Below are 57,671 nucleotides of genomic sequence, written 5' to 3' on the forward strand. Positions count from 1 at the left end.
CAACACCGGCGGCCGCCGCGGCCGTGACCGCGAGCGTGCTCGTCAGGAGGCAGGGCCAGCGCAGGCTGGAGCCGCCGGCGTCGAGGCTGCTGGCGTCGCGGCTCCCGGAGCCGAGGGTGTCGACGGGGCGGCTGGCGGCGGGGCGTCTGCCGAGCCGACCCAGCCGAGTTTCGAACGCGAAGAACGTCCCGACCCGGAGGATCTCGACGACGACGAGGTCGTCGACGACCTGTACTACCGTATCGAGTCGCTCGAGGACGAACTCGAGAACAACGGTGCACAGCTCGGTTCGATCCAGGACTCCCAGCAGCACGTCTCCGAGAAGATCGAAGACGTCGACGACACGATCCGACAGCTGCTCGGCGTCTACGACCGGCTGACCGACGACGTCAACCCGTTCACCGGCGACGGCGAGACCGAGAACGGCTTCGGCATCTTCGGGGAGAACGACGAGGGCGAGGGCTTCGGTCTCGAGACCGACGACGCGGCTGAGACGGTGTCGTTCGCCGATCTGAAGGGTGCGATCGAGGACGCGGCCGAGGACGCCGATGCGGCCGACGGCGACACCGTCGAGTTCGACGAGGATGACACGCACGTGGAGGTACAGGCGACCGAGCGTATCGAGACCGAAGACGACGCAGACGAAGACGACGGCGACGTCACCTTACACCGTCTCTCGGGTACGTACGCGAGTGACGTGATCGTCTTCGAGTGGCTCACGGAACTCGTCGCGACGGCCGGGCCGGCGGCGACGTTGCGGGCGATCTCCTACTACGACGAGATCGGCTGGATCGACCCCGAGGTGCGCACGCACTTAGAGTCCGTCCTGAGCGGTCCGGACCTCGACATTCACGTCGATCCGACGACGACGCCCGAGGAGCTGACCGCCGAAGATCACGCCGAGAGTTACACGTACATCATGAAGTTGAACGAGATTCACGCGACCAGACAGGAAGTCGAGTCGTGAGCCAGTGTGTGAGGGTGACCGTGAGAGAGAGACCGAGGTGATCAGGGATGGGATTCAGTACGAGTGGTGCAGCGGCGATCCTCTTCATCGGCTTGCTGCTAGCCGTCGGTATCGCCTACCCGACGCTCGAGGCGGCCCACGACCGGCGTGCGACGGCGATCGACGACCGCGACCAGCGTGCGCTCGACGTCAGGAACACGGCGATAGCGGTCGACGCGGCCGTCTACGATGCGGACGCCGAGACGCTCACGCTCGACGTCACGAATACGGGGTCGACGACGCTCTCGGTACCCGAGACCGACCTGCTGATCGACGGCGTCTACCGGACGGGCTACGAGACCGCCGTGAGTGGCGACGCGACGCGGACGCTGTGGCAGTCCGGCGAGACGCTCTCGATGACGGTCCAGCTCGAGCCGAACGCCGACCCCGAGCGGGCGAAAGTCGTCACGCAACACGGCGTCGCCGCGACGATAACCGACGTGGAGGTGAGCTAGGATGGCCGCCGATTCCATCTCGAGTCTGATCCTGTTCATCGCGGCGATGCTGATCGCCGCGGGTGTCGCGGGGACGCTGGTCACCAACGTCAACCAGATCAGTAACTCGGTCGACACCTACAGCACCGACGTCAGAGATCAGATCGACACGGATATCGAGATCATCAGCGACGCCGGGAGCGGGACCGTCTACGACGGCAACGGGACCGTCACGCTCTACGTGAAAAACACGGGCGACCGGACGCTCGAGAACGACACGGCCCGCCTCGACGTCCTGGTCGACGGCCAGTACATTCCGCGTAGCGACCTCGACCTCTCGGTGCTCGAGGGCGGTTCCTGGCGCTCGGGGACGGTCGCCCAGCTCGAGATCGCGACGGAACTCGAGGCGGGTGAACACCGGATCGTCGTCGGCGTCGACGGCGACAGCGAGGCGTTCGAATTCTACACACCATGACGGACCACTACTCAATCGGGCTGACCGACAGTGATCGCGTGGACAACGCCATCGGGGGCGGGCTTCCCGAGGGAAGCCTCGTCCTCGTCGAGGGCGAAGACGGCGCGGGAAAGAGCGTCATCTGTCAGCGCTTCTCCTACGGCATGGCCGCCGAGGGGACCTACGTCACCTACATCTCGACGGAGCTCGAGTCCTGGGAGTTCGTCCAGCAGATGCACTCGCTCTCCTACGACGTCGTCGACCACCTGCTGGGTGAGCAGATGCTGTTTCTGTACGCGAACATCGACACCCACGACGAGGGGCGAAAACGCGAGCTGCTCTCGCGGTTCGTCGGGGCGCAGACGCTCTGGCGGGCGGACGTGATCTACGTCGATAGCCTGAGCGGCTTGCTCAGGAACGATCCGCGCTTCGAGGCGGTGAGCGATTCGGGCGAGGAAGACCACGTCATCCAGCGCCTCGTCTCGTTCCTGCGCCGGGTGACCGCCCAGAACAAGACGGTCGTGATGACGGTCGACCCGACGAGCGTCGACGAGGACGCCCTGCGCCCGCTGCGTAACGTCGCCGACGTCTACTTCCAGATCGACACGAACACGGTCGGCCAGGAGATCAGACGGACGATCCGCGTCCGGCGGTTCCAGAACATGAAAGAGCCGGTCGACGACTCGATCAGCTTCAACGTCCAGCAGGGGCGTGGCCTCTCGATCGTGAGCAGAACGGTGGCCTGAGATGGCGGACTTTGGCACCTCCCGACTCTCGAACGAACTCGACGGTCTCGCCCGCGAGTATCCACACCTCCGCGAGCACTTGACGGAGTTCTACGCCGAGTACTCGGAGTATCCGACGCTGATCGACGAACCCTCCGGCGAGTGGGAGTCCCACCGCCCGAACGTCATCTACGAGGCGGAGGAACCGATCTTCTGTCACGTCTACGGTGACGTCGGTATCGACACCACCTACTACTGCGTCGAACCGGTGCTCGAGGACGAGGACAAATCGCTCTACAACCAGATCCGCCAGCGCATCCTCGACCTGAGCGTCACCCGTCCGGCACCCAGCGACGAGGGCGAGTTCGAAGCGCACCTGGACGCGCTGCTCGAGGAGGTCGTCGAGGTCACCGGCGGCATCGCGGGCCAGTCGATCGGCCGGGTACGCTCACTCGGCGGCGGGAAGATCTCGGTGACGCCGGACCGGTTCAACCGGCTGCGCTACCAGCTACAGCGCGACATCGTCGGTCTCGGACCGCTCGAGCCGGTGATGACCGACACGGCGAACGAGGACATTCACGTGATCGGGCCCCACCAGTGTTACATCGACCACGGCACCTACGGGATGGTCGAGGCGACGGTCGACTTCGGCTCGCCCGAGGAGTTCGAACAGTGGCTGCGAAACATGGGTGAGCGGATGAACCACCCGATCAGCGACTCCGATCCGATCATCGACGCGACGCTGCCGGATGGCTCGCGTATCAACATCATCTACTCCGACGACGTCTCGATTCAGGGACCCTCGCTGACGATCCGTCAGGGCGAGGAGATTCCGCTCTCGATCTTCCAGATCACCAACTGGGGGACGCTCTCCCCGGAACTCGCGGCCTATCTCTGGCTCTGTCTCGAGAACGAGCAGACGGTGTTCGTCGTCGGGGAGACGGCGTCCGGGAAGACGACGACGCTGAACGCGATGCTCTCGTTTATCCCGCAGGATTCGAAGATCTACACCGCAGAGGACACCGCCGAGGTGTTGCCCCCGCACAACACCTGGCAGCAGCTGTTGACGCGTGAGGGCTCGGCCGACGGCGACGCCGACGTGGACATGTTCGACCTGGTCGCGGCCGCGTTGCGTTCGCGTCCCGACTACATCATCGTCGGTGAGGTTCGTGGGGCGGAGGGGCAGATGGCGTTCCAGGCCGCCCAGACGGGTCACCCGGTGATCCTCACCTTCCACGCGAGCAACATCGTCAGTATGATCCAGCGATTCACGGGGAACCCGATCAACGTCCCCGAGACGTTCATGGACAACTGTGACGTGGCGCTCTTCCAGAACCGTGTCAAACAGGGTGATAAGATCCTCCGACGCGTGACGAGTGTCCAGGAGATCGAAGGCTACTCCGACTACGAGGGCGGGGTCGTCACTCGCGAGGCGTTCCGCTGGGATCCGCGTGACGACGAGACGGTCTTCACCGGCCGGAACAACTCCTACGTGCTCGAAGAACAGATCGCGACCTTACTCGGCTACCAGGACACCCGCGGAATCTACGACGAACTCGACAAGCGCGCCGAGATTATCCGACAGCTGATCGACGCCGACATCCTGGGCTACCACGAGGTGAACAAGGCGATCGCCGACTTCCAGCGTGACGGTCTCCAGGGGCTGCCGATCCAGGTCCGGGGTCTCAACCAGTTCGCCTAACGATGTCGACAGAAACCCAACCCGACGTGAGCCCCCGGTCGGCGCTCGCCTCGCTCAACGCCGCCTACGAGACGATGGAGATGCCGATCTCGCAGTATCTCCTGATCGCCGTCATCCCCTCGTTCGTCTTCTTCGTCCTCTCCGTCGCGGCGACCGTCTACTTCGGGTTGGCGCTGTCGATCGCTGCGCCGCTCGTCTTACTCGGCCTGTTCGCCGTCTTCGTCGCCGTCATCTACCCGAAGTCCGCACAGGACAGAAAGCGCAAGCAGATCCGCCAGCGCTTTCACCTCTTTCTGACCCACATCACCGTCCTCTCGATGACGAACATCAACCGCGTCGAGATCTTTCGGACGCTCGCCGAGGAAGACGAGTACGAGGCGCTCGCCGAGGAGATGGGCCACCTCGTCGGTCTCGTCGACACCTGGAACGTGAGCTTAGACGACGCCTGCCGGATGCGAGCCAAACAGTCGACCAGTCCACTCCTGACCGACTTCCTCGAACGGCTGGCGTACACCGTCGGCGGCGGCCAGCAGATCAGCGAGTTCCTGATGGACGAACAGGACAGCATCATCCAGCAGTTCACCACGCGCTACGAGGCCGACCTCGCGAAACTCGACGTGATGAAAGAACTCTACATGTCGATGATGCTCTCGACGGCGTTCATCCTCGTCTTCGCCATCGTCATCCCCATCATCATCGGCATCAACCCGACGCTGCTCATCGGCGGCACCATCGTCATGTTCGCGTTCGTCCAGGTCATCTTCATCTACGCCGTCCACGTCGTCGCCCCGTACGACCCCATCTGGTACATCCAGGAGACCGCCGGTGAGGGCCCGCTCACGCGCATCCCGCGCGCACTCGCTCTCGGCTTCGGCTCGAGCGTCCTCCTCGGTGTCGCCGTCCTCGTCGTCCTCCTCGGCTTCACGCCGCTCGCCCCGGATCGGATTCCGCTGGCGGTGCTGGCGGCGATTCCGGTCACACCGCTTCTGTATCCGGGCTGGAAGATGCGGACCGAGGAGAACAAGGTCAGAGACCGCGACAGCGAGTTCCCGAGCTTTATTCGCGCCCTCGGTGCGGTCGAGAGCGTCAAGCAGGTGTCGACCGGGACCGTCCTCTCGAGTCTGCGAAAGAAGGACTTCGGGTCGCTGACGGAGAACGTCGACGCGCTGTACAAACGGCTGAACATGCGGATCGACGACGTTCGCTCCTGGCGCCTGTTCGCCGCCGAGACCGGCTCCTACCTCATCCAGAAGTTCGGCGATATGTACGTCATCGGCCGCCAGATGGGTGGCGACCCGCGCCTGCTCGGGCAGGTCATCAGTAAGAACCAGAACGAGGTGCTGAAAGTACGCGAGAAGCGGGTGCAGGCGACGACGACGCTCACCGGCGTCCTCTACGGCATCACCGCCGCGAGCGTCTTCTCCTTTTTCGTCGGTCTCGAGATCGTCGAGGTCATGATGGACGTCACAGACGAGATGGACCTAGACCAGCAGGTCGTCGGCGATCTATTGAGCACCGCAGGCTACAACATCGTCGCGATCGAGTACCTGCTGATCATCACCATCCTGCTCAACGCGATGTTCTCGGCGCTCATCATCAAGATTTCAGACCGTGGCCACCTCGTCGCCGCGCTCGTCCACTTCGTCCTGATGGTGTGGATGGGCGCGTTGATCGCCGTCTCCACCCAGTACGTCGTCTCCTCGCTGGTCAGCGTCTGAGACGACTCGCCGCCCGACTCACGACTCGAAATGACACGAGTATTAAAGCACTCTGGCACGCTTCTCATCCCTAGACCGCGTGTTCTACTATGCCAATGGAGAAACCCTACCTCGACTCACTCGAGCAATCGGCCGGACGAACCGACGCGACGATCCAGTGGGCGCGTTTTCTCGGCGAGACCTTCGGGACGACTGGCGCGCTCAACTGCCTGCGCTACTACGAGGATCTGAACTGGATCAGCCCGCTCGTACGGAAACAGATGGTCTCGTACCTCCGTGGACTCTCCCTGCGTGAGGTCCACAACAAACGCTACGACGAACCGACCACCCTCGAGTACCCGCTCGAGTCGCTCAGCGGCACGCTGTTCGGTGCCCACGCCCAGAGCCTCCAGTACATCGCCAAGATCAGAGACGACGACCTCGAAGAGCACGTGATGATCGCTCGGATGGCAGAGCGCCGTGTCGAACGCCAACTCGACGATGACGACGAAGACGACCGGCCCAGCGAGATGGTGAGTATTATTCGTGACAGTGCGTCTCAGACTCACTGACCGTTCATCCGGAACGTGGCCAAAACGTTTATCACTCTTATCTCTGCCTGCCTTATTTTAACCTGAACGTTGCAAAATACAGGCATGAGGTGCAATCTCTGGCCTTTTCTCACCTGTTCGACCCGTAGACGAACACTAATGTCTGCTTCTCGTGTTATTCTGTCTGGCACGAGTGTTTTATTTACCGTCATTCGGGTTGGTCAGTTCCCTGTTACTTATTAGGTGCGGGTTCATTAACCCTGTTAATTCGTGATTGAGTGATCGTTCCGTGATGGCTGGGCGACATGTGCGTGTCGCCGGGCTCGAGGACACGTTCTCGACCACGAGTGCCCCATGGTGATCGGATAATGCGTGAGGAAAAACAACACACAGAATCGGTTTTCGACGAGTTGTCGAAAGCGTCGACCGCATCCACACGGTCGGAATCGTACGACCTCTTGACCGCGACGTTCGAGGACGAGGGTCGCCCCATCGAACACGAACTCGACGAACTGATGGCCCAGGTCAACGACTCGCTGCCAGTCGACGACATCCAGTTCGACGAGGCAATCATCAAAGAGAACTTAGAGGAAATCCTGCTGATGTTAATCGCCCTCCACGGCGAGACCCACGGCAAGGAAATACTCTCTGATCTGACACACCTCTTCGACGCCCAGCTCAGCCCCGGTACGGTCTACCCGGGCCTGCACAAACTCGAGGAGGAAGACGTCCTCTCGATGCACGCGAAGGTCAGAACCAAAGAGTACTCCATCGCCGACACGGCGTTCGTCAGAGCGACCATCGAACAGACGATGCTCCAGCACCTCGCGTTCGGTCTCCTCCTATACGCGTTCCTCCCCAGGCTCGAGCCTGCGCCCTGATCACGGCTGTCCCCGCTCACTCGTCACTCGTCTCCGCTCCCGAGCGGCCGCTACTCGTCGCTCTCTTCGAGTCCCTTCGCGATGTCGGCGAGCGACTGCTTCGGTGGTTCGCGGGCGTCGTAGTAGGCCGTCTCGCCCGGCGCGCGGAGTCCGTAGAGAAACCCTGGCTCGACGACGTCGACGAGGACCGACGAACCGTCACCGACGCCGTGGTCGCTCGCCCAAGAGGCGAGGCGGTCGACACCCTCACGCGGGTCGCGAGCCATCCGTGGCGCGTCGTAGACGCCGTCGATCACCCGTTCGTCTTCACCACCGGCGAGTGGACGTGCCACCAGCGCGAAGCGCTCCTCGCCGTCGAGGACGGTTCTGACGACCTCCTCGAGCGGGAACGACTCACACTCGTCTTCGGGCACGTCGAGGCGAACTCCCGTCGCTGTCCCCGCGAGCGTCGCCCGCACGGTGTGTACCGACGGGTGGTCACTCGAGATACGATCAGCCATGAAGGGGGGTTACTCGTCGTCCTCCTCGGACTCGAGCCCGAGGAGCTCCTCGACGGAGGTGTCACCGCGCCCGACGATGGCGGTGTTGACCTGTGCAACGGCGTCGCTGACCTCTCGGCCACGGACGGTGATCCGTCGTCGCTCGCCGTCTCGCTCGGGCTTGTAGCCGGTCTGGCGCTCGTCCATCAGCACTTCCGTGATGTTCGGTCCGGCGACCGTCTCGTTCAGCGGCCGGCCCGCCTCGTCGGAGCCACCGGTGATCTCGAGCGTGTAGCCGTCGAGTCCGACGGCACTCCCATCGACTTCGTCGCCGATCGATTTCCCGAGGAACCGGTTCGCGTCCTGCGCTTCCGCCTCGAGCTGGTACGACGCACCCGACTCGGGTTCGCCGACGACGACAGTGAAACTTGCCATGTCGGACGCAAAACGGCCAGCGCTCAAAAGAACATCGAATCCGAACGCTCGCGGCCGTTGCCGGCGGAGGCTCGAACACTGAAGTGTACTCGGCGCCCACGTCTTCGCGTGTCACTCGAACCCGGCCCGCTCGAACTCGCCTTGCGCCGCGAGTTCGCTGCCACCGTCGGCGAGTCCCGCGTCGTCGTCCGGCAGGCGGTCGACCTCGCCGATTCGGGGCTGTACGAGGCGGACGTCGGCGTCCCGCTGACCAACGAGGTCGTCCTCGAGGAACTCACCGACGCGCCCCACGGGACGCTCGCCGACCGGTGGAACTGGTGGATGGGCGCGCTCGAGGTCGCCTACACCGGCTACGCCCAGTTTGGCATCCAGCGCTACCGCCGGTGACGAGGCGGCCGGGTTCGACCATCCGTGCCGACGGATCCGAAATGAATAAACCGTTTCTGACTACAGAGTCAGGTAGTGACCGAACCGACCGTTCGCGAGTCGATGATGACCGCCACCTACGAAGCGCTGTGTGCCTGTGGCTACACCGACCTCACCGCCCAGGCCATCGCAGACCGGACGGACAAGAGCAAGTCCCGGCTGTTCTACCACTACGACTCGCTCGAGGACCTCATCGTCGACTTCATCGACTACCTGATCGAACGGTTCGACGAACGGACCGAGGAGACCGCCGATCTCCCGCCACTCGAGCGCCTCGAGCGCTTCGTCGACTGGTTCCTCTACGGTCCCGACGACACCGAACGGGTCTCCTTTCACACGGCGTTGCTCGAACTCCGCGCGCAGGCACCGTACAACGAGCGCTACCGCGAGCAGCTTCGACGGACCGACGCGCGCCTGCGTGAGACGCTCGAGTCGATCCTCGAAGACGGCCAGGCCAGCGGCGACTTTCGCGACCACGACGCCTCACGGACCGCCTCGCTGCTGATCGCCGCCTTCGACGGCGCGCGGGTGCGCCAGCTCACCCTCGAACGCGACGCGTACCTCGAGGACGTCCGAGACGGCGTCACGACGATGATCATCGCGGGGATTCTCGCCGACGGCGTCGAGTTCCCCACCGGGGGCGAACCGACGGACGAAGACGACGGTGAGTGCGATGGCTGAGGAGCGCTTCGACGACGCGCTCCGCTCGCACGTCGACGCCTGGCTCCGGGAACGAACCCTCTCGCCGGCGGTCGAACGGTGCGTCGCCGACGCCGTCGACCCCGACACGCCGACGCTCTCGCTCTCGCTCGCACTCACCCGTCTGAGTGCCGACGTCGCCCCCGGACGCGCTCTCTCCCTCGAGACGCTACTCGAGGTGAGCGTCTCGGTCGCGACCCTCGGCGGCTACCTCCGCCTGCGCCGCGACATCCTCGAGTCGGGCGCGCGGACGAGCGCTCGCGAACGCGACCTCGCCCTCCTCGCGAGCGACCACCTCCACGCCTCCGCACACTCCCACCTGGCGACGCTCGACCTCCCGCCGGAGCGCCACACCGACGCCTACCGCGAACTCACCGCCGGGTCGGCGGCGCTCTCTCGGTCGTTCTTCGAGACCGGCGACGCCGGAGACGGTCCCGAGACGGCCCGACACCCAACCGCCATCCTCGCGGGTACCGGCTGTGCGCTCGGCTGTCTCGTCGCCGGCGCGCCCCGGGACGCCGTCGACGCGATGCGCACCTACGGCGAGTCCCTGCTCGCCGCCCTCGAGCGCCTCGAGTGGGACGAACCCGAACCGGCCCGCGCCCTCGAGCGCGCACTCACCGACGGCGACGCCTCGCTCGAGGGACCGACCCCCGGCGGGTACAGCACCACAACCCACCTCGAGCGGGCACGCCACGCCCTCGGCGTTCTGCCCGACACCGACGCCGCGCTGGCGCTCGAGCGGGCGACGGATGCACTCTCGAGCGCCTCGGAGCCTCACCACTGACCCATGTCCAGGAACCGCCCGGTCTGGCCCGCCTACCTGCTCACCTTACTCGCCGCCGGTCTCGGCCACTGGTACCTCGGTGCGTTCCGGCGCGGGACCCTCTGGTTTCTCACCTACCTCCTCGCACTCGTCTTCCTCAGCGCGCGCTCGCTCTCGGGGGCGTTCGACCCCGGAAACCCGTTCGTCGTCAGCGCCCTCCAGTTCGACTCGGTCGCCTACGTCGACGTCGCCGTCCCCCTCGCGATCGTCCTCGTCTGTCTCACAGACGTCTACGCACGGACACTCACGGTGGCCGACGATGGCGCGTGAGCGCCGTCTCTGCACCCGTTTCCGCCCCCGCTCGAGTGCGCCGACGGTCTCCAGTCGGGGGATCACACGGTGAACCTCGAGTTCCTCGGCGGCGCGCGCGAAATCGGCCGCAGCGCGCTCCTGGTCGACGACTCGCTCTTACTCGACTTCGGGATGGACTCGGGTAACCCGCCCCAGTTTCCGGTCGGCTCGGCCGACCCCGACGCCGTCGTCGTCTCCCACGGCCACCTCGACCACGTCGGCTCGCTCCCGTCGCTGCTCTCGGGCGACGCCCGCCCGCCCATCCACTGGACCCAGCCGACCGCCGACCTCGCGATGACGCTCGCTCGAGACACCCTCTCGCTCCACGGCGGCAGCTACAACTGCCCGTTCACGGAGGCCGAACTCGCCCGCATGACGCAGGTCTCGCGCACCCACGGCTACGGCCAGCCGTTCGAGGCGGCGGGCTACGAGGTCACGTTCTTCGACGCCGGCCACGTCCCCGGGAGCGCCCACGTCCTCGTCAGCGACGGCGAGACGCGCCTGCTCTACACCGGCGACTTCCACACCGAAGACCAGCAGCTACTCGCGGGGACGAGCGCGCGCCCGGACGCCGACGTCGTGGTCTGTGAGAGCACCTACGCCGACACCACCCGGCCGCCGCGCGCGGAACTCGAGCGGGCGTTCGCCGAGAGCCTGCGCCAGACGATCTGGGAGGGTGGAACCGTCGTCGTCCCCGCCTTCGCCATCGGCCGGACCCAGGAGGCGATGTGTCTCTGCGCCGAGTACGACCTCGAGTGTTACGTCGACGGGATGGGGGCGCGGGTCACCGACCTGTTCCTCCGGCCGCGAAACCGCGCGTTCTTGCGCGATCCGGCGCTGGTGCGGCGGGCGGCGGGTCACGCCCGCTTCGTCGACGGCCGCGACGGCCAGCGCGAGCGCATCGCCGCCGGGAACACGGTGATCGTGACGACCAGCGGGATGCTCCACGGCGGTCCCGCGATGACCTACGTGCCCGCGGTCCGGGACCACCCGACGAACAAGATCGCGATGGTCGGCTTCCAGGCTCCCGGCACGCCCGGCCGGGAACTGCTCGACACCGGCCGCGTTCCGATCGACGGCCGCGTCCTCCCGGTGAGTGCGACCGTCGAGAGCTACGACTTCTCCGCCCACGCCGACCGCGAGGGCCTGCTCGCTTTCCTCGAGCCCTACCGCGACTCCCGGCTGCTCTGCGTCCACGGCGACGACTGCCCTGGCTTCGCTGCCGACCTCAGAACGCGCGGCTTCGACGCGAGCGCGCCCGCCCTCGGCGAGACCGTCACCGTCGGCGAGTGAGACCGTCGGTACCGGCACCCGCACACCGTCGGTGGGTCTCGCCGGAACACAGCGCGACCGAGGGGACGAGTCGACGCCCGCGTTTGATGGGGACTGGCGACGAACGTCGACCATGGCTCCACTGGTATCCCGTGCCCGCTCGAGGCGACCGCCCCTCTTCGCCGGAGGTGGCCGCCGATGAGCCGCGTCCTCGTCGCCTACGGCTCGAGCGAGGGCCAGACCGCCGCCATCGCCGAACGGATCGGTGACACGCTCGCCGGTCTCGGCCACGAGGTGGCGCTCGTCCACGTCGACCACGCCCCGGACTCGGTGTCGCTGTCGGCCTACGACGGCGTCGTCGTCGCCGCCTCGGTCCACCGGGAGGCCCACCAGCGGGGTGTTCTCGAGTTCGCGCGCACCCACCGCCGGGCGTTGTCCGACCGGCCGTCGGCGTTCGTCTCCGTCAGCCTCACGGCGGCGGGCGCGGCCGAGACCGACGAGCGCGAAACCCGCCGCTACATCGACGAGTTCTGTGCCGACACCGGCTGGACGCCCGACCTGACCGAACCGGTCGCCGGAGCGCTCGCGTACCGCCGTTACGGCCTGCTGACGCGCTTCGTCATGCGCTACATCGCCGGCCGGAAGGGACTCGAGACCGATACCTCGCGCGACCACGAGTACACCGACTGGGACGCCGTCGACGCCTTCGCCCGCCGGTTCTCGGCGACGCTCGCCGGTGACGGCTCCGACCGTGGCGGCTCGCCCACCGAGGACGAGCCGTGACCCGACGCCAGCCAACGCTCAAGTGACTCGTCGGTGTACGGGTCCGGATGGCCGAACCAGCCGACGACCTCGAGTTGAGCGACGAGGAGCGCGCAGCACTCCACGAGTGCCAGCTCGCCATCGAGTACGTCCACCGCGCCTACGGCGACTTCCTCCGGTTTCACCACCAGGTCGGGCACGCCATGGACCGCTTCGCCACCGCCGAGGGGTACTTGCGCGAGGCGGGCCGTGGGGCGTACGCCGACGCGTTGCGAGACGACCTGCTCCCGGCGGGTGCGGTCGACGACCGCTGGACCTACGAACTCGTCGAGGCGTTCGCTGACGGCTTCTACACCGACGCCACCGGGTTCGAGGCAGCTCTCCGTGCGGAGCTCGCCGACGGGGTCGAACACGTCACCGAGCGCGCCCACCAGCGCCGCCTCCGCGAGCGGGCGTCGGGGTGGGGACCGTAACCACCGTCGCCGTTTCCGTCCCTGCCTGCACCGACGCCGGGTGACCGAGCGTTCGTTCGGTCAGCGATCGTTCAATTTCTGAATCACGTCTCTAATTACTATCGGTATTCGATACATAATAATGACCAATGAGCGGGGTCGTTACCCACCGTACGACGGGTCGCCCGGGAAACTGATCGATCAATAAGTATTCTTATGACCTTGCCGTACAGCGTGGTAATGAATTCGAGACGATACGACGTGATCGTCGTCGGCGTCGGTGGGGTGGGGAGTGCGACGGTCGCGTCGCTCGCAACGCGCGGCGCGGACGTCCTCGGCCTCGAGCGCTTCGACGTTCCGAACGACTACGGTGAATCACACGGCTACGCGCGAGCGATCCGCCCGGCGACCGACGAGGTCGACGCCGCGGTCGACCTGCTGGGCGACGCCCACGACCACTGGCAGGCGCTCGAGACCGACCACGGCCGCCCACTCCTCCTCGAGACCGGCGCGCTCGACGTCGCACCCGAGGGAAGCCGGGTGCTCGAGCGCACCCGACGGGCGTGTGAGCGCCTCGAGGTCGAGTACGAGGACCTCTCTCACGCGGACCTCGCGGAGCGCTACCCGGTCTTCGACCTGCCCGGCGACGAGTACGCGGCGCTCTCCCAGCCAGCGGGCGGTCTCGTCGCCCCCCAGCAGTGTACGATCGCCCACGTCGAGCGCGCCCACGAGGCGGGTGCGACGATCCACGCCAGAGAGCGCGCCACCGGCTGGCGCTCGAGCGACGACGGCGTCCGCGTCGACACCAACCACGACACGTACCGTGCGGACCGACTGGTGCTCACCGCCGGGACCTGGACGCCGGACTTCGTCGACGACCTCGCCGACCACCTCGTCTGTGAACGCCGCCTCGACGCCTGGTTTCACCCGCACACTCCCGAGGCGTTCACACCCGAGCAGTTGCCCGTCTTCTCGCTCACCGTCGGCGCCGAGCGCTACGACGGCGCGCCCACGTTCGCCGTCCCCGGCTTCAAAGTCGGCCGCCACCGCCACCGCCGCGAGCGCGTCGACCCCGACGAGATCGACCGCGAACCGATGCCCGAAGACGAGCGCATCCTCCGCTCGTTCACCGAGCACCACCTCCCCGAGGGCGCCGGTGAGACCATGCGACTCGAGCCCTCCGTCGCCGCGACGACGCCCGACGGGACGCCGGTCGTCGACACGCTCGCGGCGGGGCGCGTCGCCGTCGCCGTCGGCTTCTCCGGCCGGCGCTTCGCCTACGCGCCCGTCGCCGCCGAGATCCTCACAGACCTCGTACTCGAGGGTGAGACCGACTACGAGATCGACGCGTTCTCGCTCGAGCGCTTCGACGAGTGAGCACGGGATTCGCTCGCGCGTGTCTGTGTAGCGGGAGCTGAAGCCAGTGGATCAGTCGTTGTAGTGGGATCCGAACCAGTGGACCTGGTATTCGGAGAAGAGTTTCCTGAGCAGGCTCCCACTCCCGGGAGGGCCCAAGAACGCCCACTGCCACGCCGATTATTGCTCGTCGATCGTCCACTCACCCTCGAATTCGCCGCCGAGGTGGTCGCGTTCGGTCACCGTCACGTGCTTCGGAGGCGCGTCGTCGAACTCGACGGTCAACCGGTAGCCGTCTTCACCCTCCGCGTCGGTACACCCGGGCGTAATCCGTCCGAGCATTGTGCGCCCCTCCGAAATCGTCGCGGTAAACGTTGCGGTCTCTGCTTCGTATGCCGTGGATGCGAGTCGCACCTGGGTACAGTCCTTCGAGCCGTGGACGAGTCGGCCGGTGACGCGAAGTGACCGGGTGGCTCGGTCGACAGTCAGTGACGGCTCGTAGCCGCGCGTTCTCTCGTTAGTGACCGCTGGGCCGGTCTCGACCGTCGTCGGCTCCGTTCGCTCGAAGGAGAGACTGGCGATGTGCTGGTCAGGGTTCGACTGCGTCGTTGGACTGCCAAACACGATGCTCCCACCAGCACCCACTCCGACTAACCCGAGAGAGATGACACCAAGATATGCTCTCCGATTCATGCTCACACTTATCGTGTCACCTGGAAAACTGTTCCGGAGGTACTATCTGGCTGTGACTGGTCAAGCTGGCGGTGCGTTCAAAACGGACGTACGAGGAAACTGGCCGACGAATTCGACCACACGTACCCGTCAGCACAGGGGCTATCGTCCGAACAGTCTGCAGAGAGGGCGGAGGCGAGCGGGCGATATCGGCCGGTCAGTCGTCGGCGGCGGCCGCGCCACTCCCTTCCGCCTGCGCTCTCGTCCAGGAGAGTTTGCCACCCGCCGCCAGAATGTCGCGCTCGCGCTGGGAGGCCCGGAGCGTCGCACTGAACTCCTCGTCACCGACGCGGACGGTGAACTCTTCTGCGCCACTCGAGACGGCCTCTGCGACGTCGTCGACGATCTCGAGGTCGTCACCCTGCTCGATCGCCTCGTAGGTCTCGGCGTCGATCTCGAGGGGCAGCAGGCCGAAGTTGAAGAGGTTCGCCCGGTGGATGCGCGCGAAGCTCTGAGCGAGGACGCCCTCGACGCCGAGGTACATCGGACAGAGCGCGGCGTGTTCGCGTGAGGACCCTTGCCCGTAGTTCTCGCCGGCCAGCAGGAAGCCGCCGTCGGACTCGAGTGCGCGCTCGGCGAAGGTGTCGTCGACGCGAGAGAGGGTGAACTCCGAGAGTTTGGGGACGTTCGAGCGGTACATCAGGATGTCCTGGGTCGCCGGGATGATGTGGTCGGTGGTGATGTTGTCGCCCATCTTCAGGAGGACCGGTCCCGAGAGGTCGCTCTCGAGTGGCTCTTTCAGCGGCACGTCACCGATGTTCGGTCCCTTGACGAGGTCGTCGTCGACGGCTTCCTCGGGGGTGATGAGGTCGGCTTTCGAGGCGTCGTAGACCGCCGGGAGTTCGACGCCGGGATCCTCGAGATCGCCGAGTTCCTCGGCCAGGTCACGCGGGTCGACGATCTCGCCGGCGAGCGCGGCGGCGGCGGCGACCTCGGGTGAGCAGAGGTAGACGTTGTCGTCTTCGATGCCCGAGCGCCCCTCGAAGTTGCGGTTGAAGGTGCGAAGCGAGACCGAGTCGCTGGCGGGAACGTGGCCGATCCCGATACAGGCCCCGCAGGTCGCCTCCGAGAAGTTGACGCCCGCGGCCATCATCTCGGCGACCCAGCCCTCGCGCGCGAGGAGTTCACTCGCCTGTTTCGACCCCGGCGCGACGATCATCTCGGTCGTCTTCGCGATCTCGCGTCCCTCGAGCATCTTCGCCGCCGGGAGGATGTCCTCGTAGGCACCGTTGGTACAGGAGCCGACGATGACCTGATCGACCGACTCGCCGGCGACCTCCCGGACGGGGACGACGTTGTCCGGCATCGACGGCGTCGCGATCAACGGCTCGAGATCCGAGAGGTCGACGACGATCTCGTCGTCGTAGGTCGCATCGTCATCGGGCTGCAGGTCGACGTAGGCGTCCTCGCGGCCGACGCGCTCGAGGTAGTCGCGCGTCTCCTCGTCGGTCGGGAAGATCGAACTCGTCGCGCCGAGTTCGGTCCCCATGTTGGTGATCGTCATCCGCTCGGGGGCGGTGAGCGTCTCGACGCCCGGACCCGTGTACTCGAGAATCTTGCCGACGCCGCCTTTGACCGAGAGGCGACCCAGGAGCTCGAGGATGACGTCTTTGGCGGTCGCCCACGCGGGCAGTTCGCCCTCGAGTCTGACCGCGACGATTTCGGGCATCTGGATGTAGTAGGGTGCCCCGCCCATCGCGACGGTGACGTCGATGCCGCCAGCGCCGATGGCGAGCTGGCCGAGACCACCCGGCGTCGGCGTGTGGCTGTCGGAACCGAGCAAGGTCTTGCCGGGCGCGGCGAAGTTCTCGCGGTGGACGTTGTGACAGATCCCGTTGCCCGGCCGGGAGAAGTGCGCCCCGAAGGTGCCCGCCGCCGACCGCAGGAACCGGTGGTCGTCCGTGTTCTTGAAATCGAACTGGTAGGTCTGGTGGTCGCAGTACTGGGCGGCGACCTCCGTCTGGACCTCGTCGAGACCCATCGCCTCGAACTGCAGCCAGACCATCGTCCCCGTCGTGTCCTGGGTGAGCACCTGATCGATCTCGATTCCGATCTCCTCGCCGGTCTCGAGCGTTCCCTCGACGAGATGCTCCTCGAGAATCTTCTCGGTGACCGTCTGTCCCATACCCTCACTATTACTCATCTATCCGGATAAAACCCGCGCGTAGCTCGGGTTGACGGTCTCACCGGCCGTCAGATTCCGTTCTCGACTCGCTCGTTCGTCCTGCGGACTCGCCACGTCGAAGCCGAACGACTATGGCGTCCCTCTGTGTCCACCCGGCTATGTATCGATCCGGCACGTTCGTCGCCGAGCACGTCTCGCCGACGACCGACGACCAGATCCAGCCCAACGGCGTCGACCTCACCCTCGACGTGATCTTCGAACAGCTCGAGCCGGGGCGACTCGGGACCGACGGCAAAGAGATCGGCGAGCGCGTCGCCCGCCCGCTCGAGGAACTCGAGCGGAAAGTCCCCGACACCTACTACCTCCCGGCGGGGGCGTACGTCGCCCGCTACGGCGAGCGCATCGCGATTCCCGAGGGCCACGTCGGCTTCGTCTACCCGCGCTCGTCGCTGCTGCGCAACTCGTGTATGCTCAACACCGCCGTCTGGGACGCCGGCTACGAGGGCCGCGGCGAGGGGCTGTTGCAGGTCCACCACGACATCGAACTCCAGCGCGGGGCGCGCATCGCCCAGCTGGTGCTCACGGAAGCGAACCACGAGACGGTCTACGACGGCAGTTACCAGGGCGAGAATCTCGAGTGAGTATCAGGCTTCGTCCTCGGGGACCACGCCGTAGCGGGTCTCGAGGAGGTCTGCGGTCTCGCTGAGTTCGTCGAGGGAGACGGCGACCTGGAGGACGGAGGTCTCCGCCTCGAGCGCCTCCTCGAGTGCGTCGACGGCCGCCGTGTACTGGTCGTGGCCGCTCTCGGTGACGCGCCCCTCGAGCAGCGGCTCGAGTTCGCGTGCGTTCTTCGCGATGGCTTCGACGAACTCGAGGTACTGTTCGTCGGTCTCGACGCCGCTCTCGAGGGCGTCGCGGGCGCTCGCGGAGATGGCGAAGGCGATCCGGGTCGCCTGTGCGCTGTCGTCGAAGCGGTCTGCCACGTCGTCGAAGTAGCGGACGGTCGTCTTCAGCGACTTCTGGGTGGCGTAGTCGTTGTGTACCTCGAGTTCGCGCGAGAGCGCCTCGATGTTCGACTGGAGGCGCTCTAAGCGGATGGCGAAGCCTTCGATCTGGTCGAGTTCGCCCTCGATGTAGTCGGTTGGTTCGCCGACGGTCGTCCGGTGTGGGTTGTCGGTGTCGGCGATGTGGGCGATGAGCGCCGCGTAGAGCATGTCGTTGTCGTAGACGAACGGGCGGCGTCTGGTCTCCTGGCCGGGTTTCCACTCGCCGTCGGGCGTGCGCTTGAACGAGCCGAGGAAGACCGACGGATCGGTTCGGCCGTCGACCTCGGCGCGGGCGTTCTCGTGGTAGGCTTCGGCGAGGGCGTTCGCGACCGCCGTCGGATCGCTCGCGCCCTGGCGCTGTAAGTCGGGGAACTCGATGTGCGGGACGGTCTTGTACTCACTCGGGGGTGTCTCCCGGTAGGTAATGTCGAAGACCTCGAGAATGCGACTCTCCTCCGACTCCTCGCCGCTCAGCGGTTCGCCGCCGGGGACGGGAACGGGGTCTTTCGTCTCCTCTTCGTAGGCGATGTGGATGTACATCTCGTCGCCGTCGGGTGTGGGAAACCGCGTCGTCGTCGAGTTCTTGACGACGATCGGTCGCCCCTGGTAGTCGATGGCGACGCCGGGTTCGACCGTCACGCGCAGGCCGTCACCGTGGTCTTCGAGTTCGGAGATGGTCAGCCCGGAGACGATGCCCGACCCCGCGATCAGCTTGTTCGCGGTCTGTAAGCGATCCGTGTGGTACTCCTGTTCGACCCGCATGTCGCGGGCGGTCATCAGCTTCCCCTGGAAGTAGCGATTCTTCTCGAACTGTCGTAGCTCGAATCCGTTCGAGGCGTGTCGTTCTTGTTCTTGGCTCATGGTTTCGGTTGGCTGTGATCGTAGAAGGCTGCTGTGTTTGACTGGTTACTCGAGTAGTTCTGATTCCTGTCCGAGCGCGGCGGTTCCGAGTTCGAGACGATGTTTCGGAAGGGTGGTATTTATACCTAGGTAGGAGTTTTCCCCCAGCTGGAAGCGCTCGCGAAGCGGTTCGCAGACGGCGTCGGCGTACGCCGGTTTCTCGGCGTCGACGATGCGTTCGATCGCGCTGACGTGCGCCGGTGGTACCGAGGGATCGATCAGCACCTGGAAGCGCTGTGGGTCGCCGAGCAGTCGCGCGTGAGACGCCCTCGTCACCCGGTCGGTGATACACTCGAGGTCGGCGTACTCGACGATTCGAACCAGGTCGCGGACGTCCGGGGTCTCGCCGTCCGAACGCGCCCCTTCCAGCGGACGGTCCGCGTGTCTGAGGTAGAGTTCGATGATCTCGAGCAGTCCCGCTCGCGTCCCGCGCATCCGGTACAGTTCCGGGGCGCGCGAGAGCAGTTCCCGGCGGGCGGACTCCGGCCAGGCGTCGCCGATGTCGACGGCCAGCCAGGTGTTCAGCCAGGAGAGGTACGCGTCGGGGACGCCGTCGGGGTCGAGGTAGTGGGTGACGTCGTCGATCTCCGTCTCGATGTCGGCGAACACCGTCTCGAAGATCGAGAGGTACTGTTCCAGGAACTCGGACCGCGATCCCTCCTCGCGGTAGATCTCCGGTAAGTAGCGCAGGTAGGACTGGCGCGGGCAGTAGGCGGTCAGCGAGCGAACCCTGGGCGAGGAGCGACGGCTCCCGACCAGGTGGACGACGACGTGGAGGTACCGCCCCACCGCGTCGTCGAGGAAGACGTCTTCGGGGTCGTGTGTCGCCACCGCGTCCTCGCGCTCGTCGAACGTCGCCCGGATGCGCTCGCGCGCTCGCTCGCGCCAGTGTTCGACCGTCTCCCTCGAGGCGTCGGACACCGCTTCGCACAGTTCCGTCGGCGTCGCCTCGAGGAGCTCCCAGAGACCGGTGATGCCGGCCGCCGCGAGGGTCTCTGCGGTCTCGTCGTCGACCGCGTCGAACTCACTGAAGTCGTCGATCCCCTCCTCGTCGCCGTCCGAGGCGTAGTAGCGCATGTCGACGCGCGTACCGACCGTCTTGCGGTCGATGTCGAACGTCGCCCGGTGCCACTGGAGTTCGCGAACGCCCGCGTCGAGGCGGCCGACGATCTCGCCTTCGTACCGCGTGCTCTCGTCGTTCTTCCGGTTCTCGCGACCCTCCTCGAGCGCCCAGGCGGCCGCCTCGCCGTCGATCGCGTACAGCCGGTGGGCGTTCGCGTCGCCGCCTGCGTCCATCGCCTGCGAGAGCAACGCCGTCGGCGTGCGCTCGAACCCGGGGAGCGCCTCGGCCGTGTCGTCGGCGAGCCAGTAGCGCAGCACCGACGGGCCGTCCGGATCGGTGCCACCGAGGACGATGGCTCCATCGCGCTCGGCGGTGAGTGTCGTCGTCTCGAACGTCTCGGGTAGCTCGAGTACCGTCTCCTCGGCGTCGGTCGCGACCCCGTTCTCGGCCGCGTCGTCGGCCGGATACCGCGAGAGGACGGTCTCGTCGTCCCGGCGGTCGAGGACGAACAGCGCCCCGCCGGCGTCGACCGTGAGGTCGATCGGCGAGTGGAGTCCGTCGACGACGACGTCGGTCCGTTCGCCCGGCCCGACCGCGAGGACGAAGCCGCTCGCCCCGTCGCCGTCGCCGCCGTCGAGGACGTAGCCGCGGGTCGTGTCGCCGACGGCGCTGATCGGCGCGGTGAGCGCGGCCGTCGACCACTGGTAGGTGCGAAACTGCCTCGAGAACGACCCGACGCGGCCGTTCTCCCCGTCGATCAGGTAGAGGCTGTCCGCGGTGGTACAGATCGCGACCGGCCGGGTGAGTCCCGCCGCCTCCAGCTTCGAGAGCGAGAGCGACTTCAACTCGCCGACGGCGCGCATGTAGACGCCGAGTTCGCCGTCTGGGCCGAGCACGCTCAGATCGCCACTCGGGTTCAGATCGACGTCGACGGTCTCGAATCCGAGCGCCGTCTCGGCCAGCGTCGGCGTGGTGACGAGTGTGATTCCGTCCTCGGTCACGTCGACGTTTCGCCCGGACCAGCGCGCCCAGTCGTCGGGCGTGTGGGCGACGGCGAACGAGAAGTCCCGGGTCATCGCGCTCCCTCCACGTGCGCGCTGCTCGAGCGAACCGAGACGCTGACGCTCCGCTCGAGCAGGGAGAGCAGCGACGTCTCGGGGATGATGACGTTCCCGTGGTCGTCGATCTCCTCCTCGCCGCTCGCGGTCACCGTCACGTCGAGGACGCCCCGGACGCCGTCGACGTCGCCGACGACGTTCTCGACCTCGGAGACGTACAGCGGCCTGCCGAACGGCCAGCCCTCGCCGTCGAAGCCGGTCAGCGGGTGGACGTACGCGGTGAGTGCCTCCCGTATTGCCCCCCTGAGCCGCCGGGGCGGCCGCTCGGGCGTCGCCGAGACGGTGAGGTCGACCTCCAGGTCGACGTAGTGTGGCGCCTCGACGCGCACCGCGTCGGTCAGGAGGCGGTTCCGTTCGACGTGTTTGCGAACGGCGTCGAGGAACGCCTCACTCGCCTCCGGTCTCGCGTGGGTGCTGTAGGGAACGACCGAGAGGACGATTTCGGTTCGGTCGGTGTCGTCGCGTCGGAACTCCCGTCGGGTCGCGTTCGCCCGCCCGAAACGCAGGCCGGGTGTGTGCGTCGCGACGTAGCTGTAATCCTCGAGCGTCACCGCCCGGTACGGCCGTTTGAGATCGCGTTTGAACCGGTCCATCGCCTCCTCGACCGACTCGGCGTCCGCGCCGCCGCTGGCCGGGCCGGTCGGCTCGACCGCGAGGTCACTGGGACTGATACCGTCGGCGAGCTCCGCGTCCTCGCGCTCGAACTCCCACTGGGAGTGTACCGAGACGTTTCCGTCCTGGCCGCCGCCGTAGACGTACCGCTTCGCGCGGACGCGGCGGCCGACCGGCGGTTTCGCCCCGCGAACCCCGTCGCCGAACCTGATCGAGCGACGCTCGGCGTCGAAGACGTAGTGTCTGTCCGTCGGGCCGGAGGTGTCGAAGTCTTCGACCTCCTCGAAGCGCTCGCCGTCGACGACGATGTCCGCCTCGAGTACCGGTCCGTGTTCGAAGAAGAAGCGCCGTTCGGCGTCGATCGTCGTCTCGAGACCGTCGTCGCTTCGCGTCAGGAACTCGTCGTGGACCGTCGACCGGTGTGCGGCTTCGAGGACGTTCACCCGGATCGACGAACACTGCGGGGGGATCTCGTACTCGGCGTGGGCGAGCCGACAGCGCAGCCAGACCAGTTCGTCCGGCTGTCCGAGGACCGACCCGCCGCTCGCCGGTGTCGGCGTCTCCGCCGTCCGCTCGAGACGGACGACGCCGCCGTGGTAGAACGCGTCCGTCCCGTCGGCGGCGACCTCGAGCCGACTCCAGGCGTCGTCGTCTCGCCAGCGGTCGGGTTCGTGACAGCACTCCCAGACGAGTTCGACCGACGGCTCGAACGTCGACTCGGCGTCGCCGTGTTCGGCCGGTGCTGGCAGGTTGCGCTCGTAGAACTCGACCGTGAGCGCGAGTTCGTCCGCCGCCCCGAGCGGGTCGCGGTCGAAGCCGAAGTAGATGGCGTCACCCGCCCTGGGCTCCTCGCCGAACACCACGAAGTAGGTGTTCTCGGTCTCGTTCTCGGTCGTGTTGTCGACGGTGTCGCCGCCGGCGTGTGTGATGACCTTCTCGAGGCGGGCTTCGGTGAGCGTCGCATCGGTCGTCGTCTCGAACGTCTTCGAGACGCCCGAGCGGTCGTCGACGAGCAGCGCCTCTCCCGCGGGCACGACGAGTCCGTCACCGCCTTCGGGCGGTCTGACCGAGACGCGCGCGGTCGCCGGCCGGGGTGGCTGGCGGTCGACCCCGAGGATGTGCAGGTACTTCTCGCGGTGTTCTTCGGTCACCCGGTCGAGCTGGTAGGTGTAGGTCTCGCTGATCCAGGCGAGCAACTCGAGGATGGCGATTCCCGTGTCGTGGGCGTTGTGGTCGCTCCAGGACTCGGTGTAGATGGGGATTCGCCGCTTGGTCTCTTCGAAGACGTCCTCGAACTCGCGGTCGTCTAAGTCCGGTACGTCGAGACCCATCTAGCTCGTCCTCCTCGAGCGTTCCGCCTCGCTCGCCGTCGCTGTCCCCCACCGTTGCCGTCTCGTCTGTATCGCTGTCTCCATTCAGTGTCCACCTCCGGTCGTCACGGTCACGTCGTGTCTGCCGCTGTAGATGAGTACGTCCTCGCCGACCTCCGGTGCGCGCTCGTTGTCGGCGAGCGTGAACACGGAGCCGTCGTCGTCGAACGTCACGGAGATCCGCTCGACGCGGTTGACCGTCTCGAGCTGTTCGACGTGGGCGGCGAAGACCGACGGCGCCGGTACGCTCCCGATCTCCCAGCCGTCGCCCTCGGGTCCGCCCGACAGCGGGTGGATGAACGCCGCTAGCTCCGCTTCGATCTGTTCTTTCACGTCGGTGACGCTCTCTGCGCTCTTGATCTCGACGGTCGCCTCGACGCTGGTCTCGACGTACGTCGGCCCGCGGACGGTCAGCCGCGAGCGTCCCTCGCCGACGACGACCGCCGGCGCGCGCTCGCGCATGGTCTCTTCGACGCGTTTGGTCAGGTCGACCGAGGGAATCGGCTTCGGCTGGTCGGTCTCGGGGACGATCAACAGCGTCACGTACCCCGGCCGGTGCGCGCCGGTTTCGTCCATGCCGCTCTTACAGCTGACGGTCGCGAGTTCGCGCGAGGCCGAGCGGGCGATCCGCTCGAAGTCGTCTTCGGTCACCGGCTTCCCCCGGTCTCTGAGCTGTTTCGGCGCGCGCGAGACCAGCTCCGTGATCGGCTCTTCGTCCTCGCCGCCGTCGCCGGGTTCGGGGTTCGTCACCTCGTCGACGAACGTGATCGAGTCTTTCAGGTCGGTCACCGTCCCCGCCTCGACGTCGCCGTCGATGCCGCCGCCGGTCCGGTAACTCGCGGTCACGTTCTTCGATCCCTTCGGCGGAATCGCCCCGTTCCTGCCGTCGCCGAAGGTGAGGTGGCCGCTCGTCCGGTCGAGCACGTAGTGTCTGTCCTCCGGTCCCGACTCGAAGAAGTCCTCGACCTCCTCCCAGCGGACGCGAAACGCGGTCGTCGTCCCGTCCGGCCGAACGACGCGGTCGACGCGCTCCGGCTGGGTCCGCTCGAGCGTGCGCCGTTCGCTCTCCGAGAGCGACTCGATCTCGTCGACCCAGACCGTCGGCTCCATCACGGGCGTGTGCCTGAACTCGAAGGTCTGCTTCGCCGTGTCGCGACTCGAGCCGAGTACCTCGTCTTCGACGCTCCTGACGTTCTCCGCCCACTGGGTGTTGAGGTGGATACCGTAGAGGATCGGCGGCGTCCGGCTGTGCTCGCGCTGGCGGCCGGGCTCGCCCGCCGCACCCGCGGTGAGCGGTCCCTGCCCGCTTCCCGGGCCGTCGAGCTGGTCGGTCGAGACGAACAGCCTGCGCGAACTGCGGGCGAACTCGTCGCCGGTGACGCGCGCTCTGATCCAGTGGCGCTCACGTCCGAACAGTTCGAACGCCTCCGTCTCCTCGGGGAAGACGAGTTCGAGGATGCCGCGCTCGGTGAAGTCTTCTGTCCCGTCTCTGGCCGTCAGCCGCGTCCACTCGTTCGTGAGCGGATCCGAGCAGTACTCGACGTTGATCCAGGGAGTGAAGCCGTCGGGGTAGACGTCGCCCTCGAGCGGCAGGTAGACCGGAATCGGCCCGCCCCGGAGCGGGGCGTCGAAACCGAGGTAGAGCGCCTGCGTGTTCCCCGGCGGTGCCGTAAACGGCCTGAAGGTCCCCTCGGCCGTCGTGACGTCACGAACGCCGAGGGTGTTCTCACAGCGCAGCGCCGCGAACGGCTCGCCGCCCTGCTCGTAGCTGATCGTCACGGTCTCGAAACGCGGCGGGTGGACGTGGTCGGTGATGCGTTCCCAGACGTGTTCGTCGGTCTCTTCGACGCGCGCCTCGCCGTAGTGTCCACGGACGAATCGCGCGCGCACCCAGTAGTGTTCGTGGCCCATGACGGCCGTCGTCTCGAGGTCGTCGGGCACCTCGAAGCTGACCGAGCCGCTCTCTCTGAGCGCGTCCGTCTCGTCGGAGACGGCGAGACGCCGCCAGCTCTCGCCGTCCCAGTACTGCCAGGCGACCTCCGGGTCGTCGTCCTCGCGCTCCGTCTCCGGCTCGTGTGCGTTCTCGAAGGTGATCGAGACGGTCGCACCCGGCTTGGTGAACGCCTCCTCACACGCCAGTGAGAACGTCGTCGAGGCGACCGGCTCCCGGCCGAACGGGTAGACCTCGTCGTCGCCATCGAGAAACACCTGCTGGTCGTTGACGAACGTCTCGTCCGGCGTGAGCGTCCGCCCGGTCTCCTCGTCGCCGCCGACCGAGAGGCTCACCTCGTCGATCACGATCGAGAACAGCGCACTCGAGAGCTCTTCGCGGGGGATCCGACAGCGCAGCCACTTCGCCTCGACGTCGTCGACGGCACACTCGAGTGGCTCGCCGGGGACGTCGAAGGTGAGGCGGACGGGGTCGCCGTCGATCGCCTCGGCGTCGAACGTGTCGCCGGTCGCCGCCGCCCGGAACCGGTCCTGGAGGCTCGAGAACTGCCGTCTGAGCCCGCGGACGAGCGGCTCGTCGACGTCGTCGACGTCGAGGAGGTTCCGCGGCAAGACGGTGCCGTCGTCGCTCGTGCCGAACCGACCCTTTCGCACGTCGTCGGCGATGGCTCGCACGAGCGTCTCGAACTCCTCGCGCTCGATCATCACCAGCCCCTGGCGGTCGAGGACGGGTTCGAGGCGCTCGAGTAACTGCGTGATCTGGCTGATCTCCGAGATCCGCGGGACCCGCCGCGGTGGCTCGCCGTGGATCTCGAGCGGGTGCCATCCCTCCTCGACGACCGGTTCGTCATCGTCGTCTTCGGGTTCGACGACGCGCTCGCCGTAGTACTCCCACTCGAGGTACTCGCGGAGGACGCTCTCGGGGGCGTTCGTCGCGAGTTCGAGGTCGACCGTCGCGCCGGCGCTCAGCGTCAACAGCTCCGGGTCGCCCATGTAGAAGACGTGTTCCTGGAGGTTCTCGCCGACGAACAGGTGTGTTCGCTCGCCGGTCTCGAGGTCGTCGTAGTGGTCGACGATCCAGTCCATCCCCGGGTCGACGCCGTAGGCGTCGGTGAGCGTCGCGGGTGTCGCCTCGATGCCGGTGTCGACCGTCTCGAAGCGCTGTTCCGGCCGCTCGTCGGTCTCGCCGGCGGCGACCGTCGTGCCCGTCGGAATCGCGACGTTCTCGGTCGCCGCCTCGGACACCGTAAACGTCACCGGAAGCCGCGATGGTTGTGCGGGATAGGTATTGAAATCGAGCGAGTCGAGGAAGGCCATCTGGTGTTTCTCGGGCACCCGGTCGAGCCGTTCGACCACGTCCTCGACGAGGTCCGCGAAGATCTCGAGGATCACCGTCCCGGCGTCGTCCGAGTCCGGGTTCCACTGGTCGGTGTAGTACGGTGCGATCTCTTTGGTCCGCTCGAGGATCTCCTCGCGCGTCCGGCCGTCGAGTACGGGTGTTTCGGTCACGGTGTCACCCCCGCGGCCGTCGCTGCGTCGTCCATACGATCACTTCTCCGTGAGGTAGAATGGATAGACCATGTTCGATTCGGTGTTGGTCGAGCGCACCCGGTAGGTGATGTCGATCAGGAGGCGGTTCGGGTTCTCGGGGTCGCGTCCCGCGTCGACGTCTTCGACGTCGATCCGTGGCTCCCAGTTGATGAGCGCCTCTTCGACGCCGCTCTCGACGAGCGTGAGCATCGTCCCGTCGATGTTGCCGAAGACGTGATCGTGAATGTCACAGCCGAAGTCGGGGCGCATAACGCGCTCGCCTTTGGCCGTCCCGAGGATGATACGGATCGAGTCTCTGATACTCAACTCGCCTTCCGAGAGCGAGACGTCTCCCTTGTGGTCGACGCCGACGGGAAAGCCCCAGCCAGCGCCCGGTAAGTTCTCGCCTGGGTGGTGGTTCGGACTCATGGTCACTTGATCAGGACCGTCGGCTCTCCGGAGACGATCGAGTTCGGTGGCCCGGCCTCGGGAATCGTATCGCCCATGCGGGCCGCTGGCAGCTTGTTGATCAGGACGGTCGCACTGCCGGGGACCGCGACGCCGCCGACGTGCGGGACCGGTGGCGTACCCGGAACCGCCTGTGGACACGGCGCGAAGTCGGCCAGTGCCCGCCAGGCGGGTCGCCCACCGATCAACACGTTCGGGCTGCCGGCACCGGCGAGTGGACTGCCGTGTGCCGTCGAGTCGCCGACTCTCGCGGCCGGTCTCATCTCCTCTCACCCCGGCCGTTCGCGCCGGCCCGTCCGGCCACCCGGTGTTCGTCTCTCGTCCGTCGTCTCCATCCGTCGGTTGTGTCTGCTGTCATAGATTGCGGTCAGTTCAACTGGATCAGCGAGCCTTTGATCGTCAAGATCGCACTCGACTGGATCTTCGCCATTCCCGTCGCACCGATGTCGAGCATGCCGCCCGCATCGACGCCGAGGTTCCCCTTGCTCTCGATGTCGACGGCCGACGAGCCGCCGATGTCGACCGACATCCCCGAGATCGAGACGTCCTGGTCCGCCTTCAACTCGATCTCGGAGCCAGAGAGGCTGAGTTTCGAGTCGGACTTGAGGGTGATCCCCTTCGAGTCCAGCGTGATCGTCGAGCCGTCGTCGTCGGTGATCGTCACCGTCTCCTCGTCTTCGAGGACGACGCGCTTGCCCTTCGGCGTCTGGATCTCGACTTTCTCCTCGCCTTTCTCGTCGTCGAGGACGATCTCGTGGCCCGCTCTCGAGGTGATCAGCCGCCGGTTGTTCTCTCCGTCAGTGTTCTTCTCCGGTGGTTTCGCCTTGCCGTTCCAGAGACCGCCGATGACGTACGGGCTGTGGATGTCACCCTCTTCGAACGCGACGAGTACCTCCTCGCCGACCTCGGGGAGCGCGTAGACGCCACGTTGCTCACCGGCCATCGGTGTCGCGAGTCGCGCCCAGTTGCTCTCGTCGTCGAGGTCACGCCAGGGGAAGGTCACCCGGACCCTGGCGAGGTCTTCGGGATCTTCGTTGTCCGTGACGGTGCCGACGTAGACGCCGTGTAGCCCGTCGTCGCTGTCGTCCGGAACGAGATTTTCGTAGTCCATCTACTCGCTCCCCGTTACCTCGAAAAACGTTCGATATCCTGTACTACCCATACGGTGGATCGCTTTCGTGACATAATAATCCTTTGTAAATTTCGGCCCGAGTCCGTCGAGTTCGACGACCTCTCCCGCGACGATTTCGGGGACGCCGAACGTCTCTCCGCTGCCGGTGATCGTCGTCTGCGTCGCCTTCGCCTTCGCGATCTTCGTCGCCTCCGACTCCGACTCGACCGGAATCCGGTAGACCCGCTTTTTCGACCCGCGCGAGTCGACCGTCGCCGAGCCGACGATCGCCTCTTTCTTCTGTAGGTCCCAGTGTCTGACCTCCACCTCGGCGACGCTGTCGGTGTCGTTCAACTCCGCCGTGAACGACTCGAGCGTCTCACCGTAAAAGAGGGTCGCCACCGGATCGTCACGGGTGCCGTCGTTCGGCCGGAACGTCAGGGTATCGAGCGTCGAGAACACCTCGAAGCCGTACTTCGAGGCCAGATCCCGCACGAAGCGGTAGTCGCTCTTGTTGTCCTGGATAATCCGGCCGAGTTCCATGTCCGCCTTCTCGATCTCCACCGTCGAGAAGTACGGATCGGCAGCGTCCTGGACGACCGTCTTCAGCGTCGGCTCCGTCCACGACTCGGAGTTCGTCCCCTGCATCATCTCGTGGAGCGGCCCGTAGCCGCTGACTTTGACCGTCGGCGATCCCTCGGTGGGGAACGTCGGCTGAACCGTGTAGATGGTGCCGACGAACAGCGTGTCGAGTTTCGCCCCGCTGTCGCCGTAGCCCATCGAGATCTCGACGTCGGCCCCCGGCTCGAACTGGTCCCAGTCGAGGTCCTCGAAGGAGACGTGCTCGTGGTCGTACGGGTAGGTGAGCGTGACCGAGAAGTGGTTCGCCCCGTCGACGGCCGTGTCGACGATCACGTCCGAGACGTAGCCGCTGTACTCGTGGAACTCCTCGCCGTCGACGGTCACCAGAAACCGCGGGACGTACGACGCCGAGTAGGAACTCACGGCCGCTCACCTCGTGCTCGCTCGCTCGAGTACGCGCTCACGGTGGCGGCGGTCGGTCGCCGGGACGGACAGCTTCGAGTCACAGTGGCGGGAGCGCGAGTTTCGTTCCGGGCTCGAGCGACCGGGGGTTCTCGATGTCGTTCGCCTCGGCGATCGTCCGCCAGTGTGAGGGATCGCCGTACTCCTCCTGGCCGATCAGCCAGAGCGTATCTCCCTCGGTGACGGTCCAGACTTTCATCTTGTCCGTCGACTCGTGTTTGATGCTCGACTTCTGGTAGGAGGCGGTCTTGTACTCGCGGAACGTCACGTTCGCACGCGCACGGACCGGGATCCCGTTCGGCAGGAAGCGCGTAAAGCGCTTGTCCGCGTTCGTGACGACGGCCGGAAAGTCGATCCCACCGCCCCAGACGAACCGACACGCAGGCGGTGCGTGGAGTTCGCCGTCGATCTCGAGCAACGAGTCGATGCCGTCGGTGTACTTCCTGACGTCGCTCTCGTCGTCGGTCGTGTCGAAGAACAGCTCCATCGTGAGGATGTCGGGGTTGCTCTTGTTGAACTGTGGCTCCGGTGAATCCAGCTTCGAGGCGTTCTCGCTGTAGGTCACGCTCCGCTGGATGCGATACTCCGTCGGGTTGAACCGACACTCGATCTTGGTACCCTCGTTCTTGCCGTTGAGGACGATGATGTGGGCTTTCTCTAGTGATTTATTCATTTACAGACCTCTGCGCGTTCGTTCGATTCGCACTTTCCGCTCGAGTTCGCGATACAGCCGTCCGACCACGCCGTCGGTCGCCGCGTCCGAGGCGAGCACCTCCTCGAGGTCGGGTTCGACCGTCCGCCGCAGCGAGCCAACGGGGGTGTGCTGGCCCGCATCGTGTGGCGTCCACACCCTCGACTCGCCGTACTCCTGGGGTGGCTGCTCCGGTACGGAGCGTTGCTCGTCGCCGGACGCGGACGGCCGCTCTCGTGCGGGTGCCGTCCGCTCCCACCGCTCCCGGTCCGCTCGAGAGCCGCCACCGGCGTCGTTGACCGGGACGCGTCCCCCGGCGAACCTGGAGGTGTCCGGCCGTGGTTCGTTGGCGGTCCCGACGGCACTCTCGTGCTCGATGGGCCGCCCGTCACTCGTCTGCCACGCCGGCTCCGAGGGGGTGTCTTCGGTCTCCCGACTCCCCGCTGCGGTTCTGACGACGAGCGACGGCGACCCGGCCGGGCCGTTCGCGGGCGAGTGGGGCGTTCGGTCGCGTCTCGTGGGTTCATTTCGATCGTCCGTCACGCCGACGAGCGACGAGCGTCGTCCGCGTGCGGTCTCTCCTCGTTCTCTCTCGAGGCCCGGTGTACTTTGCATTAACTGTCGTCGCCACGTTGTATCAGTACCGCCCGCCGCGTTCGAATACTCACCGGCGCGGCCGGTGGGTGCGCTCTCTATCCTGTCGACCACCAGCGACGGTACCGAACCGGGTGACGGCGCGCCGCTCGTCCCGACGCCGAGACCGCTGGGAACCGTCCACGGCTCGATGACCGAGACCGGTCCCGACCGACTCCCACCCGCCGCCTCTCCGTCTCCCCACTCGCCTCCCACCCGCCCGCCGCCCGCTGGAGCTCCCGTTTCCCGCTCGTCACCTGCTGTCCGTCCGCCCGCCGGCGCTCCCGTTTCCCGCTCGTCACCTGCTGTCCGTCCGCCCGCCGGCGCTCCCGTTTCCCACTCGTCACCCGCCGTCCGTCCGCCACCCGCTGTCCACCAGCCGTCCGGTGTCCACTCGTCTCCCGGCCGCTCGCCGCTCGCTCCCTCGCTCGCTGTCGCTCGCCGAACCACTCGCCGTGACGGGCCAGGAACCGACGGCACACTCGAGACGCCCTCCGGTGAGGGGACCGCCGACTGTGCTCGGCCGCCCCGTCCGCCGGCCGTCGGCTCCAGGTCGGGCGAGTGCTGGTCTCCCTGGCTCACGAGGTTCGTACGCGGGCCCCACTCGTGCACGCCGCTCGCGTGTGCGACCGGCCGACCGTCGCCCGCCGTCACCTCGTCGACGTCCCGTGCTGGCGACTGTCCCGTCACCAGCGTGAGGTACGACAGACTCGCTGCGACACCGGCCGGCCGTCGGGTCCGTCCACCTGTCGACGGTGACGCCGCCGACTCGTCGGCTCCGACACTCGTCGGCGTCCTCCCGCTCGGGCGTCCACCTGCGGCCGTCGAGACGGTCTCCCGTGGTCCCTCGAGCGCTCGAGACGGCCCGCTCTCGGGAGCCTGCCACGACGGAGACGCCGCCTTCGCGCTCCGGTGAACGACGAGTTTCGGGAGCGTGACGGCCGTCGCCGCCCGCGAGACCACACCCGCTGTCGACGCGCTCGTCGCCGCAGGCGTCGCCGGTCTCGCCGTCCGCACGCCGGTCCCGGTGGTCCCGGACGCGTCCGCTCTCTCGACGGCAGCACGCTGCGCCCCGGCGGAGACTCGAGCGCGCTCGCCTCCGCCTGCCGCCGGTTCGTGTGTGTGAACCAGCGTGGACGGACGCACACGTCGCGCTGTGGGCGCCCGCCCCGCTCGCTCGAGCGCCGTCGACTCCTCGCCGCTCACTCGAGTCCCGTCGCTCGCCGCGGCGTCGGCTGTCGTCCGCTCGGAGCGCACCGCCGCGCGTTCGTCCGTTCGCGTGGTGGATGCGTCGGCCGGCCCGTCCTCGGGTCCGACGCTCGCCGTCACCGGCCCAGCCGCACCCACCGTCCGCCCGGCGTCCGCCGTCACACCGTCGCTCGCTCGAGCGCGCTCGCCCGTCGGCGCGAGGACCTCGAGACGAGCGGGACCCGACGAACCGGTGTGGGGGGACTCGAGGCGCGCGCTGGCTGCCGTCGCCGTCTCGAGTCCGCTGGCCCGGCCGTCACCACCCGTCGAACCGACGAGGGTGAGATACGAGAGCGCCGTCCGTCTCGCAGTCGACCGGCGTGGTGGCCTCGGACGCGACGCGCTCGCCCGTCCGGTCTCCGCGTCCGTCCGCGCTCCCGTCGTCGCTTCGCCGGCACCCACCCAGGCCGTCGCGTCGCTCGCCCGCGATGGCGCTGGCTGTCTCCCACGCTCGCCACTCGCTCGTGCGTCGCTCACCGGTGGGGCGGCCCGCTCGAGCCGGCGCGCACTCGAACCCGGCCGGCTCACACGCTCGTCGGGAGTCGCCGCGAGCGGTCGCCGGCCGACGACGCGGGTCGGCGGCGTATGCGGTGCGACGCGGTGGTCCGGCTGGTCGATCGGCGTGGCCGTCCGCGCCCCGGTCACCGCGCTGCTCGGTCGCTCGCCTCCGGCGTCGAGTCCACTCGCGGTGTCCACCCGCGGTGACTCCACGCGGCGGTCGTCCGCTCGCCCCCCCGAGGACGCACCGCCGGCCGTTTCCGGTGGCACGCGTCTCGTCCGGCCAGCGGCGTCGCTCGAGTCGTGACTCCGATCGGATGGACGCTCGGTGGGATACCCGTCGTGTTTCGCCCGGCGGCGGCCGGAGCGGTGTCCCTCGTCGGCCTGTGCGCGTGTACGCGATCCGACCGTACTTCGAAGGTACGAGAGTGTCGCTCCGGTTCGCCCCGGCCGCGCCGCCGTCGTTCGGCCGGCGCTCGCACCACCCGGTCCCGGTTCGTTCGCTCGCTCGAGCGCCCGTGAGAGGTGGCTCTCGTACCCGCCACGTGCTACGTGTCGCCCCGCGCCTCCCGTTCGCTCACTCGAGCGTCTCCCGCTGGCGGAACGCTCGTCCGCCGCGGTCGCCGCGTGTCCGAGCGTCTCGAGGTCGTCCGTCCTCCCACTCGCCGCGATTCGGAGGGGGGCGTGGCGCTCGAACACCGATTCGACGGTGATCGTCCGGCGTCCACGCGGCCGCCGGCCGGCTGCGACCGCCGCGGACGAGATGGCCGACTCCGACTCCGTATCCGACCCACGCGGCCGCCGGTCGTTCGTCCGTCCCGTTCCGACGGACGGCGCCGTCGGCTCGCTCGCCCGCCCGTCGGCTGTGGTGTCCGCCCGCCCGTCAGCTGTGGTGTCCGTTCGCCCGTCAGCTGTGGTGTCCGTTCGCCCGTCGGCTGTGGTGTCCGTTCGCGCTCGCCGCTCACTCGAGTCGGCTGTCGTCCGTGTCTCCGGCGGTCTCTCCCCGCTTGCGGTGGTGGCGTCGGTAGCCGCCTCGGGTTCTGGGGACCTACCGACATCGGCTTGCCCTTCCGCGTTCGTCGCGGTACCGGCGTCACCGTCCACCGCTGGTTCCGACGTCCCGTCTGCGCTCTCGTCCGTCTCGGCTGCCGGTGTCTCTCCGGTACGGGTCGGCCCGTTCGCTTCTGGGACACCGGCAGCGTCGCCCGCTCGCTCCGCTGTCGGTGTATCGGTCTCGCTCTCGTCCGTCTCGAGCCCCGTCCCACTGCGTGCGTCGCCCTCGTCCGTCGTTCTCGGCGTGTCACCTGCGTCCTCCGCGTCGGTGCCCTCGGAACCGGTCGCCGCACCGGCGCTCGGCGTATCGTCGCGCTCGGACGGCGGTCCCGTCGTCGCTGGCTCGTCCGCTGTATCCGCCTCGCTCTCTGGCTCTCGAGACCCGTCCGTGTCCGACGGAACGGCCGCCCCCTCGCTCGAGTCGCCCGTCGGCGTGGCGTCGGTTCGGCCGGCCGGTCGCGTACCGTCTGCGTCTCCGTCGCTCGTGGACGTCGCGTCGGCACTGGGGGGAACGGCGTTGCCGTCGCCTCCGTCGTCCGTCCGGGGATCGCTCGTCTCCGGGGGTTCGTCGCTCGCGGGCATCGCGTCCGCGCTCGAGTCTGTCGGCTCACTGTCGGCGTGTCCGCCGCTCGAACCTGCCGTCTCCGTCCCGTCCGCGCTCGAGGGAACGGCGTTGCCGTCGCCTCCGTCGTCCGTCCGAGGATCGCTCGTCTTCGGGGGTTCGTCGCGCGCAGGCGTCGCGTCGGTACTGGAGGGAACGGCGTTGCCGTCGTCGGTGGCGCCCGGCCGGGATTCGTCCGTCCCCGCAGACGCCTCGCCTGCCGTTGGCGTTCGCTCGTCGTCCCGTCGCCCGTCGCTCGTGGGGACCGCCGTGTCTGGCGTCCCCTCAGGTGCCGGCCGTGGCTCGGACCGCTCCCTCTGGGCCGTCGACTCGATTCGCTCTGCGGCCGGGGCGGCGTCTTGTGCCGCGTCCAGACTTCTCCCGGCGGTGTCGATGATCGAGGAGATAAACGGGAGATCCGTCGCGTCCGGGTCGCGTCGCTCCTCGGGTTCGTCGTCGTCGGCCGGCACACGGTGGGTCAGAGCGGTCCCGAGTGGCCCGCCCGGTCCCCGTGCTGGTGTCTCCGACGGGTGGCGTGGCAGCGAGAGCGTCGCGATCGAACGCACACCCGTCGTCCCCAGGACGCCGAGTGGCCGCTCCGTCCGACTGATCGTGATCGAGCGCGCGCTCGTCCGTGCGTCGAGGACGCCGAGCGCCTCTCCCTCTGCCTCCTCGCGCTGGGTGATCCCGATCGTTCGCAGCCTCCTCTCGACTTCGACGTCGGGTTCGTCCGTCACGTGATCACCTCACTCGAGTCGCCGGCGCTCGAGACGGTCGGCCTGCTCGCGTTCGGCGTGTGTCGGTCGGTAGCGCTCGGGATCACGGTGGGCAACTCACAGGGGGGACGCGTAGAGCACTTCGTACACCGGTTCGACGCCGCCGTCGTCGTCTGCGAGGAGGCGAAGGACGCCGGTGAGTTCCAGGCGGCTAGCGCTCGCCATCCGCCCCGGATCGGTCGTCGCGTACCGGCCGGTCGCGACACACGGCAGGTCGACCCCGCCGTACTCGACGTCGAACGTCCGGAGCCAGCGTGTCACCGTCTGTGTGTCGTCGACGTACACTTCGTTCGAACAGTCGGGATTCCCACAGCGCTCGAGTGTGGGTGCGTTCGCGCCGATGCGGTACGGCGGGCGCGTGATGGCCGTCTCGTGGCCGGCCGGACACCGGTAGGTGACCGAGGCGGCCTGTAGCCGACGCGTCGGCTCGCTGGTCACGGCGGCGCTCGGCAGGATCGAGAGCGTGTTCGCCCCCGATGGGAAGTCCTCGAGCGTCAGCGCCCGGTCCCGGTTGACCTGTGCGGCGCCGACGAGGTGTATCGCGAGGTCGTCGAACCCGTCGCTCGCGGCCCGTTCGATCTCGGCGTTCTCGACGAACCGTTCGAAGCCCGTTCGCGCCTGCTCGAGGGCGGCGTCGGGGTGGCGATGGAGCGTCTCGCGGGAGATGTCGAACTCCTCGTCGAGGACGACCGGCACGTCGACGACGAGCCAGTGACCGCGTGGATTGCGTGCGGCGGTCTCGACTTCCATCCGCGCGCCGGAGTCGTGCTTCGCTTCCCAGTACTCGATCCAGCTATCGGTGTCGTCGACCGGCGTCATGAACCCCGCCTCATCATATCACGACTAGCGGTTTCCGACATAAAAAGTTCGACTTTCTCTTTCGCTGTCAGGCCGCCCGGCTGCATCGGTGCTTCCCGCGCTGTCGATCCCGGCCCACACCCGTCGCGGGCCGGACGCAGGCGGGCCGTGGGTTGGAACCGATGCGATAGTTTTTGAGGCGCGAGCGGCTAGTGTGTCGAAAGAATGTCTCGAACGGCGGACGGAACGCCCTGTGCGCTCGTCCGCCTCTCGCGGCGCTGTCGAGAGACTCCGTCCGGCCGAGACGCAACCACACCATCCACATGACCGGCACTGACGTGCAGCCGACCGAGCCGTACCGAGACACCCGCGAGCACGTGAGCGAAGAGTTCGATCGACTCGAGTTCCTCCTCGAGGCGTACATCGAGTCGACCGTCGACGCCCGCCTCGAGACGCCGGGAGCCCCGACCCCGTACCTCTCTGAGAAACAGGCCCGCCCGATCCTCGAGCGAGCGCGCGAGCAACTCACCTGGAACCGCGCCCTGATCGACGAGTTCGACGAGCGCACGGCGACCGTCGAAGCCCGCCTCGAGTGTTCGCGCGAGAGCGGCCACACGAGCAGGTTGGCGCGACTGCGAGCAGCGTGTGGCCTCTCGCGTCTCGAGACTGACCTGCTCGTTCTCGCGCTCGCACCCGACCGCTACGACAACTACGGCGACCTCTACGCGGCGCTTCGTGAGACGGTTCCGCCCGCCCAGCCGACGGTCGGCCTGCTCAGTCGCGTCCTCACGCCGGTGGCGCGTGAGGGCGAACTCGAGAGTGCGTTCGCCGCCTCGGCCCCGCTGCGTCGGTACGGCCTCATCGAACCGTTCCCTGAAGCACACGCGGGCGGCTGGCGCTCGCAGCCGGTCGCCGTCGACGCCCACGTCAGCGCCTACCTCGCGGGCCACGACGGCCTGGACCCGGCGCTCGCCGACGTCGCATCGCTCGAGGAGGCGACGGCGACGGCCGACTCACTCGCGCTCGCACCCGAGACCGCCGACCGGCTGGTGTCGCTCCGAGACGACGTGGCGGGGCCGCGGGTGTACTCGTTCTACGGCCCGGCGGGTGCCGGGGCTGCCCGTGCACCCGCGGCCGTCTGTCCAGCCGAGACGCCGCTGTTGCGTGGCGACCTCCCCGCACTGATCGCGGACGGCCGCTTCGAGCGCTTCTGTCGGGAGGCCGCCCTCCACGAGGCTGCAGTCGTCCTCGAGAACGCAGACGAGAGCCCGCTGGCAGCGGGCCGACGGGGCCGCCACCGACGTCGTCGCGACGACGATACGGCCCCAGCTGAGGCCGTCCCTGCCTTCGACCGTGAGGCGTTCTTCGAGACGCTCGATCGGTTCCCGAACGACGTCTTCGTGATCGGTGAGACGCGCTGGGTTCCGGACGCGGAGCGTTCGAACCACGGCTTCGTCTCCCTCGAGTTCCCGCGCCCGGACTACGAGTTGCGTCGCGAGTGCTGGGACCGCCACGCGGAGGTCCTGCCGGACGGCGTCACACCCGCCGACCTCGCGGCCGTCTTCGATCTCACCCAGCTCGAGATCGAGCGCACCGCCGCGGCCGTGCGGGCGCTCGCAGAGAGTCGCCCGGACGGGACGGCGCTGACGCGCACGGACGTCTACGAGAGCTGTAAGACGCAGTCGGCCTCGCGTCTGGGCGAACTCGCCGAACACATCGACCCGAACTACACCTGGGAGGACATCGTCCTCCCCGAGACGACCGCCAGACAGCTTCGCGACGTCGCGACCCACATCGTCGAGCGCGGCACCGTCTACGCCGAGTGGGGATTCGGACGGCGCTTCGGCCGTGGACAGGGCGTCGTCGCGCTCTTCTCCGGTCCCTCCGGCACCGGGAAGACGATGGCCGCCGAGATTCTCGCGACCGACTCCGGTCTCGACCTCTACAAGATCGACCTCTCGAGCGTCGTCAGTAAGTACATCGGCGAGACCGAGGAGAACTTAGAGCGCATCTTCGAGGAGGCCGAACGCAGCAACGCCATCCTGCTGTTCGACGAGGCGGACGCGGTCTTCGGCGAGCGCTCGTCGGTCAGCGACTCGACCGACCGTTACGCCAACGTCGAGGTGAACTACCTCCTCCAGCGCATCGAGCGTTACGACGGCGTCGTTATTCTGACGACGAACTACGAGTCGAACATCGACGACGCCTTCCAGCGCCGGATTCACCTCAGCGTCGACTTCAGCCTCCCCGAGGAGACTCACCGCGAGACGCTCTGGCGGCTGGTCTTCCCCGAGGAGGCACCCGTTTCCGACCTCGACTACGAGTTCCTCGCGACGTTCGAGTTGAGCGGCGGCGACGTGAAAAACGCCGCCCAGGCGGCGGCGTTCATGGCTGCGGGTGCCGACGAGGCGAGCGCGGCCGGCGACGACGGCGACGGCACTCGAGCGATCACCATGGCACACGTCGTCACCGCGATCAAACGCGAGTACGAGAAGAAGGGGCGACTGATCGACGCCAGCCGGTTCGAGCCGTATCAGGAGCTACTCGAGTAGCATCGGGTGCGAGCCGGTCACCGCGAGTAGGTGAGCGTCTCGAGGCGCTCGTAGGTGATCTCGACCATCTCGATGGAGACGCCGCCGCCGTCAGAGCGCAGCTGTGGTCCCTCCCAGCGGACCGGGTAGGCGTCGATGAACTCCCAGGCCCACACCTCCTGTCCGAGCTTGTCGAGTAACGTCACCATCACATCCTGCTGGACGTCCGCTCGCTTCGTCGTCGTCGACTCGATCATCCAGGTGAAAAACTCGGTGTAGTCGGTCAGGCCCCGCCGGAGGACGACGTTCGAGCCGCGGATGTGGTCGGGGAACTTGTGGGTGAAGTCGTTGACGCCACCCTCACGGTACTCGACGACGTTCGTCTCGACGCGCAGGCCGCTGACCTCGGTGAAGCCGCCGACGATGATCCCATCGATTTCGACCTGGAAGCGGTAGCTGTTGTACGGATCGTCGTCGTCGGTGCTGGTGTCTGTGAAGTTGAACATCGGGTGTCTCCGGCAGGGCTGCGGTGAGTGTGTTTTCTTCGTGTGGTCGTGCGTCAGGCCGTGACTGCCGAGGCGGGCCGAACCCGACTCACAGCGGCAGGTTGTCGAACGTCGGCTCCATCGGCATCGTCGCCGCGCTCGAGTCGCCCTCGTTCATCTGCTGGTTGATCCGGCTGATCTCGTCGCACCAGCGTCGCCGTTCCCAGTGTGGGAGCGCGAGGACGTCCTCGTGCGCCCAGTTGAAGTAGTAGGCGATGAACGCGACCTCTTCGTAGAGCTGATCGGCGGGATGGACGCTTATCCCTCGTGAGAGTTTCCCAGTGGGCCACCCTCTTCAGGCTCGTCGGCTCCCGCCTCCTCGGGCGTCTGCGTCACGTCGACGAAGTTCGTCCCGCCGTCGTTGACGCGCTCGTAGAGGTCCTGTAGGTACGCGAGGTCGCTGACGAACAGCGACTCGATCACGTCCGTCGTCACCGACTCGAGCGAGCCGAGCTGGAAGACGACCCTCGAGAGGAGGATGATCGTCAGGTACGACGAGTTCTCCTGGACGCGGGGGTCGTTGAGTGGCTTGATCTCGTCTGCGGCGGTCGCGAGTCGCATGCGGCCATCGCGGTGGACGGTGCCCTCGTCGTCGACGTACCCCTTGGGGAGGGTGAACTCGAACTCGGTCTGGAGTGGTGAGTCGGTCATGCTGTATCAGTTAGGCGTCTCGTTTCATCTCGTCGTAGGCGATGACGATCGTCTCCATCGCGACTTTCGAGCCGCCCGACGAGAGCGTGGGTGGATGGTACTCGCGCGGCCATGCGTTGGTGAACGTCCATCGTGGACCGGATTCGTACGTCTCCGATTTCAGCGTTACGCTGATGATGTCCACCTTCGCCTCTTCGATCTTGCCGTCGTTGACGAGTCGTCGCCACTGGAGCAGGTCGTCGATGTCGTCGGCACCGCGGGTCATCACGAGTTCGCCGTTTTGCGTGCTCCCCCAGAGCTTCCGACTGTGCGCACTGTCGTCACCCGTTCGGTACTCGTTGACTTCGGTGGTCGAGTTCGGCATCTTGACTTCGACGAAGTCCGAGACGTCGTAGTCGCCGAGGTCGACCTCGAAGCGTTCGACCTTGTACGGTTGGTGTCTGTTTACCATCTGTGATCGTTATTTCCGTGTCATTCCTTCGTGGGCGATGACGAGCGTCTCCGTCGCGATCTTGTGCGAGGCGGCGTCGAGATCCGGCGTCCGGTACTCTTTGGGCCAGGCGTCTTCGAACTCCCAGCGGAGCGCGCTGACGCCCTGTTCGTCCTTGAGGATGACGGCGATCGAGTCCTCGCGAGCCTCGTCGAGCTGTCCCTGCTGGACCTTCTTTCGCCACTCGAACAGCGTCAGGTCGTTGTCGACCGCCCGCGTGATGACGAGGTCCTCGTAGCTGGTCGTCGACCAGAGCTGTTGTTGGTGTGCTGCGTCGTCGCCGGCCCGGAAGTGAGACTTCTCGGTCTTGTGCTTCGGGATCTGGATCTCCGTGAAGCCGTCGAGCTCTTTCCCACCGAGGTCGAGCACGAAGCGTTCGCCCCTGTATGGTCCGTGTAAATCTGCCATGTGTATTCCTTATAGATTGTGTGGGACGGGAGTCTATGAGCTGCCGGTCCACTGGCCGATTCTGAAGATCACGAACTCCGCGGGTTTCACCGGGGAGATACCGATCTCGACGATCAGCCGGCCGTTGTCGATGTCGTCCTGTGTCATCGTCGAGCGATCACACTTGACGTAGAACGCCTCGTCGGGCGTCGTTCCCATGAGCGCGCCGTCGCGCCAGGTCGTCGTCAGGAACTTCTCGACCGTCTGGCTCACGCGAGCCCAGAGGTCCTGATCGTTCGGCTCGAAGACGACCCACTGGGTGCCGTTGTCGATCGACTGTTTGACGTAGAGGAACAGTCGGCGGACGTTGATGTACTTCCAGCTCGGGTCGCTCGAGGTGGTCCGTGCGCCCCAGACGCGGATGCCACGGCCCTGGAACTTACGGATGCAGTTGACGCCCTTCGGGTTGAGGATGTCCTGTTCGGCTTTCGTGATGTTGACCTGCAGGCCCTGTGCGCCGCGGATGACCTCGTTCGCCGGGGCCTTGTGGACGCCGGTCTGGGTGTCGCTGCGCGCGTAGATGCCGGCGATGTGGCCGCCTGGCGGGACGAGTTCCTTGACGCCCGTACCGGGATCGATCACTTCGATCCACGGGTAGTAGTACGCCGCGTACGTCGAGTCGACCGGCGTCTCCATGTCGGAGATGGCACCGGGATTCTGTGGCGCCTGGAGTACGGCGAAGCGCTCGCCCATGTTCTCACAGTGGGTGACGAGCGCGTCGGTGAGTCCGGGCACGTCGTTCTCGTCGGGCGCACAGACGATCGAGATGTTGTCGATCTGCTCGAACGCCGAGAGACCGGTTCGTGCGCCCGGCGTGTCGTCGCCGACGTAGTCGCCGACGGTGACCTCGTCGCCGCTGCCGTCGGTGCGCGCGTCGTCGCTGTCGCGCAGCTCCTTGAGCTCCTTTTTCAGGTCCGCCTTCTTCTGGTTCGTGTCGACGCCGAGCGGCTTGGCGACGTCCTTCAGGTCGGACTTGGTCATGTCGTCGAGCTTGTCGTCGTCGGGAACCGGCGAGTCGTCGGATTTCGACCCCGACTTCGACTTCGATCCCGACTTCGACTTCGACCCGCTCGAGGAACTCGAACTCGAGGACGAACTCGAGCCTGCGTCCGCAGCCGTGGCACCGCCGTCGGTGCTCACGGAGCCGCCGTTGTCGAGGTCGAGCCAGACGGTCTGGTTCTCGGGTCGTCCCTCACCGAGTCGCTCGACTTCGATGAGCGTCGAGGATCCCTCGAGGACCTTCTCGTAGTACTGGGTCGAGCCCTGGTCTCCGCTGACCTCGTCGAAGCGTTCCTGCGCGTCGGGCGACGGGTCGGGTTCGTCCGAACCCGGGTCGCTGACTTCGCTCTTGTCGGTCGACCAGTACCGGACGACGATGTTGAAGATGCTGTTCTCGTCGCTGGACATCGGTGCGTCCCTGACCGTCACGGAGATCGAGTTGCCCCAGTCTCCGGGTCCGACGGCGCGGACGCCCAGCACGTCGTTGCCGTCACCGTCGGTGAGCGTCGCCTTCGCGGCGTTCTGGGGGTCGTCGTCCGTAATTCTGGCGACGAAACACCGCGTTCCACCGTTGCTGAAGAAGCCGTTGACGGCGTGCGCGAGGAACGAGTCGTCGATAAATCCACCGTAGTTGCGCTTGAAATCACCGAAGCTGGTGACGAGCTGGGGCTTGAGCGGACCGCGCTCAGTCTGCCCGAGGAAGCCTGCAGTGCTCGTACTCACACCTTCGACGGATTTCTCCGCGCTCTCGGTTTCTTCGACGTACACGCCAGGGGCGAGGTACTCAGCCATTTTGGACCACACTCTGATCTGTCATACTAAGTCACTTTCTGTTGCGGACCAATGATATATAATTCCATCGACGCCGATCCGAAAAGTCGCCACCACCGGTCGCTCACCATGACACATGTGGACATGGTAATTGCCGAACGGTGTCGTAACCGTCCCCACGAACGGTACAATCTTAACCATTGGGTGACCATGTCGGATCGATGTCGACTGTAACCGACCACCACGTCGGGGGTGCTCTCGAACTCGAGACCACCGACGGGCACTCGCTGGGTGACCGCTCACCCGCATGCGGAGGGCGGTGATGGCAGGCTACTCTGCAATCGCCGACGCGAGCGAGACGCTGCTGGACGTCCTCAGAGACCGCATCGCCGCTCGAGACGACGCGGTCGGAATCGACCGCAACGAGATCGTCCTCGCCTCGCCCGACGACGTCGACGCCGAATCCGACGTCAGACTCTCGCTGTACCTCTACAAGATCGGAAAGAGCACGCACGCGAGCAGCGTCAGCCGTCGGCGGACCGGCGACGGCACCATGGAGAACCCGTCGCTGTCACTCGACCTCCACTACATGCTGACGGCGTACCCCTCGAAGGGGCGTGCCGACGACACGGCCACGGTCCAGGACCAGCACAGCGTGATCGGTCTCGCGATGCAGGTGCTCCACGACACGTCGATCATCGAGAGCGACGACCTCAAGGGTTCGCTCCGCGGGGAGGACCCGCTTCACCTCTCGATGAACCCGGACGGCGGCGAGGAACTCGAGACGCTGTGGAACACGTTCACCGAGGCGTCGTTCCAGCCCTCCGTCCTCTACGAGGTGAGTCCCGTGGCGATCGACTCGACCATCGAAGAGCCGTTCACGGAGGTCACAGAGCGCGACATCGACGTCGACCGGCTTCCCGACGACCCGGCCTGACTCCGTCTGCGCCCGCTCGAGCGCTGGCGTGGTACGGTGACCCATCCCTTCACGCCCGACCATAATTATTAAGCCCTGTTCTTGGCAATCCATATCAAGGAGATCACAGATTACAATCATGCTTTTCAATGGTGGCCACGGAAGCGGGTGGGACCGGTCGAGTAGCACCCGGCACGACGGGACGAACGAGCACACAGAAACGGCTAGCCCGCCGACGCACCGACTATGAGCCTGGTATCTACCATCGTCGGATTCTTCGCCACGATACTGGGACTCATCCTCGCGCTCTTCGCCGCGTTCGGCAGGGGGATCAGACGCCTGGTCGCGAAGATCGATGCGTTCGTTCCCTTCGGTCAGCTCTCGGGAAAGATCCTCGCCGTCGTCGTCGGACTCTTAGTCAGCGGGTTCATCGGCGGCATCATCACGCTGATCGGCATCGGCGTCGACAGTGAGACCGTCGTCGAAGTCGGCGGCTACACGACGGTCATCGCCGGGAGCGCAGCGCTCATCGCGGGCGCGCTGTTCTTGCTCACGTGGCCGCTCGACCAGCGGGGACTGATCGAGGCAGCCATCGTCAAGACCGGTATCCGCCAGCGAAGCCGGACCTCGACGGGGGTCATCGTCGCTCTCCTCGGTCTCGTCCTCGCACTGGGTATCGCGTACCTGCTCGGCTACCTGGTCGCGGCGATCACCGGCGCGTCGACCGCGCTGATGGATCTGAACCGTCGCCTCGTCGGGACGACGTTCGTCGTCGTCTGGGTCGCGTCCTCACTCGCCCTGTTCTTCGCGTTCCAGAAGAAGAACCGGTCGTACATCCGGACCGACCTCTCGATCCTCGAGATTCACACCCACGAACCCGAACTCGAGGGTGCGACCGACGGCGGCGACCCCGACGACGACGGTGGCGTCCGCGAACTCGTCGTCCGAAACGACAGCGACGACCTCGTCGACCTCTGGAAGGCGCGTATCGAGGACACCGACCAGGAGTTCTACCGACTCGAGATCGACATGCAGCTGCGACCGGGCGAGATCGGCACCCTCGAACTCCCGCCGGGATTCTCCCTCGAGACGGCGACCTACGAGCTTCCGCTCGGACTCGACCTCTTCTACGACGACACCAGGTCCGTCTCGATCTACGCCCGTTCGGGAGACACCTTCGTCCTCGAGTGGGACGGCTCGAGCGACGTCGGCGAGACCGCCTCGGCGCGCTCTAACTGAGCGTCCGCGCCGACACCGGTTGCTGCCACCGTCCAGCAGTCAGTCCCTTCTCCGTTGCTGCCACACACGCCCGACCTCTGGCTGGCTGTGATACACACGGAAGCCGACGACGAGAGATGCTGTGTTCACTCACAATTTCCGTCACTTCGCCACACCGTTCCGCTTCGTCTCCTGTCTCACCCCTCGAGTGAACCCGCACTCGCCCGCGTTCGTGGCCGGCCCGATGCGCTCGTCGGTTGCCGAGCAGTCGGCGACTCCCGGCCCGGATCGCTGTCGCGTCCCGTAGCGAGTAGGCCACCCGTAGCTAGCTCTCCGGTCGGTGACCGCGACCGAGACGACACGCCGTCGCCCACGGAGACGGACGCCGCACCCACCGGGGCGTGCAGGCCTGGGCCCACCGGCAGCGTTCTCGTTGCTATCAGACGACGATGAATGTCTCGAAATAGAATAGTTCTGCCGTTTCCACCACTCGCTCGTCCGCCGAATCCGGTGGCCAGCCGAACCCGCCGGCGAACACTCGAGAACAGCCCACTACGCCCGTCGCCGCCACGGCCCGACGGCGTCAGGGACTCGGATCGGTTACGACGACGGTCACGTCGTCGTCCGCTAGCTCGGCGGCGAACGCCGCCGGGTCGGCTTCGATCGCTTCGAACGTGTCGTAGTGGATCGGTATCACGAGTTCGGGCTCGAGGCTGCGTGCGAACGCGGCGGCCCCGTGGCGGTCCATCGTGTACTGGCCGCCGATCGGCGGTAAGAACACGTCGGCCGAGAGCGACCCGTGGTGGGGCAGGAAGTCGGTGTCGGCGGGGAAGGCGATGGTCGTCTCGCCGACCGTCAGCACGAAGCCGATGCCGTCGCGCTCCCCGTGGAACGGCCGGCCGTGGTCGTCGACGTGGTTGCCGTTCGGGTCGTTGTACGCCGGGATTGCCCGGACGTAGACGCCGCCGACGACGGTGACGCCGTCGTAGGGGAGCGAGACGACCTCTCTGTCCATCGAGAGCGCGCTCGTGTCGACGCCCTCGTAGATGCCGACCATCGTCTCGGGTCCGGAGACCGCCTCGACCGCCGCCGGATCGTAGTGGTCGCGGTCGTCGTGCGAGACGAGAACGACGTCGGCGGTGACGGGGTTCTCGTCGAGTGCCGTCCCCCACGGATCGAGGTAGATCACGGTGCCGTCTGCGGCCTCGATACGGACGCTCGCGTGTCCGAGCCACTCGAGCCTGACGTCGTCGTGGACGATCACGTGTTCGTCGAGCGCGAGCGTCAGCGCCCGGTCGTCGTCGAGGTCGACCGCGTCTCCGGCTACCGTCTTTCCGTGTGTACTCGAGATGGCGTACGTTCCCGCTTCGAGGTTCTCGAACGTCACCGTCCCGTCCTCGTCGGTCTCGCCGTGGTAGCCCGGATCCGACTCGTCCGCGATGCCGACGGCGTCGAGCGTCGCTGGCTCGTCCTCGCCGCGTTCTTCGGCTGCCATCCTGGCGTCCCACCGGGCGCGTCTGACCGCTTCAATCTCGTCGGCGACCGCCTGCGCCGCCAGGCTCGCGTGGCCGACGAGCGTCGCCGACACCGCCGTCGTGTCGAGCGCCGGCTCGCGGCCGAAGTCCTCGGTGCCGTGGCGCAGCGCCCACTGCGTCCGTGCGCCCGTCCGGCTGCGCGCTCGGCCGTCCTCGAGTCGCTCGAGGTGGACGCTCGCCCCACCGAGGCGCTCGCCGTCCTGGTTCTCGACGGTGACCGCGAGCGTTCGCCCGGGCACGTCCTCGACGACTTCGAACTCGTCGCCCGGATCGAGCCCGGAGACGAACCGCCCGAGGGCGACCATCGAGACGAGGAAGACGGCGAACAGGTACCAGAACTCCGTCGGGAGGCTGTCGTCGATCACGGTCACCGTTCCGGCGAGCGCTTCGTTGACCGCCAGGTCGACCGATCCCTCGTCCTCGAGCGTCGTCTCGAACGTCACCGTCTCTTCGGTCCCCGGCGAGAGGACGACCGATTCGGTCTCGACGGCGGTCCCACCGAGGCGCAACTCGCCGGTGAAGTTCCCCTCGAGCGACCCGACGTTCGTGACGAGCGCCGACACCGTGATCGTATCTCCGAGGTGGTATTCCCCGTCGGGGAACTCGACCTCTCCGATCTCGAAGATGGGGGCGTTCGCGCCGATGGCGAACGCCGAGAGACCGGGCGACTCGGATTCGAACCAGTAGCTCCGTGCGTCCTCGCCGACGAACTCGGTCTGGAGCTCGGTCCAGCCCTCGTCTTCGAGCCGGTACAGCGAGACGTGCTCGGGACCGGTTCCGGCTTCCTCGAGCACCTCCCGCTCGACGGCGTACTCGACGGTCGCTCCCTCGGCGAGCGCCGGATCGAACGCGTACTCGAGGACGAGATAGCCGAGGTCGAGCGAGCGGGTCTCCGCCTGGAAGCTCTCGACCCACCGGTTCGTCTCCTCGTCGCCGCCCGCCTCGAGCAGCGCGTCTGCGCTCTCGTAGCCGCTGACGCCGATATCGAGCGCCTCGACGTCTTCGTTGAGGGTGATGCTCAGCGCGCGGACGCTCGAGCGCTCGAGTTCGCTGAGCACCGCCAGCGGGTGCTGCTCGCTCGGGTCGATCCGGACTGCCTCACCGGCGCTGGCGTTGCGGACCGATATCGCGGATCGGTCGGGAGTCTCGAGACCGATGTCGACGCTGGATTCGTCGACGTCGGGTGGTGTCGGTGCTGTCTCCTCCGGCGTTTCGGGTTCCGGCTCTAGCGGTGGCATCGGCATGACTGGCGCGCCACCGCCTCCCGACTCGATCGAGACAATTCCAACCTGGCCACTCGCTCCGTTGTGGTCGCCTTCGTTGATCGCCCGCTCGAGCGTCACAGTGTACTCGCCGCTACTGCCACCGACGTACGTCGCCGTGTAGGTTCGAGTGTCCCACTCCCACTCGTCGACCGTCGCGGTGAAGTTCGCTTCGGTGAGCGTTGCGTTCTCGGCACCGCTGACGATCGCTTCGATCTCGGTGAGGGATTCGTCCGAGCGGAACGAGATGGTGACGTTCTGTGCATCGGGGTTAGCCACCTCGTAGGCGGTGATGACGGGTAACTCCGGGTCGACGACTACGGTCTCCGTGTGCTGGCTCGGGATGGCACCGTCTGCGTCGTCTCCATCTATCGCCTGAACGAGTGTGAACACGTACGCTCTCTCGCCGTCTGCGTCGTCGTTCTCTGTGTCGTATACGACGCTGTACTCGTACCGGCCACCGATTTCGGTCTCGCTGAACGACGCATCGTCCTCGTCGACACTGCCGATCGTCTCGCCGTCGCGTTGGACTGCAACTTCGATTTCCTCGAGCCGCCACTCCGACGTGAACGAGATCGCGACGTACGGATCGGCGATGTTCTCGGCGACGAAGTCACTGATCTCCGGCGGTTCGGTTCCGAGATCGATCTCTCGTGACTGATCGAACGCGCCGTCGTTTCCATCCGCGTCTTCGGCGTGTCTGAGTGTGACGTTGTACTCCGCTTCGTGACCGTCGATTGCCTTCGTGTACAGGTACGTACCGTCTCCGTTGTCTCGCTCGTGGAAGTCCGTGAGCGTCCGCTCGTCGCTCCCGTCGTCCGCTTCGATGTCGACGACGATTTGCTCGAGCGGTCTGTCCGACTGGAACGAGATGTTGATCTGCTGTAAGACCGGATTCGTCACCTCGAACGACGAAATCGCTGGCAGGGAATCGTCCAGTATGACCGTCGAACTGTTCGATTCTGCCCCATCTTCGGACTCTGGACCGGCGACCGCTTCCTCCAGAGTGACGTTGTACCGCCCCTCCTCGTCGCCGTCGAACGTCGTCGTGTAGACGTAGTTGTCACCGAGTCTGGTCTCTGAGAACTCGGTCAGGTTCTGCGTTGGCTCGTCCGAGGGCACCGTTCCATTGAGATAGTGCGTTCGTGTGACCGACGCAGTAATATTCTCGAGTGGGAGGCTCGACTGGAACGAGACGGCGACCGTCCGGTTGATCGTGTTCTCGGCGGTGAACTCCGTTATTTCCGGCTTGGTGTTGATTTCGAGAAACTTTTGACCGGTTACGTTCCCGACGGCTGCCTCGATGAGCACTTCCCCAGATAGCACTCCATCGACACGCCCACCGCCGTACTCGTCGATCGTCACGTTCTCGGGAGGGCTCGCACTGTATCTCGCCGTCTCCGTTGCTGTGGTAGATATCCCATCTCTGAGTGTCACCTCGACGGTGGCGTTGGTTGACGACCCGGGGAGGATCACCTGGTCTTCGAACTCGACGGTGACGTCTTCGACTTCGTCGGCGAGTCTGGGCTCCTCATCGTCGAAAGCTGCCCAGGTCCCCTCGAAATCGAGTCCCAGGCCGAGGGCGCTCGAACCGGTCACCTCGTCCGTCGTCGTCGCGTTGCTGTCGGACGAGATATCGGTTGCAATCTCTTCGTTCCAGTAGGAATTTCGGAGGGTTTTCGGGTCGCCCCCGACCAGCCCACCGGCCTGGCTGCCCGAGACCGATGCCGAAACGTACGACTGTTCGATCGTTCCGTCGTTTACGCCAGCGATTCCGCCAGCCGTCCGTCCATTAGTGTTTTCGTTGGATGGGCCGACGCTGCCACTGACTCCGACGGCGTAGATGGTCCCGTGGTTCTTGCCGGCGATCCCGCCGACTGTGTCCGGCCCGTCGATACTCGCATCGGCCAGCCTGACGTTCTCTACCGTTCCGCCACTGCCGATCACGCCGAACAGGCCGACGTACTCGTCGTCACGGTCGATCACCAGGCCGTCGATCACGGACCCGTTCCCGTCGAACGTCCCGGTGAACGCTCGGCCCTCGTTTCCGATCGGCTCGAACCCGCTGCCGTCCCAGTCTGCAGTCGCCGAGGCGTCGATGTCGTTCTGCAGTTCGTAGTGTTTATCCGGGGCCAGCAGCACTTCCTGGAGGTCTCGCGCGCTCGTAATCCGGTACGGGTCGTCCGCCTCGCCCGTCCCCTCGAGTGCGCTCTGGTGTGAGAGCGCGGGATAGCCATCGGTCGGAATCCACGACTCGTAGAACGAGAGGTTCATCGACTCGACGACCGCGCTGCCGGTCATCTCGTCGGTACTCAGCGGTGTTTCGCCATCATCCGACTCGTCGAAACCGGAGACATCCTTGTCCCAGTAAGCGGTTGTAATGTCTTCGAAGTTATCGCCAGCGATCCCGCCGATATTGTTGCCTCCTTCGGCGGTGACCGTCCCTGCAGCGTACACCTCCTCCACTGTACCGAGGTTCTCCCCAGCAACGCCGCCAACCCAGTTCGCCCCACTCACGTTCACTTGTGCATAGGACATCTCGAGTGTGCCACCTTCTTCTTGTTTTCCGATAATGCCACCAACGACGTTGTTATTCCCACTCACGTCCCCAGAGGTCCCAACGAGACGTATGTCGCCGTGCGATTCGCCCGCAATCGCACCCACCTGACTACTACCGCTGACGTTCACGTTCTCGAGTACGAGGCTCTCGACAGAAGCGTGCTCACCGACCACGCCGAACAGACCCACGTTCTGTGTGGTATTTCGATCAATCGTCAAGTTCGAGATTACGTGTCCGTTCCCTTCGATTGCTCCCTCGAACGGAACGCTCTCGTTGCCAACCGGCTCGAACCCGTCGCCGTCGTTCCACAGTGCCGTTTCACTCGCGTCGATGTCTTCGACGACGGTGTAGTGGGCACTCAGATTACTGGCGACTCCCTGGAGTTCGTAGACGTTGCTGATTTCGAAGGGCGCGTCGCTCGTTCCGTCTCCGTCGAATTCCGGTGCGAGGCTGAAGTCTACTTCTGTGGACCCATCGACCGCAACCGGCTTGTGGTCGACGAGCGTCGTTCCTTCGGTAGCAGTCCGTGTCGCCGTCAGGTTGTACTCGACACCGTCGATGAGCTGTAACGCATACTGGCCGCTTGAGTCGGTTTCTGTCGAAAGTGTGCCGACATCCGTCGAAACGCTCCCGTCCCTAGGTGTTGCCTCGACCTCGACTCCTGCTGGCGTCTCGCCTGCGAGTTCGTCGGTAACTACGCCGGTGACAGACTGTAATCCGTAAACTTCTACCTCGAACGTCTCGCTGTCGTCGTCGGTAGCGACCTCCACGTCGTACGTGCCACTCTCGAGTGCGTCATCGACTGTCCAAGTGAGCGTGATGTTCTCACGTTTCTCATCGGGTCCTAGATTAAGATTCTCGGCGGCAACGATTTGCAACCCGCCTTCGCCGTCAGGGAATTTTAGCTCGACATCCTTCTCGTCTCGGTCAGCGACGGTGTTGTTAACAGTTACCGTCACGCTGAACTCGTCTCCGACGCGAATGTTCTCGGCAAACGCAGTAACTTTCACCTCGAACTCGGCCGGATCCAGAACCGTAATCTCGACACTGTCATCGAAGTATTCGAACTCATCAGCGGCAGTGACGGTGAGGCTTCCTGCCGTCGTCGAATTGATTCGCTTTGTCTCCTCGTCGACCGAAACTTCTGCACCACTATCGATCGGCGACGTGGTAAACACCGCAGTCTTCGTCGCCTCGACTGTGTTTCCATCGACCAGCGTGACGGTAACCGTTGGATCTGCTCCACCGCCGTCAGGTAACTGGTCCGGCTTGACCGAGAGGTTGTACTCCGCCACTCGCCACCGATGGACTGGATAGCTATCGGTCGCGAGCCACTCGCCGTCGTCGTACGTGAGGTTGAGGCTCTGGGAAGCAACACCTGTCAGTTCGGAAGTACTCAAACCGATTGCGTTACTGGTTCCGTCCGTATCGACACCGGTCGAGTCCGTGTCCCAGTATCCTACACCAATGGTATTTCCTGACGACGTCGTTCTCCCGGCCAATCCACCGACATGGATACTCTCGTTCTCGATCGTCCCCACTGCAACTACCTCGTCAAGGTCCGCGTCGTTGAACCCAACTAGACCGCCAACCTCGTTGACGCCACTGACTGCTGCGTACGACGCTGACGTACCCACACTGCCTCGATTGTTTCCGGCCAGTCCACCAATACGTTCGTTGCCGAGCACAGATCCGTCCACCCAAGAGCGTTCGACTCCACCCTCGAGGCGGCCGACCAGCCCACCGACTTCGTCCCCACCGGTGACCGAGACGTTCGCCAGCCCAACTCGTTCGACCGTCCCGTCGCCTCCAACCTCGCCGAACAGACCCACACGGTCTTGCCCAGTTCGGTCGACCGTCAGGCTCGAGATCACATGACCGTTCCCGTCGAAATGGCCAGTGAACGGGTCGTCTTCGCTACCGATCGGTTCGAACCCGGCACCGCCGTTCCAGGTGGCCGTCTCGCTCGCATTGAGTGTGTTCCGGAGTTCGTAATGGGCACTGCGGTTCCGATCGATCCACTGGAGTTCACCGACCGTCGTGATCTGGAACGGCTCGTCTGCGGTCCCGTTTCCATCGAGTTCCGGAGTCAACTCGAGTTCGATGTCGTCCTTGTCGCCATCGACGACCAGCGTCTCGGTGGCGATGATCGTCGTGTTCTCGGACACTTTCGTCGCCCGTAGTTCGTACGCTTGGCCGCTGACCAGCCGCAACGCGAACTCGCCAGCCTGGTTCGTCAGAGTCTCGTTGGTCCCGGCGTTGGCGACCTCTCCTTCTGGGTGAGCCGCAACCGGTACGTTGGCCGCTGGCGTGTCTCCCCCGTCCAGTCCGTCGATAACCGTTCCGGCAATATCATTGAGTGCGATTACCTCAACCGTCGTACTCTCGTTGACTTCCTGTCCGTGGCGGGTACTCGAAATCTCGAGGGTCGTGTTCCCCTCGAGACTCGAAGAGATGAGGTCGGTGAACGTGACCGTCTCGATTGCGTTACTTCCTAACTCGATCGAAGTACTGTTCTGGACGACTCCGTCGATCCGGAGCGTGACGTTCTGGGTCGAGGTTGCGGGCCCGTCGTTGCTGATCGTGGTACTCACCGTCAGGAGTTCGTCGTGACCGATGATAGCGGGACTGTCGATAGCACCGACCTCGATGTTAGTTCCGTCCTCGACCGTGAGGGTAAACACCTGCCAGTCGTCCTCACTCGAGATGTTCATCTCGTGTGGCCCGAGCGGGTGGTCGTCGGGGACCGTGACCTCGAAAGTAACTTCCACAGTCGCGTTGTCGCCGGAGAGAGTCCGCTCGATGGTGTCTTCTTCTATCTCGAGGTCGCCTTCTGCTTCGAGCGTGATGTTTTTCGTCGCGTTCGCTGGACCGGTGTTGGTGACGTTGGTGGTGACCTCGAACGACTCACCCTGTCTGCTGGTCTTGTTATCGACCGGCTCAAACTGGAAGTCGGAGCCGTCTTCGACGGTAAGGGTAAACACCTGTGAATCATCCTCGCTCGAAATGTTCACCTCCAGTGTCCCAGTGGGGTGATCATCCGGGATTTCGAGTGTGTAGCTCACCTGTGCAGAGCCGTTGTTTCCGAAGAGGGTCTGCTCGATGGTTTCTTCCCCTACAATATTGAGGTCACCTTCTGCTTCGAGCGTGATGTTTTTCGTCGCGTTCGCCGGACCGGTGTTGGTGACGTTGGTGGTGACCTCGAACGATTCGCCCTGTCTGCTGGTCTTGTTCTCAATCGGATCTATTTGGAACGATGACCCCTCCGAAATCTCGACAGTAAATGTCTGCGAAGTGCCGTGACTGGCACTATTAACAAGTATCTCCTTCTGTTCGGTCTCTGCATCGTCCGGTACTAAATACTTGAAAGACAGTCTTTCCGTACTACCTTTGTTTACTGTGACGTTTTCTTTAACCACTTCGCCGTCACCGTCTGTCGCGATCGTCGTTGCATCGAGCCAGATATCATCTGTTCCGCTTGCAGTCCCCGTATTCGTCACATTCGCAATCACGGTGAGTGTCTCACCCTGCATAACCGAGTCGTTAGAGGCGTTCTCGTCGATCTCGAGGTCGAAACTCGAGCCGTCCTCGACGCTCACGTTCCTCGTCGCGGTCTCGTTCGCACTCGAGACGCTGATCGGCGTCTCACCGATGGACGTGTTCGATGGGACGTTGTAGACGAACTCGAGCATCTCGGCGTCGTCGGCCGCTCCGTCGGGGTCGAGGGTAACGGACCTCGAGCCGACGGTCTCACCGTCGAAACTGAAGTCGATCGACTGGGTGCCTTCGACCTCGCCGCGGTTTTCGATGGTCGCGAAGACGGTGAGTTCCTGGCCCTGTTTCACCGACTCATTTGTCCCCTCGTCGATCGTCACCGAGAAGTTCGCTGGACGGAGCACTCTCGCCTCCGTCGTCTCCTCGTCTCCATCGGCTTCGACCACGATGTCGACCGGCCCGGGTTCGAGAGATTCCGTCTCGAGTACGACTGTCGTCGAGACCGTTTCACTTCCTGGCACCGTCACCGATTCCGTGTTCTCGACGCTCTCGACGGTCGCGGTGACGTCGGCTGTCGCGTTAACGTCACCGTCGTTCGTAATTCCGACCTGTACCTCGAGTGGCTCACCCTGTGTGACGTTGTCGGTCCCGACGGAGGTGATTGAGAGGTTCGCTGGCTCGAGCACCTGAACGGTCGCACTCGCGTCTGTATCCTCGCTCGAGAGGAGCACGGTCACGTTGTCTCCACTGTGTTCGTCCGTCTCGTCCCAGGTGAGTTCGACCGTCTGATCGGCATTACCATCGAGAGTGCTATTCGTCGTATCGACCTCCTCGCCGTCGACCTCGAGGGTCACCGCCTGCCTGTCGCCGTCGGCGGTTCCGGTGTTGTTGATCAGCGCCTCGACGGTGAGTGACTCGCCGCCGACGACGGTGTCGTTGACGGTGAGATCCTCGACCGCGTAGAACGCACTGCTGTGGATGGTAGCGTTCGTGGTTTTCGTCTCTCCATCGACATCGACCTCCACGGTTACCTCACCCGGTTCGATACCAGTTGTCTCGAGGTCGATCGATGCCGTCTTCGTTTCGCTCGGCTCGAGGTCGACCTCCTCCGTATTCTCGTTGTCTCCGAGAGTGGCGTTGATGCGCGCCGTGCCGTTGACATCACCGGTGTTCGTGACCGTGGCGTTCACCGTCAACGTCTCCCCCTGTGTGACGTTGTCGGCCTCGAGCGCGTCGATCTCGTAGCTGGCTTCCGTCAACACGGTCGCCGTCTCGGTCGCGCTGTCGTCCTCACTCGAGACGGTCACGTTGAAACTACCAGCCTCGGCGTTCTCGAGTGTCAACTCGGTCGTTGTGTTGTCCTCACCATCGAGGGTGATGTCTGTATCGTCGACTTCCGCACCCGTATCGTCTCGCGTGAGAGTCACCGTCTGGGTCGCCGTCTCGTCGCCGACGTTCTCCACGAAGGCGGTCACGACGAGGTCCTCACCCTCGACCGGTTCGTTCACGTCGTCAATCGAGACCATGAACTCGGCTTCGGCGTTCACCTCGACCGGGGCTGAGTCGTCGTCGTCACCGGTCGTCAGACCGACCTCGAGCGTGCCACGGTCGCTCTCGCTCGTCTCGTAGGTGAGCGTGCCGGAAGTCGTCTCGCTCTGATTGAGGAAGACGTCCGTGTCGCTCGACTTCACCTCGCCGTCGACGGTGAGGTGGATGTCTCGCGTGCTATTTTCCGTCCCGGTATTGTTGATCTCGTAGGAGACGGTGATCGTCTCGCCGACGAGGACGCTCTCGTCGACGTCGAAGTCGGTAATCGAGAAGTTCGCGTCGTCGCTGTCGGCCAGTACGCCGACGGGTCCGCCGAGGACGAGTCCGCCGAGGAGGACGACCGACAGCGCGAGGACGAGCGTCAGTGCACTCGAGAACGACCGGCGGTCGGCGGCGGCGCTACCGAGCGAGAATATACGTGAACTCGGGTCGCCGGCGGTGTGTGTGCGGTGCTCGAGACGTGTGTGCCCGTCCGTACTCATCCTTGTCGCTCCGCGCTCGCGTGCCGTCGCTCCTGCCCGCTCTCAGTTCTCGGTGACGTCCCCCGTTCGTTCGTGTACGCCGCTCCGGTATTCCGCCGGACAGCAGCTACCACTCGCGGCGGTCTGACGGCGTGGCCGATGACGTTTTCCCCCCCAGACGAGACTCGGTTCGTCCGGTCGACGACAGCAATCATACACTCTATCTGCAGTGAGGTTACAATAATCTAACTAACTCTTCTCGCCCGTGCAGAAAACCCTTCGAACCGGAACACCGCCCGCCGGTTCACGCACAGTTTAAGGCTCCCGGTGCTGAGCGAACATCCATGATGGCGACGACGCACGTGTTCGCCGCGCTGGCAGTCGTCACTCCGGCCGCCGTCGTCGTCCCGGAACTCGCCCCCGCCCTCGCCGCCGGTGCGCTCGTCGGTGGCCTGGCACCCGACCTCGACCTCGTCCTCGAGCACCGCCGAACGCTCCACTTCCCGCTCCTCGGTGGCCCGCTCGCGCTGTTCGCGGCCGCCCTCGCCGTCGTCACTCCCTCGAGCGCGACCGCCTTCCTCGCTGCCGTCGCTCTCGCCGCGTGGCTCCACGCGATGAGCGACGCCCTCGGCGGTGGTCCCGAGATGGACCCCTGGAGCGCCACCTCCGAGCGCGCGGTCTACGACCACCTGCGCGGCCGCTGGCTCCGCCCGCGTCGGTGGATCAGATACGACGGCTCACCCGAAGACGCCGCCCTCGCCGTCTCACTGGCCGTCCCCGCCGTCGTCGTCTTCGACGGCTGGGTGCGCGCCGTCGTCGTCGCCGGCGTCGCCGTCTCGCTCTGTTACGCGCTCGTCCGCCGGCGCATCGTCGAGTGGACGCCCGAGTGGCTCGAGTGACGAGTCGCAACGCTGATGGCGGGTCTCTGTGACTCCTCGGTATGGTCGACATTCTCGTCTCCCGTATCGTCCACCTGGTGTTCGCCGCCCTCTGGGCGGGCAGCGTCTGTTACGTCGCGTTCGTCGTCCTCCCGCTCGCCAGAGACGGCGCGTTCAACACGACGAAACCGCTCGAGGTGATGTCCGGGAAACTGACCACCCTCTCGCGGGCGAGCGCGGTCGTCTTGTTCCTCTCGGGCGGCCACCTGGCGGGAACCACCTACACCGTCGGCGACGGGGCTGGCCCGGGGCTGTTCACCTCGACGAACGGCCAGCTCGTGCTGGCGATGGTCGCCCTCTGGCTCGCCCTCGCCGTCCTCGTCGAGGTCGGCTCGAAACGTCTCCGGACGGGTCTCGACGGGAAGAAACTCCGTGAACCCGCCCACGAGGCGCTGCCGGTCTTTCGTGCGGCTGGCGTCGTCGCCATCGGCCTGCTCGTCGTCGCGGGCACGATCAGCGGCGGACTCGTCCGCTTCGTCTGACCGCGTCTGTAATTATCAACTCTGAATATTTCTACGAAAGATACTTAGCCGGTTGCTGTAAGGTGATGCATGATGATCAGGGGCAGAGACGTTGCCTTGCCACTGCTCGCGGTCGGCACGGCCGTCGTCGCAGGGTACGTCCTCCAGAGCGAGCGAGCGCGGGACGTCAGCGCCCGAACCAGAGCCGACATCGGCGCACGAGTCGTCGACGCGAGCGACATTCCTACCGACGCGACCGTCGTCGACGTCTCGAGTCGCCGCCTGCGCGAACTGCCCGGCGTCCGACGCGCACTCGAGCGGGCGGTCCACGTCGACGCACGTGACGAGTGGGCCAACGTCACGCTCGAGCGCACGGGTGCGTGGGACGTCGTCGACGCGCTCCGGCGGTCGTTGCCGTACTACGACGCCGACGGTACCGGCTACAACGGCGTCTACGTCCGCTACGGCGACCGGTTCGTCGTCCTCGACGCCATCGGCTGGGCGCGCGTCGAGGGACCGATCCAGTAACTTCACTGACTTTTATTTTCGCGAGAAAGTCTGTTCGGCCACAACATTCATCCGTTCGTTACTCGCCTATCACCCTAGCGTGCCGTCTCCACCGCCCCGAGTCGCCGTCTTCGACCCACAGCACTCACACCTGGGTCTCGAGTCCGTCGCCGTCGACCGGGTCCGCTCGGTACTCGATACCGTCGGTCTCGTCGCCGCGGGTGTCGACTGCGTCGTCGTCGAGGGAACGGACGGCCAGCAGGCGCTGGCGGCCATTTCGGCCGTCCGCTCGTTCGACGAGCAGGTGCCGGTCGTGCTCACGACCGACCAACCCGACGGAGTGCTCGCCGCCGACGCAACCCGGGCGGGCGCCACCGAGTACGTCGTTCGTGGACGCTCCGACGGTCCCTCACTTTCCGCTCGCGTCGCCCGACTCACCGTCCCGCGTGCGCTCGTCGCGCTCGAGTCGGGTGCCGACTCCGGTCCCGACTCGCGCTCACCCGGCGGTGGAGAGGTTCGAT

General features: G+C 65.8%; 45 protein-coding genes and 1 pseudogene (2 of these 46 cut by a window edge). 24 read left to right on the forward strand and 22 right to left on the reverse strand.

Going from position 1 to position 57,671, the window contains the following annotated elements; genetic code table 11:
* The 8 genes from N0B15_RS04475 to N0B15_RS04510 form a co-directional block, all read left to right on the forward strand.
* Nucleotides 1-967, forward strand: partial view of a FlaD/FlaE family flagellar protein gene (locus tag N0B15_RS04475; RefSeq protein WP_263018277.1) — the 3' portion only. The gene continues 50 nt to the left of window position 1, outside the view; only the last 967 of its 1,017 coding nucleotides appear in the window; the start codon falls outside the window, past its left edge; it ends in the stop codon at nt 965-967.
* Nucleotides 968-1,014: 47 nt separating this feature from the next.
* Nucleotides 1,015-1,461 carry an archaellum stator protein ArlF gene (gene arlF / locus N0B15_RS04480; protein ID WP_263018278.1) on the forward strand — a complete coding sequence of 149 codons (447 nt, stop codon included), beginning with the start codon at nt 1,015-1,017 and terminating at the stop codon, nt 1,459-1,461.
* A gap of 1 nt (nt 1,462) precedes the next feature.
* Entirely contained in the window at nt 1,463-1,915 is a 453-nt protein-coding gene (gene arlG / locus N0B15_RS04485; RefSeq protein ID WP_263018279.1) for an archaellum stator protein ArlG, read from the forward strand.
* Nucleotides 1,912-2,640: an archaellum protein ArlH gene (gene arlH / locus N0B15_RS04490; RefSeq protein ID WP_263018281.1), complete on the forward strand. Its 729-nt coding sequence runs from the start codon at nt 1,912-1,914 to the stop codon at nt 2,638-2,640. Before arlG ends, arlH begins: the two co-directional genes overlap by 4 nt.
* A gap of 1 nt (nt 2,641) precedes the next feature.
* Entirely contained in the window at nt 2,642-4,321 is a 1,680-nt protein-coding gene (locus N0B15_RS04495; RefSeq protein WP_263018283.1) for a type II/IV secretion system ATPase subunit, read from the forward strand.
* A 2-nt stretch (nt 4,322-4,323) separates the two neighbouring features.
* Nucleotides 4,324-6,039: an archaellar assembly protein FlaJ gene (gene flaJ, locus N0B15_RS04500; protein WP_263018284.1), complete on the forward strand. Its 1,716-nt coding sequence runs from the start codon at nt 4,324-4,326 to the stop codon at nt 6,037-6,039.
* A gap of 89 nt (nt 6,040-6,128) precedes the next feature.
* Nucleotides 6,129-6,590, forward strand: a complete 462-nt coding sequence (locus N0B15_RS04505) for a FlaD/FlaE family flagellar protein (protein WP_263018285.1) — start codon at nt 6,129-6,131, stop codon at nt 6,588-6,590.
* Nucleotides 6,591-6,937: 347 nt separating this feature from the next.
* Entirely contained in the window at nt 6,938-7,450 is a 513-nt protein-coding gene (locus tag N0B15_RS04510) for a PadR family transcriptional regulator (RefSeq protein WP_263018286.1), read from the forward strand.
* A 50-nt stretch (nt 7,451-7,500) separates the two neighbouring features.
* On the opposite strand, the gene N0B15_RS04515 is transcribed toward N0B15_RS04510, so the two are convergent.
* Together N0B15_RS04515 and N0B15_RS04520 are read right to left on the reverse strand one after the other, a co-directional pair.
* On the reverse strand, nt 7,501-7,950 hold the full coding sequence (locus N0B15_RS04515) for a DUF7112 family protein (protein WP_263018287.1): 450 nt from the start codon (nt 7,948-7,950) through the stop codon (nt 7,501-7,503).
* Nucleotides 7,951-7,959: 9 nt separating this feature from the next.
* The gene (locus N0B15_RS04520; protein ID WP_263018288.1) at nt 7,960-8,364 is read right to left on the reverse strand and encodes a 30S ribosomal protein S6e; all 405 of its coding nucleotides are present in this window, start codon (nt 8,362-8,364) and stop codon (nt 7,960-7,962) included.
* A gap of 108 nt (nt 8,365-8,472) precedes the next feature.
* Between N0B15_RS04520 and N0B15_RS04525 the strand changes: the two genes are divergently transcribed.
* The 8 genes from N0B15_RS04525 (at nt 8,473) to solA (ending at nt 14,469) form a co-directional block, all read left to right on the forward strand.
* Complete coding sequence (locus tag N0B15_RS04525) at nt 8,473-8,751, forward strand: WNWW family protein (protein ID WP_263018289.1); 279 nt, start codon at nt 8,473-8,475, stop codon at nt 8,749-8,751.
* Nucleotides 8,752-8,826: 75 nt separating this feature from the next.
* Nucleotides 8,827-9,471, forward strand: coding sequence for a TetR/AcrR family transcriptional regulator (locus N0B15_RS04530; protein WP_263018290.1), 645 nt, complete (start codon nt 8,827-8,829; stop codon nt 9,469-9,471).
* On the forward strand, nt 9,464-10,276 hold the full coding sequence (locus tag N0B15_RS04535) for a polyprenyl synthetase family protein (protein ID WP_263018291.1): 813 nt from the start codon (nt 9,464-9,466) through the stop codon (nt 10,274-10,276). Before N0B15_RS04530 ends, N0B15_RS04535 begins: the two co-directional genes overlap by 8 nt.
* Before the next feature lie 3 nt (nt 10,277-10,279).
* Nucleotides 10,280-10,585: a hypothetical protein gene (locus N0B15_RS04540; protein ID WP_263018292.1), complete on the forward strand. Its 306-nt coding sequence runs from the start codon at nt 10,280-10,282 to the stop codon at nt 10,583-10,585.
* A 69-nt stretch (nt 10,586-10,654) separates the two neighbouring features.
* Nucleotides 10,655-11,899 carry an MBL fold metallo-hydrolase gene (locus N0B15_RS04545; RefSeq protein WP_263018293.1) on the forward strand — a complete coding sequence of 415 codons (1,245 nt, stop codon included), beginning with the start codon at nt 10,655-10,657 and terminating at the stop codon, nt 11,897-11,899.
* Nucleotides 11,900-12,076: 177 nt separating this feature from the next.
* The gene (locus N0B15_RS04550; protein ID WP_263018294.1) at nt 12,077-12,661 is read left to right on the forward strand and encodes a flavodoxin domain-containing protein; all 585 of its coding nucleotides are present in this window, start codon (nt 12,077-12,079) and stop codon (nt 12,659-12,661) included.
* 47 nt (nt 12,662-12,708) lie between these two features.
* Nucleotides 12,709-13,113: a hypothetical protein gene (locus N0B15_RS04555; protein ID WP_263018295.1), complete on the forward strand. Its 405-nt coding sequence runs from the start codon at nt 12,709-12,711 to the stop codon at nt 13,111-13,113.
* A 219-nt stretch (nt 13,114-13,332) separates the two neighbouring features.
* Nucleotides 13,333-14,469: an N-methyl-L-tryptophan oxidase gene (gene solA, locus N0B15_RS04560; RefSeq protein ID WP_263018296.1), complete on the forward strand. Its 1,137-nt coding sequence runs from the start codon at nt 13,333-13,335 to the stop codon at nt 14,467-14,469.
* Nucleotides 14,470-14,628: 159 nt separating this feature from the next.
* Here the strand turns inward: solA and N0B15_RS04565 are convergent, their stop codons facing one another.
* Together N0B15_RS04565 and N0B15_RS04570 are read right to left on the reverse strand one after the other, a co-directional pair.
* On the reverse strand, nt 14,629-15,072 hold the full coding sequence (locus tag N0B15_RS04565) for a hypothetical protein (protein ID WP_263018297.1): 444 nt from the start codon (nt 15,070-15,072) through the stop codon (nt 14,629-14,631).
* A gap of 265 nt (nt 15,073-15,337) precedes the next feature.
* The gene (locus N0B15_RS04570) at nt 15,338-17,305 is read right to left on the reverse strand and encodes an aconitate hydratase (protein WP_263018298.1); all 1,968 of its coding nucleotides are present in this window, start codon (nt 17,303-17,305) and stop codon (nt 15,338-15,340) included.
* Nucleotides 17,306-17,463: 158 nt separating this feature from the next.
* Here N0B15_RS04570 and N0B15_RS04575 point away from each other — a divergent pair, with 158 nt between their 5' ends.
* A complete protein-coding gene (locus N0B15_RS04575) occupies nt 17,464-17,946 on the forward strand; it encodes a deoxyuridine 5'-triphosphate nucleotidohydrolase (RefSeq protein ID WP_263018299.1) in 483 nt (160 codons plus the stop codon).
* 3 nt (nt 17,947-17,949) lie between these two features.
* Here the strand turns inward: N0B15_RS04575 and cis13 are convergent, their stop codons facing one another.
* The 11 genes from cis13 to N0B15_RS04630 all read right to left on the reverse strand — a co-directional run bounded on the left by cis13 (nt 17,950) and on the right by N0B15_RS04630 (nt 35,836).
* Nucleotides 17,950-19,212, reverse strand: a complete 1,263-nt coding sequence (cis13, locus tag N0B15_RS04580; protein WP_263018300.1) for a CIS13 family contractile injection system protein — start codon at nt 19,210-19,212, stop codon at nt 17,950-17,952.
* 45 nt (nt 19,213-19,257) lie between these two features.
* The gene (locus tag N0B15_RS04585) at nt 19,258-21,390 is read right to left on the reverse strand and encodes a phage tail protein (RefSeq protein WP_263018301.1); all 2,133 of its coding nucleotides are present in this window, start codon (nt 21,388-21,390) and stop codon (nt 19,258-19,260) included.
* A complete protein-coding gene (locus N0B15_RS04590) occupies nt 21,387-23,375 on the reverse strand; it encodes a putative baseplate assembly protein (RefSeq protein WP_263018302.1) in 1,989 nt (662 codons plus the stop codon). The genes N0B15_RS04585 and N0B15_RS04590 overlap by 4 nt, the downstream gene beginning before the upstream one ends.
* Nucleotides 23,376-23,459: 84 nt before the next feature.
* Entirely contained in the window at nt 23,460-26,873 is a 3,414-nt protein-coding gene (locus tag N0B15_RS04595) for a putative baseplate assembly protein (RefSeq protein WP_263018303.1), read from the reverse strand.
* Between the two features lie 39 nt (nt 26,874-26,912).
* A complete protein-coding gene (locus N0B15_RS04600; protein WP_263018304.1) occupies nt 26,913-27,323 on the reverse strand; it encodes a GPW/gp25 family protein in 411 nt (136 codons plus the stop codon).
* 2 nt (nt 27,324-27,325) lie between these two features.
* A complete protein-coding gene (locus N0B15_RS04605; RefSeq protein ID WP_263018306.1) occupies nt 27,326-27,625 on the reverse strand; it encodes a PAAR domain-containing protein in 300 nt (99 codons plus the stop codon).
* 104 nt (nt 27,626-27,729) lie between these two features.
* Entirely contained in the window at nt 27,730-28,473 is a 744-nt protein-coding gene (locus N0B15_RS04610) for a phage baseplate assembly protein V (protein ID WP_263018308.1), read from the reverse strand.
* Nucleotides 28,474-29,478 (reverse strand): phage late control D family protein, encoded by a 1,005-nt coding sequence (locus N0B15_RS04615; RefSeq protein ID WP_263018310.1) that lies wholly within the window; start codon nt 29,476-29,478, stop codon nt 28,474-28,476.
* A gap of 79 nt (nt 29,479-29,557) precedes the next feature.
* Nucleotides 29,558-30,190, reverse strand: a complete 633-nt coding sequence (locus tag N0B15_RS04620; RefSeq protein WP_263018312.1) for a CIS tube protein — start codon at nt 30,188-30,190, stop codon at nt 29,558-29,560.
* Entirely contained in the window at nt 30,191-34,978 is a 4,788-nt protein-coding gene (locus N0B15_RS04625) for a hypothetical protein (protein WP_263018313.1), read from the reverse strand.
* Between the two features lie 96 nt (nt 34,979-35,074).
* Nucleotides 35,075-35,836 (reverse strand): hypothetical protein, encoded by a 762-nt coding sequence (locus N0B15_RS04630; RefSeq protein WP_263018314.1) that lies wholly within the window; start codon nt 35,834-35,836, stop codon nt 35,075-35,077.
* A 302-nt stretch (nt 35,837-36,138) separates the two neighbouring features.
* Between N0B15_RS04630 and N0B15_RS04635 the strand changes: the two genes are divergently transcribed.
* Complete coding sequence (locus tag N0B15_RS04635; RefSeq protein ID WP_425494209.1) at nt 36,139-38,367, forward strand: ATP-binding protein; 2,229 nt, start codon at nt 36,139-36,141, stop codon at nt 38,365-38,367.
* A 17-nt stretch (nt 38,368-38,384) separates the two neighbouring features.
* On the opposite strand, the gene N0B15_RS04640 is transcribed toward N0B15_RS04635, so the two are convergent.
* From N0B15_RS04640 to N0B15_RS04660, 6 genes and pseudogenes are all read right to left on the reverse strand, one after another.
* Nucleotides 38,385-38,852: a phage tail protein gene (locus tag N0B15_RS04640; RefSeq protein WP_263018316.1), complete on the reverse strand. Its 468-nt coding sequence runs from the start codon at nt 38,850-38,852 to the stop codon at nt 38,385-38,387.
* A gap of 88 nt (nt 38,853-38,940) precedes the next feature.
* Complete coding sequence (locus N0B15_RS18240) at nt 38,941-39,153, reverse strand: DUF6760 family protein (protein WP_317618588.1); 213 nt, start codon at nt 39,151-39,153, stop codon at nt 38,941-38,943.
* Between the two features lie 56 nt (nt 39,154-39,209).
* Nucleotides 39,210-39,542, reverse strand: a pseudogene (locus N0B15_RS04645) (hypothetical protein); the annotation flags it as partial.
* Between the two features lie 10 nt (nt 39,543-39,552).
* Nucleotides 39,553-39,993 carry a phage tail protein gene (locus N0B15_RS04650; protein WP_263018317.1) on the reverse strand — a complete coding sequence of 147 codons (441 nt, stop codon included), beginning with the start codon at nt 39,991-39,993 and terminating at the stop codon, nt 39,553-39,555.
* A gap of 9 nt (nt 39,994-40,002) precedes the next feature.
* Nucleotides 40,003-40,440 carry a phage tail protein gene (locus N0B15_RS04655; protein ID WP_263018318.1) on the reverse strand — a complete coding sequence of 146 codons (438 nt, stop codon included), beginning with the start codon at nt 40,438-40,440 and terminating at the stop codon, nt 40,003-40,005.
* Between the two features lie 33 nt (nt 40,441-40,473).
* Nucleotides 40,474-42,270 carry a phage tail sheath family protein gene (locus N0B15_RS04660; RefSeq protein ID WP_263018320.1) on the reverse strand — a complete coding sequence of 599 codons (1,797 nt, stop codon included), beginning with the start codon at nt 42,268-42,270 and terminating at the stop codon, nt 40,474-40,476.
* Between the two features lie 301 nt (nt 42,271-42,571).
* On the opposite strand from N0B15_RS04660, the gene N0B15_RS04665 reads away from it, so the two are divergent.
* Both N0B15_RS04665 and N0B15_RS04670 read left to right on the forward strand, forming a co-directional pair.
* Nucleotides 42,572-43,186 (forward strand): Pvc16 family protein, encoded by a 615-nt coding sequence (locus N0B15_RS04665; RefSeq protein WP_263018322.1) that lies wholly within the window; start codon nt 42,572-42,574, stop codon nt 43,184-43,186.
* A gap of 225 nt (nt 43,187-43,411) precedes the next feature.
* Nucleotides 43,412-44,404, forward strand: a complete 993-nt coding sequence (locus N0B15_RS04670) for a hypothetical protein (RefSeq protein WP_263018323.1) — start codon at nt 43,412-43,414, stop codon at nt 44,402-44,404.
* A gap of 562 nt (nt 44,405-44,966) precedes the next feature.
* On the opposite strand, the gene N0B15_RS04675 is transcribed toward N0B15_RS04670, so the two are convergent.
* Entirely contained in the window at nt 44,967-55,265 is a 10,299-nt protein-coding gene (locus tag N0B15_RS04675; protein WP_263018338.1) for a CARDB domain-containing protein, read from the reverse strand.
* A 323-nt stretch (nt 55,266-55,588) separates the two neighbouring features.
* Between N0B15_RS04675 and N0B15_RS04680 the strand changes: the two genes are divergently transcribed.
* The 4 genes from N0B15_RS04680 to N0B15_RS04695 all read left to right on the forward strand — a co-directional run.
* Complete coding sequence (locus N0B15_RS04680) at nt 55,589-56,143, forward strand: metal-dependent hydrolase (protein WP_263018324.1); 555 nt, start codon at nt 55,589-55,591, stop codon at nt 56,141-56,143.
* A gap of 41 nt (nt 56,144-56,184) precedes the next feature.
* Nucleotides 56,185-56,664 carry a copper resistance protein CopD gene (locus N0B15_RS04685; protein WP_263018325.1) on the forward strand — a complete coding sequence of 160 codons (480 nt, stop codon included), beginning with the start codon at nt 56,185-56,187 and terminating at the stop codon, nt 56,662-56,664.
* 72 nt (nt 56,665-56,736) lie between these two features.
* Nucleotides 56,737-57,171: a hypothetical protein gene (locus N0B15_RS04690; protein ID WP_263018337.1), complete on the forward strand. Its 435-nt coding sequence runs from the start codon at nt 56,737-56,739 to the stop codon at nt 57,169-57,171.
* A 79-nt stretch (nt 57,172-57,250) separates the two neighbouring features.
* Nucleotides 57,251-57,671 carry the 5' end (the start) of a PAS domain S-box protein gene (locus N0B15_RS04695; protein ID WP_263018326.1) on the forward strand. The gene runs 2,588 nt beyond the window's last position, so 421 of the gene's 3,009 nt are visible here — the first part of the coding sequence; its start codon is at nt 57,251-57,253; the stop codon falls past the right edge of the window.

Origin of the sequence: Natronobiforma cellulositropha (assembly GCF_025629245.1) — an archaeon.
GTDB classification, from domain to species: Archaea; Halobacteriota; Halobacteria; order Halobacteriales; family Natrialbaceae; genus Natronobiforma; species Natronobiforma cellulositropha.

Coding starts and splice junctions, on each gene's coding strand:
- cis13 (WP_263018300.1), bottom strand. CDS start 19,212: ATGAGCCAAGAACAAGAACGACACGCCTCGAACGGATTCGAGCTACGA.
- N0B15_RS04675 (WP_263018338.1), bottom strand. CDS start 55,265: ATGAGTACGGACGGGCACACACGTCTCGAGCACCGCACACACACCGCC.
- N0B15_RS04635 (WP_425494209.1), top strand. CDS start 36,139: ATGACCGGCACTGACGTGCAGCCGACCGAGCCGTACCGAGACACCCGC.
- N0B15_RS04540 (WP_263018292.1), top strand. CDS start 10,280: ATGTCCAGGAACCGCCCGGTCTGGCCCGCCTACCTGCTCACCTTACTC.
- N0B15_RS04535 (WP_263018291.1), top strand. CDS start 9,464: ATGGCTGAGGAGCGCTTCGACGACGCGCTCCGCTCGCACGTCGACGCC.
- N0B15_RS04585 (WP_263018301.1), bottom strand. CDS start 21,390: ATGACCCGGGACTTCTCGTTCGCCGTCGCCCACACGCCCGACGACTGG.
- arlF (WP_263018278.1), top strand. CDS start 1,015: ATGGGATTCAGTACGAGTGGTGCAGCGGCGATCCTCTTCATCGGCTTG.
- N0B15_RS04600 (WP_263018304.1), bottom strand. CDS start 27,323: ATGAGTCCGAACCACCACCCAGGCGAGAACTTACCGGGCGCTGGCTGG.
- solA (WP_263018296.1), top strand. CDS start 13,333: ATGAATTCGAGACGATACGACGTGATCGTCGTCGGCGTCGGTGGGGTG.
- N0B15_RS04650 (WP_263018317.1), bottom strand. CDS start 39,993: ATGGTAAACAGACACCAACCGTACAAGGTCGAACGCTTCGAGGTCGAC.
- N0B15_RS04520 (WP_263018288.1), bottom strand. CDS start 8,364: ATGGCAAGTTTCACTGTCGTCGTCGGCGAACCCGAGTCGGGTGCGTCG.
- N0B15_RS04555 (WP_263018295.1), top strand. CDS start 12,709: ATGGCCGAACCAGCCGACGACCTCGAGTTGAGCGACGAGGAGCGCGCA.
- N0B15_RS04660 (WP_263018320.1), bottom strand. CDS start 42,270: ATGGCTGAGTACCTCGCCCCTGGCGTGTACGTCGAAGAAACCGAGAGC.
- N0B15_RS04590 (WP_263018302.1), bottom strand. CDS start 23,375: ATGGGTCTCGACGTACCGGACTTAGACGACCGCGAGTTCGAGGACGTC.
- N0B15_RS04670 (WP_263018323.1), top strand. CDS start 43,412: ATGAGCCTGGTATCTACCATCGTCGGATTCTTCGCCACGATACTGGGA.
- arlH (WP_263018281.1), top strand. CDS start 1,912: ATGACGGACCACTACTCAATCGGGCTGACCGACAGTGATCGCGTGGAC.
- N0B15_RS04550 (WP_263018294.1), top strand. CDS start 12,077: ATGAGCCGCGTCCTCGTCGCCTACGGCTCGAGCGAGGGCCAGACCGCC.
- N0B15_RS04495 (WP_263018283.1), top strand. CDS start 2,642: ATGGCGGACTTTGGCACCTCCCGACTCTCGAACGAACTCGACGGTCTC.
- N0B15_RS04510 (WP_263018286.1), top strand. CDS start 6,938: ATGCGTGAGGAAAAACAACACACAGAATCGGTTTTCGACGAGTTGTCG.
- N0B15_RS04685 (WP_263018325.1), top strand. CDS start 56,185: ATGGTCGACATTCTCGTCTCCCGTATCGTCCACCTGGTGTTCGCCGCC.
- N0B15_RS04610 (WP_263018308.1), bottom strand. CDS start 28,473: ATGGACTACGAAAATCTCGTTCCGGACGACAGCGACGACGGGCTACAC.
- N0B15_RS04655 (WP_263018318.1), bottom strand. CDS start 40,440: ATGGCAGATTTACACGGACCATACAGGGGCGAACGCTTCGTGCTCGAC.
- arlG (WP_263018279.1), top strand. CDS start 1,463: ATGGCCGCCGATTCCATCTCGAGTCTGATCCTGTTCATCGCGGCGATG.
- N0B15_RS04575 (WP_263018299.1), top strand. CDS start 17,464: ATGTATCGATCCGGCACGTTCGTCGCCGAGCACGTCTCGCCGACGACC.
- flaJ (WP_263018284.1), top strand. CDS start 4,324: ATGTCGACAGAAACCCAACCCGACGTGAGCCCCCGGTCGGCGCTCGCC.
- N0B15_RS04640 (WP_263018316.1), bottom strand. CDS start 38,852: ATGTTCAACTTCACAGACACCAGCACCGACGACGACGATCCGTACAAC.
- N0B15_RS04665 (WP_263018322.1), top strand. CDS start 42,572: ATGGCAGGCTACTCTGCAATCGCCGACGCGAGCGAGACGCTGCTGGAC.
- N0B15_RS04680 (WP_263018324.1), top strand. CDS start 55,589: ATGATGGCGACGACGCACGTGTTCGCCGCGCTGGCAGTCGTCACTCCG.
- N0B15_RS04620 (WP_263018312.1), bottom strand. CDS start 30,190: ATGAATAAATCACTAGAGAAAGCCCACATCATCGTCCTCAACGGCAAG.
- N0B15_RS04605 (WP_263018306.1), bottom strand. CDS start 27,625: ATGAGACCGGCCGCGAGAGTCGGCGACTCGACGGCACACGGCAGTCCA.
- N0B15_RS04630 (WP_263018314.1), bottom strand. CDS start 35,836: ATGACGCCGGTCGACGACACCGATAGCTGGATCGAGTACTGGGAAGCG.
- N0B15_RS04690 (WP_263018337.1), top strand. CDS start 56,737: ATGATCAGGGGCAGAGACGTTGCCTTGCCACTGCTCGCGGTCGGCACG.
- N0B15_RS04515 (WP_263018287.1), bottom strand. CDS start 7,950: ATGGCTGATCGTATCTCGAGTGACCACCCGTCGGTACACACCGTGCGG.
- N0B15_RS04505 (WP_263018285.1), top strand. CDS start 6,129: ATGCCAATGGAGAAACCCTACCTCGACTCACTCGAGCAATCGGCCGGA.
- N0B15_RS04570 (WP_263018298.1), bottom strand. CDS start 17,305: ATGGGACAGACGGTCACCGAGAAGATTCTCGAGGAGCATCTCGTCGAG.